A 50475-nucleotide genomic window follows, 5' to 3' on the forward strand; every position below is an offset into this window, starting at 1 on the left:
AATAGTTTAGTCACTTTACAGAGTACGCCCACTTCTTTGGAATTTCAAAATCTCCGAAACTACAGTTTTTCTATCGAAAGAGAGGTGGTTCAAAAGGGAAAGCAGAGTTACCAGAAGGTCTATGGTCTGACTAACTTATCCCCTCAAGAAGCTGATGCGCAAAAGATTTTATCGCTAAATCGAGGCCATTGGAGTGTGGAAAACAAATCTCATTGGGTCAGAGATGTCGTGTATCGAGAAGATCATAGCCAAATTCGTGTAGGGGTTTTGCCTCAAGTGATGGCTATTTTCAGAAATTTGGCTATTGCCCTCATCAAAACCTCTGGACAGTCCGTTACAAAGGCAAATCGATTGTATGCCACCAATCACTGCCTTTCTCTTGAACTTTTATTCCAGAGAATTAAATAGCCCGTCTTTTCCTTATGATATTCAGAACCTTGTTTAAATAAAATATAATCTCGTCTCAATAGATTTTGAATCTTAGGTGGAAAAACACTCAGAAATCTTTCAATCTCATTGGGGGAAACCGAACTGCCCCAAAGCAAGCTCATTTTCCAAAATCCAACTTCTTGAAAATTTACAAAAGGAAATACAGGCTCCATTTGAGCAAGCGATAATTCCAAATTAAGATGGTATTTCATTTCGTCTGAAAAAGGGATGCCCCTTGAAATGAGAAACTGAAGAGGAGAATTAGAATGACTAAAAAAAGCTTCAGAATACAACAAAAAAATATCTAAATCAGTAAGGGAATTTTGAAAAAAAATAAAATAGTCTTCAAAACTATCGGGAGCAGAATGAATGGTTTTAAATAGAAAATCGTAGTGTAGTTTACGCTCAGAAGTTTTTTTTGGAAATTGATGGGCATCAAACTCCTTTTTAAGATCTTCTAAATAAACCTGTTTTAAACTTTTTTTAGAATTTGAAACATCTGAAGCTTGAGTTTGACCGCTTGGTATGAGTGAAAGTAAACTATTGGATAAATAGGGAAGATCATCACCACAGGCACTGAGCAGAAAAATAGTAAAACCAAGAAGTGTTTTTTTCATAATTTCTCCTGAAAAAACTTGAATTTTCATGGCGTCCTATTTTCAGTTTTGATACGACCATAACGAATAGTATTCTTTGTAAAATCTGGGATAAAAAAATAAGGAAAACTCAACAATTGCTCATTAAGGTTTAGCCAAAAATGATGTACAAGCTGAGGAAACTTAGGATTCGAAATATCCAGCTCGTAATAAATTCCACCATAATGGTTAGAATCCACTGATAAAACAAAAAGTTTTTGATTAAAAAATTGAATTTTTGCAGAAAAATATTTATTTGTTGACTTTTCTTTTTTATCTCTTAGAGTAAAGTTCTCGATCGACCATCGGGAAAGTAATTTTGGATTTGAGTAATTTTCAAGCGAATAAATTTCGAGAAAACCTTGGTTGATATTGTATAATAAATTCGAATAAATTATAGCAGCTTGGCTTTTAATTTTTTTATCAAACTTTATAAATTGATTATTTTTAAGCAATGCTATCAAATATGGAACCGCATATCTTGTCTCATATTCTTCTAATAAAACCGCCTCTTTAGCATTTATTAAAACTAAATTATTTGATTTTTGCGTAAGATTAAATTCTTGAGTGGGTTCATTGGTCTCAATATTTTGAAAGGACAGCTTATCTTCTGAGATTATCCGATACAAGTAAGGATAGAAAAAAATTGAGTCACCCTGAATATCCCAACTGAAAATATACATATTCGTATCAAATTCTTTGATAGAATCCAGTTGATTAGCATTTATCTTATATAAATTGATTTTTTTTTGATTCTTAATCGTCAAAAGATAGGGTTTACTCCAATAAAGTGCATCAACGCTTTCTGAAAAATGATGTTTAAGGTATAGAGAAGGAGAAGGGCTCTCAGGAGATAAGGAATAAAACTGAACTTGCTTATCTGAAAGAAGAATGAGATCATCATCATATAGAATGCGCTTAAAGGGTTCATCCTGATAAACCACAAAGGGCTCAGTTTCCCCTGGCTTTTGATGATTCAACAGAACCGCTTTCATCTGATTCTCAGGGGTAATATAATAAAAGCCATTTGGCAAAGAAAAACTATCAATCCCAAAATCTTTTTGAGGAATCGTCTGCTCCCATAAAATTTTATCCTCAAAGGAATCCACCTTAAGAAAAACACGCTTATCATCTTCATTTCTTGAAACCAGTAATGAATGATTGTTTAATTTCATTCGAAGGGGAGATTTCAGTGGAATTGAACTTTTCTTAATATAATTTGAGTTCGCATTGAGATCACTCTTTACATAGATAGAGAGTTCCGTATCCCCAAGTTGAAATATATGATCTTGATCCACTAGAACGTTATATTTCCAATCATTCGCAAACTCTTTACCACCATCATTAGAATTACCACCATTTTCAAAACGAATAATTTCTTGAGGAGAATTACCAAAAATATCAAAAAAATTTGCTTTATCTGAATATTTAAAATTATTTTTCCAAAGTTCGAGCTTATTATCTAAGTAATAAAAGAAAACAAATTGTTCATTTACACTGAGATATAGACAATTTTGAGCAGGAAATTCATCAACAAAACGCAATTTTCCCGAAACAAAAATAGAAAGATATTGTTTACTATCAATAATATGCAAAACATAGACGGTTTTATCATAGGCTGCCCAAGAAAGCGTAGAAGTAGGAAGCGCTTGCTGCATTTCAAGTTCAAGTTTTCCAGACGCATTTTTATGATAGCTGGAAATAAATTCCTGTTTGTCAACTCCAGTTTTAAGTCGAACATAAATATTTTGATTCAAAATACGAATTTCAACAGGTTCACCAGATAAGGAATGTATCTCTTTCGGAAGCTTTTCAAACTCAAGTACGTCACGCTGAAATGCATCGACAGGAAAAACCCACAATTTATTGTTTCGATCACCCAGATACAAATGCGTATCATCTACAGCAGAAGTTGAAAATCTGGGTGACAATGAAACAAATTCCAAAGTACTGGATTCATCTAAAGAACTAAAATTTGTTTGAAAATGAACTGTGCAAGCCAGCAAAAAACAAAATAACAGGAGTAAAAAAAAGACATATTTTGTTTTTTTGATTAAATTAAATAGATTTATATTCATTATTATCAGGTATAAATTCAAAAATGAATTATTAAATATATTTCGTAAAAATAATTTCAGCAGCGAATATCTAGTAGAACAAAAAGGAAATAAGCGTCCCTTTCTTGTGGGCCAAAAACGGCTTCTGGACTTGCTAAAGGAGCCTGCATATCTGGACGGGAACTTCCACCGTATTGTACTAGCTTATAGGCATCAGCCCCTATAGTTTCTCATTCTTCTGAAAAAATGGCAATCAAAAGATCGGCTATATATTGGGCTTAACACGACTGACCGGTTTCCAACGGCGCAGGAGCAAGGCATTGCTGACCACACTCACACTGCTGAAAGCCATCGCCGCTCCCGCCAGCATGGGGTTGAGCAACCCGAGGGCGGCAAGTGGAATTCCCAGCAGATTATAGAAAAAGGCCCAGAAAAGATTCTGGCGAATTTTGGCATAGGTGCGCCGTGAAATATCCAAGGCATCGGGAATCAGAAGGGGCTCCCCACGCATCAGGGTCATGCCTGCGGTCTGCATCGCCACATCGGTGCCCGTTGCCATCGCCAGGGCAATATCGGCCTGGGCCAATGCCGGTGCATCGTTAATGCCATCGCCCACCATGGCCACCACTTCTTTTTGAGCTTGCAGGGCCTGAAGAATTTCAGACTTCTGACCAGGCAGCACCCCGGCATAAAACGTACTGATCCCCAGACTATCAGCCAGACTTTTCGCCGCTCCGGCATTGTCTCCGGTAATCAAGACCGTTTTGATGCCCAAACGCTTCAATTCAGCCAAGGTTTGGGCCGAACTGGGACGGGCCAAATCGGCAAAGCCCAAAATAGCAAAAACTTCACGCTGGCCTTCACAGGCCAGACCAGAGGTGCTCAACCCCTCAGCCTGCCAGCTTTCTAACTGGGTCTGAAAAGAGGAAAGCTCAAAACCAGATTCTTCAAGCCAGGCAGGATTGCCTAAAAACCAGTTCTGGCCCTTGATCTGACCGGATAAGCCTTTGCCGGCCTGGGTGCGAATCTGCTCAGCCTGGGGCAGATCCAACCCTTCAGCCCTGGCGCGCACGGCCTCGGCCAGCGGATGGGCGCTGCCCTGTTGCAAAGCTGCAGCCAGAGCCAAAATTTCAGATTCAGGTGCCTGGCCTGCAATCTGCGTCAATTGTGGGCGGCCTTCGGTCAGGGTGCCCGTTTTATCAAAGGCCATGACCGTGGCTTTGTGGGCGATTTCAAGGGCTTCAGCGTCTTTGATCAAAATTCCGGCTTGGGCCGCCAACCCCGTCCCCACCATGATCGCGGTGGGGGTTGCCAAGCCCAATGAACAGGGACAGGCAATCACCAAAACAGAAACTGCGTGGATCATCGCCGTTTCAAAGGGAGCTCCCAAAAACAACCAGACCCCAAAGGTCAAGCCCGCTATGGCAAGCACAACCGGCACAAAAACAGCACTGATTTTATCCACCAAACGTTGAATCGGCGGTTTCACGGCCTGGGCATGCTCCACCATGGCAATAATTTTCGAGAGCAGGGTATCCTGGCCCAAAGCCGTGGTTCGGATCTCCAATAGCCCATCTAAATTCATGGCCCCCCCTGTCAGCTTCTCTTCAGGGCCACGGGCCACAGGCATGGACTCGCCGGTAATCAAAGATTCATCGACCAGACTTTCCCCTTTGAGAATCACGCCATCCACCGGAATCCGCTCGCCAGGGCGAACCAAAACGGCATCTCCCAAACGCACTTCGGCCAAAGGAATCACCGTTTCCACCCCCTTGCGCAAGACCCGTGCGGTATCTGGTCGCAAAGACTCAAGCGCCCGAATTGCATCGGTAGTTTGGCGTTTGGCTCGGGCTTCAAGGTGTTTTCCCAAGAGAATCAGGGTAATTACCACCGCCGAACTTTCAAAATAGAGATGATCCAGCTTGCCCTGCAAGAGTTCATACAGGCTCAAGCCCCAGGCGGCGGAGGTGCCCAAAGCCACCAGCAGGTCCATATTGCCGGTACGGGATTTGAGCGCTTTATAGGCTCCCCGGTAAAAACGGGCCCCCAACCAGAATTGCACAGGGCTGGCCAAAAGCAATTGCAGCCAACCGGGCAGCATCCAGTGTATCCCCAGCGGCATCAGCAGCATGGGCAGCATCAAAGGCAGACTGAAGGCGACCGCCAGCCAAAAGTGTAAGAAGGTGGGATCTTTTTTTTCGCTTCTGGGAACCGGCTTTTCAGGGTTCAAGCGTTGGGCGTCAAAGCCTGCGTCTTCTACGGCTTCAATCAAGAGAGCAGGGTCGAGCACCTGCGAGGTCATTACACGGGCTTTTTCAGTCGCCAGATTGACTTCCACGCTGACCACGCCCGGCACGCGCAAAATAGCTTTTTCGACATTGAGGACACAGGAAGCACAGGTCATGCCCTCGATCGCAAGTTGGGTTTCAGACATCGTTTCCAGCTCAGACATCGTTTCCTCCAGAATTCAGTCCCCATCCAATTATACCCTTGCGGGTATAAAGTCTGTCACCCATCCTATCGGCAGACACGCCCGCCTGTGCGAAAATAGGAACAGGGATGCGAACCATGCATTTCGATTTCAAATCAGGAGCCTTACTCACATGAACGATTTGACTTTTGCCGTCAGTGGACTGACCTGTCAGGGTTGCGTGCGCTCGGTCACCAAAGCCATTCAGAAATCTGATCCCCAAGCCCAAGTCGAGGTCAATCTTGACGAAATGAAACTGAAAGCCCAGACCCAATTGAGTGCCGCCGAACTGCAGGCCCGGATCGAAGCAGCGGGTTTCAGCGGCCACGAGATTGCGGTTTAAACAGAATTTTTTTAGTCTCATTCAAAATCCTCAATCTGGTTGAGTAAACTATCCAGTTCAATCCGCGCTTGCTGGTAAAAATACCAAGCCTCGAGCTGTTTCAATTGTCCCGCCTGAAAACGGGCGAGCGCATCCAGGGTTTCAAGCAGAATGCCCTTTCCATGGGCCAGACGCAGGCGCGAAATATCCACTTCTTCCTGCAGATTGGCAAGCATCTTGCCTGCCAGTTGCAAGTTCTCTGTCTGGGTGATCAGTTTTTGGCGCAACTGCAGCGCCTGAGCCCGCAAACGGTTTTGTAAGTCTGTATATTCTGCCAGACGTTGTCGGGCCTCTGCTTGGTAATTCTGAACCTGGGCATCGCGCTTAAAGCCATCAAAAACAGGCAGGGCAATCAAGAGATCCAGGGCCCCACCCGACGTCATCTGCATGGCAGGGTTTTCAGGAATCCGCTGTTCATAGACAGCCGCCAGATAGACAAAGGGAAAATAACTGGCCTGGGCCAAGCTGACGCGGGTCTCTGCTTCCTTGAGACGGGTTGCACGCATGGCCAGCTCAGGGGCATGTTCAAAGACCCAGCTCACCAAAACTTCAGCCTCTGGGGCTGGTGGAATTTTTTGTGGCAAGGCCAGCCCAGTCTCTGGAAGAGAGTCGGCTCCCGGCAAAATTCTTTGCAATTCCAAATTCAATTGAATCCTGCGCTCCTGCAATTGATTCAACTCCATTTCCAGCCCCTGAAGATCGCTTTGGCTGCGCAAAAGCAGATAGCGGGGAATTTTACCCAGTCTGAACTGCTCCTCGCTGAGCTGGTGCATTTCATCATGCCAATTGAAAAAACGCCTCAAGACCGCTTGCTGGGAATGGTTCCAAGCCAATTCCAAGAGATTCTGACGGGCTTCTTTCCACAGTTGCAGTTTTTGCTGCTGTAGTTGAAGATCTGCATTGCGTAGCGCAATCCGGGCCAATTCTACTTCTGCCTGAATCTGGCCACCAGTATAGACCGGATAAAGCGCGGTCAGATTGAGATTGGCGCTGGCACCACTGGGACGCATACTCATATTCATGGGGTCAACCCCTGGTACGGGCAGAGACATGCGCTGCACATTGCTGGCTGTCAGTTGACTGTTGAGACTGAGCTGAGGCCAAAGCCGGGCTTCACTGAGCTTTAAACGGGCCTGGGCAGCTTGAACCTGCTCTTGGGCCGCCAGCCATTCAGGATTCCGCGCCAGGTAAGCAAGCAATTTTTCAGGATTAAATACCGGCGTATCGGGTGCCTGTACAGGGCTGGAATGTCCTGTATGGGCTGGGGCAGCTTCTTCAGGCAGAGTCTGTACTGAAACGGGCAAAGCCAAACCCAAACAAAGCAGAACTGTCAAAACTTTCATGATTTTCTCCTTTGCCAGCGGCTGTGCAAATCATCCACCAGGGTATGCATCATGGGAATATCCCAAAGACTGAGCAGGGTACCCGCTAAAAGCCCGCCAATCACAACGGTAGCCAAGGGGCTGTAAGCATCCAGCCCTGTAGGCGGGGCCAGCGCAATGCGGGTCATGACCGCAATCGTAATCAGAGAGGTCATCAAAATCGGGCGCAGACGTTCGGGACAGGCCTGAATAACCGCCTGATCGCGAGGAAGACCTGTCTGCCGGGTGCGCAAAATATGGTCAATCAACAAAATCGCAGTGGTAATATCCATGCCCGTTAAAACGATCACCGCCATAATCGAGACCGAGGAAAAAGCCTGATGGGCCAGAAAAAGCGCAAGAAAAACACCACTCAATTCCAAAGGCAGCGAAAAAACCATCTGCAATGGCTGCAAAAAGCCTTTAAACTGTGCCACCAGAATTAAGAAAATCAAGAGCAGCGAAAGCGCCAAGCCCTGAAAGAGACGGGCAAAACTGTCCATCATCTGGGTCATGTCGCCACGCATTTCAATGCCGTAGCCCGGAGGCCAGTTGAGTTGCCCCATGGCTTTCATCAGCACTTCCATAGAGGCATCCATCGAAGGTTTTTCACCGGGTCGGTAATAGGCAAGCACGGTATTGCTGCGGCGAATACCGTCATGTTCAATCAACGTGGGAGTTTGACTGGGAGCGAGACGGGCCAGGCTTTTCAAAGGTACCGGGCCAGAAGGGGTTGAAATTTCAAGATTTTCAAGGTCACCCAAACTGCGCCGTTGATCGGCTTGCAAACGCAATTGCAGCGTATCCTGCCTTTGATTGCTGAGATAAAAATCTTCTTCGCTCAAACTGCCGCGCAACAAACTGTCGAGTTGCTCGCCCAAATCTTTGAGACTGATCCCCACTTCCTGCAAACGGCGTAAATCGGGGGTGAGTTCCCAGGTCGGTACGCCCAGCGTCCAGGAGGTTCCCACCTGGTACAAACCTTCTGTTTTTTTGGCAATTTCAGCCACTTCACGGGTCAGTTGATCGATAATTTTTAAATCTTTGCCTGTCACCAGAATCGAAATCGGGGCCTGAGAAGAGGCCATGACATCGGAACCCATTTCTTTGATCTGCAAACGGCGAATGCCTGGCACGGTCGCGAGTGCCCGTTCTTGAACCTCATCCATAATCTGCCAGATACTGCGCTGGCGCGTATCCTTATCGCTGAAGGTCAACATGATTGACGCGCCATTGACCCGGTTCATGGCATAGCCTGTAAAAAAGGTGCCTCCCGGTTCAGCCCCCAATTCCACAGAGGCTTTTTCAATTTCAGGATACTCCGCCAGAATTTCCTCAAAGGCCCGCACGATTTGCTCAGTACGTTCAAAAGAGGTTCCTGGCTGGGTTTCAAGCACCCCATAGGCCTGCCCCACATCTGCCAGTGGCATCATTTCACCGCCGATAAAAAAGAAAAAACCAAAACCGATCACGAGTGTTGCCAGCACGCGAATCAGATTGGAAAAACGGTGTTTGAGCAACCAGGCAATCCAAACAGCATAGCGTTTTTCTAAGCCATTCAGAAAACGGTCAAAGGGATAGACCCCATAGCGATAAACAGGATGACGGGAAGGCGTCTCGGGTTCAGGTTTTAGCAGCTTATCGGCAAGAACCGCTGTCAGCGTCATGGATACCAGAAATGAAATACTGACCCCGGTGACAATCGGCCAGACCAGCCCCTCAAACATGATCTGGACAATGCCCCCACAAAAAAGCAGGGGCAAAAGCCCGACAATCAAAACCAGGGTTGAAGCAGCCACAGACAAACGCACTTCGGAAATGCCATCAATCGTCGCTTCGCGCACGTTTTTGCCCAAGCGCAGGTGTTTCTGAATGGCATGGATATCAATGATCGCATCGTCTACCAGGCGGCCAATCGCCACCAAAAATCCGATCAGGGTTGAACTGTTCAGACTCATGCCCATGGGCACCATCACCAGAATCGAAAAGGCCAGCGAAATGGGCAGGGTGAGTATCGCAATGCCTGTGGCCTGTAAATTGCCATGCAGGAAAAAAAACACGGCAAGCGCTGTCAGCAGAATCCCAAGGATCAGTTCTTCCCCCATATTCTCCATCAGGATATTCACGAAATGGGCATTGTCATAGGCGGTTTCAAAACGCAGACTGGGATACTCCTGCTGCATAAGCTTCAGTTCTTTTTCAACCGCTGCAATCACCTTTGGCGAGCTGGCAGCAGGGTTTTGCACAATCTGAAGGGCCACTGCATCTTCATAACGCTGGCCATTTTTAAGGAAATGAAAGGCACTGCGCTGCTCTCGCGCCGTATCTTTGACCTCTGCCAGATCTGCCAAAGTCAGCATTTGCTCGCCTTGCCCTTTGATCGGAAGTTTTAAGAGATCTTCTGGGCGCGAAACATGGTTTTGAATGCGAATCGGCGTTTCATGGGTGGGGGTATTGATTCGCCCCCCCGAAAGGGAAAGATTGTTGCGATCCAGAATAGCTTTCAATTCAGGGGCAGAGAGTTGGGCTGCCGCCAGTTTATGGCGGTCCAGCACAATCTGCATCTGGCGTTTTTTTCCCCCATAGGGATAAACCGATTGAATATCGGGGAGGCGTTTAAGGCGGTTGACCATTTCATTTTCAGCAAATTCACGCAGTGCAACGGCATTCCAGTCGGGAGCCCGTATCGCCACGGTCAACACGGGAATATTCAAAGGGTCAATCGGAACGACCCAAGAGGGCTTGCGATTGGCCCCCGTGCCCGGTAAATCGGCCTGAACCACCTGCATTAAAGCCTGTACATCTGTCAGGGCTTTCTGCATATTCGTCCCATAGGGAAACTCCAAGGATACGATTGAAAACCCCTCCTGCGAACTTGAGCGGATATAGCGCACTTTGGGGATCACGGTCATGCGCTCTTCAATCGGTTTGGAGTAATACTGTTCGATTTCAAGCGCAGATAAGCCTGGGGCTTCAGTCACAATCCCCAAAATCGGACTTTCGATATAGGGCATCATGCGGCGGGGCAGAACCTGGGTCAGGGCAATTCCACAGGCCAAAAGAATCGCCAGATAAAAACTGATCACCAAATAAGGGTGCCGAATTGACCAGGCGGGTAAATTCCAGACAGAGGCTTTTTCTTCAGTTTTCACGGCAGATTAAACTCGAAACTGATCGGTTTCAAACGTTTGCCCTGGGTCTCGACCTGAAGACGAACACGCCACAAACCGCTCATACCGTTGAATTCTGCAGAATATTTGCCCTGCCCCAGATTTTTTGCTGTCAAAGCAGGGCCGGCCATATTCATGGCGGGCATCGAGGTTTCAAGTGAAAGTTTCACAGAATCCTGCGTTTGACCGGCCTGCAGCCATTTGAATTCAAGCTTGACGTGATCATTTTGGGGAGGTTTGGGAAAGAGGTTTATTTCAAGCACCTGATTTTCGGGTTGTTTGAGGCTTAAATGCCATTGATTTGAAGCTGCCAGACGTTGCTCACCCCCGGGCTCAGGCAAACGTTCAGGGCCCTCCGCTCCCCATTGAACAGGAACCACCGCCATGCCCTCTTGCAGATCGGCATAGCCCTCGGTAATCACAGGATCTTCCGTGGGCAGATCTTCCAGGCTGACCTCTTCGGCATTTTGCGCCAAAACTTCAACGGCCTGATGATGGGCCCGTTTCGCACGCATCACCCAGACATAATCCTGCCCCTTGAGCTGGTGCAAAGCCTGCACAGGAACGGTGGGATGGGGCAGGGAATCACCGGGAACCTGAAGTCGGGCTTTGACATATTGGCCGGGCAGTAATTGACCGTCTGGATTGGGCAAAAGCGCTTCCAGAAGCTGAGTCCGGGTTCCTGCTTTGACCTGGGGCGTTACCGAGCTGATCCGTGCTTCAATTTCATCATCAGGAGCGGCCCCCGTGGAGAAGGTCAAAAGGGTGCCACGGGGAAAGCGATGGGCCTCCTGTTCTGGCACAGGAATTTGAACCCGAATCGGATCAATCGCCAATAATTTAAGCAGGGGGGTTCCGGCAGGGATCACGGATCCCGGTGCCATCAGCCGTTCACTGATCAGGCCCGAAAAGGGGGCTCTGATTTCGGTAAAACTTTGAATGATCTGATTTTCACGCACTTCAGCCTGAGATTTACTGACCCCCGACTGTGAAATTCCCTGACGAATCCGGTTCTCATTCAAAAGCGCTCTGCGGGCCTGGCTGTTCCGCCGCGAGCCAAGCAAACGGGCCTGGGCACTTTTGAAAGCCTGTTCCGCCGAACGGGCATCTGCCTGATAGCGCTGAAGTTCTTCAAGTGCGATCGCACCGGCTTCATAGAGTGCTTTTTCGCGCGGCAACCGTTCCTGCCAAACGCCCCAATCGGCCTGGGCCGATTTGACTTCAGCCTGGGCGCTTGCAATTTCAGCCTCGCTGGACTCTGCTTCAGCCTTGAGCCGAACCGACTCCGCCTGCATCAAGCGAAGTTCTTGCTGTGCCTGGTTCTGGCTGCGTCGCGTGATCTCGGTGCGGGCTTGAAGTTCAGGCGCAGAAATCTGAGCCAATAATTGGCCTTTGCTTACCCGTGAACCATTGTAAACAGAAACCGAACTGAGTGTGCCATCTACACGGGAGGCTATCATAATTTCATTTTCGGCCTGAAGCGACCCGGTGAAACTCATCTCTGAAGAGATGGTTTTCAAAAGCACAGCTTGGGTCGCCACAGGAACAGCACCGGGTTCAGGTTTCATGGCATTCATATCCATCGCCAGAGACTCGATCAAATTGGATTGCCCTGCTTTGCGAAAATGGGCAACCCCCCAGCCTGTCAGGCCGATCACGCCCAGCAGAAAGAGCAGGCCAGGAATTTTAGACGCAAATTTCATTGCCACAGCCCTTAGTGGGAGTGCCCGCCAGCCACTTTCAGCTCAAAAGCAAGCTCTGCTTTAAAGGGGGCTGACTGTTGAAGTTTGAGCTGCCAATCCCCGCCCATTTTAAAATGGGCTTCCAGGTCATATTCACCCGTTTTCAGGGGCGTGATTTTAACCGTTTCTTTCATGCCATCTGACATGCTGATTTCAGCTTTCAGTTTCGCTCCAGCAACCCCTTGACCCGCTTTCATGATTTTTAAATTCAGGTGTTGCTTACCCATCATCAACGACTTGGGCAAGGTCAGTTTATAGCTCGCACCGGCTGCGGATTTGGTCATGCTGCGCATACTTCCAGCCAGGCAAGGCAAGGCAATAAGAGAAGCACCCAAGGCCCATACGATCGAAAGTTTAGAAACCTTTTGCATAAAAAAATCCTCCGTAGACTGATATTCTCAGCCTAACAGAGGATTCTTTGAATTTCCTTTGAAACGAAAGTTTACTGAACTTTCTGCCAGGTCATGGTCTGTCCATTGGCTGTGGAAACAATGCGTATCATCCGACCGCTGCCTGGATCTACCTGGCAGGTATACACATCGCTGATACTGGGGATATTAAACGTAAAGGCATGTTGTGCAAGCCAATATCCGCCCCCATCATACATCGTGCCATCAGCCGTCTGAATTTTGACAAAAATCTGACTGCCCTGAATTGAAATGCGGGCATGGGTTCCAGACCCATCTGTCCACAGACCATTCAGATTCCAATGCTGAGGAGTCTGCTGCTGAGGGGGGGGCTGTTGCGGCGCCTGTTGTTGGTACATGGGTTGTTGCTGCTGGGGCGCGCGGGGAAGTTTTCCGCGCACCCAAACGGTCACCCCTCCTTTTGCATCACGTACCAAAATTTTATTGGGGTCTGAAAAACTGACCTGGTAAGAACCATAACCAGGCACACTGTAGACAAAAGCGTCACTGAAACGGGTCCAATACCCTTGATATTTCTTGGGTTGGCCCTGACGGGGATGAACGGTTACAAAAACCTGTTCCATATTGGCCCACAATTGAATATAAGAGCCTGTTGACGAGGTCCACCAGCCATTGGGATCACTTGCAAAAGCAGGAAAAACCATGCCAAAAGCAAGCATTAAAGCCAGAAAAATTTGGCGCATTCAAAAATTTCCCTTCATATGATTTCAAAACTTAAAACAGGATTGATTATAGCAAAATTATTATCAATCTGTAGAAAAAAATTGAATTCTAACCAGCCCATGGCTGCCCTGAAATTCTGCTAAAGTAGAGGCCATGCAAACAGATGTTTTTAAGTCTCACCGCTCGTTTATTCTGGAACTGACGCTCCGCTATTGCCTGTCATTTACCGTCCTGCTGCTTCTTTTGGGGGGCTTAAGCTATTTCAGCCTGCGTCGGGTTCTCTATGAAAATCTGGATCAGGGTCTGCAGGTCATCGGACGCAGCGAGGCTGATTTTGCAAGCAAAGGCCAGCATTTACACCTGCACCCCACTGCCAATGTGAATCCGGGCTCAGATACGCATACCCTGCCCCGCTATGTTCAGATCGTAAACCCAGAGGGGCAGATCCTGGCAGTAAACTTCGCACACCAAACAGCCCCACTCCCACTCGAATTGAAACGTTTGCATTCCAACAACAAACAAGCACAATACCTAACTGTTCATTATCAAAAGGCCGACTTTCGCCAGCTTTATCTTCCCTTTTCATACCAAAATCAAGTTTATTTTTTGATCGTGGTCAGCCCCTTGAGGCCCTTACAAAGCACCTTAGACTCTGTCTTCAATGCCTATTTCTGGCTTTCAACCCTGCTGCTCTGTCTGGCAGGCATCATGGGCTGGCTTTTGGCCCATGATGCTGTCAAACCTTTGCATCGCATCACCCTGACGGCCCAGGCAATTGGCGTGGGTCAACTTTCCGAACGCATTCCCATCGCCCCCGATACGCCACGAGAATTTGCAGAATTAACAGCAGTGCTCAATCAAATGTTGGCACGTCTCGAAAACGCCGTACAAAATTTAAAACAATTCAGTGCAGATGCTTCTCACGAACTCAAAACACCGCTCAGTGTTTTAAAAGGGGAATTACAGGTGGCCCTGCGCAGAGAACGCAATCCCCAGGAATACCAAGCCCTTTTAAACAGCAATCTTGAAGAGGTGAACCGCTTAATTGCGCTCACCGAAGGTCTATTGGCACTCAGTCGCTGGGAACAGGAAGAACCTCAAAAAGGGGAAAGCAATCTTCAGGCACTTTTCAAAGAGCTTCAGGCACGTTACGCGGATCTTGCCCAGAAACAGAAAATTGACTTGAAAATCGAAGTTCCTGAAAAAAATCTCCATTGCCCAGTGGCCCGACTGTATCTGAGCCAAATTCTCAGCAATCTGCTCGACAATGCTCTGCGTTTTTCTCAAGCCCAACAAACAGTATGGCTGCGGGCCGGAGAAACAAAGGAGCAGGTCTGGATTCAAGTTCAGGATCAGGGGCCCGGCATTGCCCCTGATGAACAGAAAAAGATTTTTGAGCGTTTCTACCAGATTGAAGCTTCACGCAGCGAAAATCGCAGCCACTTCGGCATCGGTTTGAGTTTGTCCAAAGCCATTACCGAAGCACACCAGGGCCAAATCAAGGTGGTTTCAAGCCCTCGCCAAGGCGCGTGTTTTGAAGTGCGCTTTCCCAAAAGCTAACGAGCACCGCGACAAACGATCTGCACGCCCCATCGAACATTAGCTCCCGCTCTCTCGCAGCAATTTTATTCTTTGTTTGACTTTGATTTGAATATATTTAAATCTCAATTAAATCAGTACCGATTAATTAATTCATTTATATTAATATATATAATAATAAAGATATTAATATTTAAATAAATGGGAGCCCTCTATGAGAATGCTTCAACCCCAGTTTTTATTCAGGTCACTTGGTTTTCTTCTCAGTGCTTTCATTCTCAACGCCTGTCAAATCACTTCGCCGTTTGAAAAATCTGCCTTGCCAGTCCAAACGCAGGCCGTTAAATCAGGGCAAATACTGAACCTCAAACTTCGCTTTGATAAAGGTTTTCAAACCCAATGCAGCCAATGTCGGGCAGAATACGTCAAACTTGAAATCAAAGGGCCCGGTCATGTCAGCACGCCGCTCTATGCCTACGGTGCAGACGCCAATGGTTTTATCAAAGTCCTGAATGAAAATCCTCAACTCTCAGCGCAGGTACCAGCAGGCTCCAATTGGACGGCCATTGCAGGGCTTTATGCCAACAATAACCCAGATGCTGAACCGATACTGAAAGTAGGCGCGGCCTTCCATGTTCCCAATACGGATCCCCAGATCGAAATGGATCTTCGGGCCCTGCAAAGTGCAGAACTGATCAAAGCCCTGCATGAAATTGGCTCGAACAAGGTCTTGACCCCACTTGACCTTGAAAAATACCAGGCCTTCAGCGACGCACTTTTGGGCGTGGTTCAAAACCCCGATGGTACCTATCAAATGAATCGGGTTCCAGCGGGTCAGGATCCAAGCAATTTTCTCGATGCCCGCAAAATTGCGGGTTTAATCGCACAGGACACCCTCTCAGAAATCAGTGAAAACGCAGGTCAAACACTCAATCCCAATCTACTCAGCTCGCTTCCCCAAGCCTTTCATACCTATCGTGCCAAAGAACTGACAGCCGGATTGACCCCCTTGAGCATGAATCCTGCGACAGGCCATCTTTTCAGTTTTGATATTCTGCAAAACACCAAACGGATCTATGGCCTCAGTTCTGCACTCGCAAATTTGCCCTTAAAGCCCGTCTTCAATCCCGTCGAAGTCGGACGTCTTCAGAATATTTACCTTTCGCTCGGGCATGCCAATCCCAGTGGTACCCAACCCATACCTGTTATCTATTTGATGGAGTATACAGGCCTGAACCGCATGAGCTTAAAAGCCCTGGATCAGCGATCCGGTGCCTTGGTCTGGAATTATAACTTTAACCAGACAGACAGTCTTGAAACACGCTTTGTACCTGTCAGCCAGACTGACAAGCGGGGAACAGCAAGCCCAGCTGATGATACGGATATTGTGTATACCACGCTTTTGGCCGATCACTGGAGTTTTCCAGGAACCCGTGGCGTCTATGCCCTCAGAGAGGGTCAGTTGGTTTGGCGCTATTCAGAGGACAGAGAATTCACGGGTTCGGGTGCGCTCTCCCCCGGGGGAGACAAGCTCTATCTGGTCACCCGTTCTGATCCCTTTAGCTCGGCGAAATTAATCGCCGTAAAAACACAACCGGCTGCGCCCCCCCAGGGGGAAAAAGCCTGGCTTCAGGAAGTGGATCTGGGAGAAGAAGCCTTTGATACAGCCACCCCTGTGGTGGGCACAGATGGCACAGTCTATGTCAATACGGTCAATACCGCCAATCAACGACACTTTGTACAAATGCCAGGCCATTTACAAGCCATAGCAGCCAATGGCCAGCGCAAGTGGAAGGCTGCTTTGGCTGTTGCCTCATTTTTCCCACCTGTGATTGGTCATCAAGGGGGTGAAGACATTCTTTACACCTCAACCGAAGGCGCAAAACTACATGCCATTCGTCAAAATGGCAGCGAAAAATGGCAGGTCACATTGCCTGGCACAGTGGGAGAAGGGCCCAGTGGCTCCCCCACTTTGGGTTTGAATCTGGCAGGAGAAACAGTTATTTATGTGCCCTGGGGCAATGGTCTGATCTATGCCATTCGGGATCAGGGGACAGAAGGAAAAGTACTCTGGGCACAAGCCCCCGGCGGTAAAAACAATCGTACCGTTTTACTGAAAGATGGCGTGCTCTATGCCACCACAATGGATGGTGGCGAAGGCCAATTTGTTCAAATTCGCTCCTTAAAAGTGAATACCCCCAATATGCCTCCCCAGGCTCCCTGGCCCATGCTGGGTGGAAATCTCATGGCCTCTGGCCGCAGTCAACTTCACGAATAATCAGGAGAAAGGTTTTATTTCATGAGTAGTATTTTCAGCAGCCGTCTCTATAGCCATCTGACTCAGGATCTGAATCAAACCCGTCTCGAAAATTATCAGGTCAATCGCTTTCAACGAACGGTTGAACAACAGGCCGCACAAGGCGAACGAGAAAAACTCCTGCGTGAAGGACTCGAATACCATCAAGCCAAAATGGCGGATATGCAAACCCGTCTGAATGAGGTGCTTGAAAAACTGAACAATGCCTATCGCAGATATGTCGACAATAAAACCATGTACCGCAAGGTTGCCCAAGAAGAAAAGTATATGGGCACCAGCCAATTGCTCAATGATTTGCCCAATATTGACAACCCCTCAGGACTGCCTGGGGTGTATCCCACAGGCCCGGCAGGAATTTTGCCCTTTGATGATCCAGGGAGAATCCGCAACTACAGCTACAACCCATTTTTTGGTTCAAAAGCAATTGATGAAAGCGATAAAACCCTGAATCGAACACATTGGCAGGTTCCCAATGAAATACTTGAAAAATCCTATACCGAAAATGGAGCTTTTTGGTCAAGTATCGCCTATCTCTGGGGTTGGGATCTTGATCGCATCAATGCGGCCTATGCCACCACCAGCAATGCCAATAACCTTCAGGTCAATGTCACCGCTCTGCAGCCCAATAAGCCGCAATACCCCCCGCTGCGTCCGGGGGATCGTTTTCCTTTGAATTGGAGTGATGGGCCCAGTGGCACCCTCCAGGATTATCCAGCCATCAATATTCGCGGGCTGCGGCCGGGGGGCGTTGATTATAGCCATGCCACCGATTCGCTGGGAACAGGGGGCGATGAACTGACGTATACAGCCAATATCATCGGCCCTCCCAGCGGCAATGGAGCAGGCACTCCCCCTTCGGGAGGCAATCCTTTTTACGTGGACAATGGCACCTTTCTGGCAGCCGGAGATACGGTCACCATCAATAAGTCAGGCGGCGGAGACCCCAATCAGACCCTTTCGGCTGTGGTGCCCCTGGCACCAGGCGATCCCTTTTACGATCCCGCATTCCCCAACCGACGCAAAATCTATACCAATGGTCCGGCTTATGGCTCCCCGGTGGACTCTGGCAGCATTCAAAAAAGTGTTCCCAGCAGCACAGCCCATATGAATGTGGTCGGAAAAAACAGCGTAAATTGGGGCTGGGAATTTGATGATCTCCCCCTTTCACTTGAAGTCACTTCTGTTTCTACCCAACCGGATGGAAATACGATTCCGACGGGCTATAAGGTCGTTTACGATATTCCGCCAACGCATCCCTTCTATGAAGAATTCAAGGTACTGAATGGAACTGAACCCAAAATAACCGATGCGCCCACAGAAATGGTCAAAGAACGCTTAAATAACGCAGGCTTTGATTATACGGGCTCGGTCTATTTTCCGGGCTCCAATGTGGTGGGGTTTCAGGTCGGCCCGCTGTTTCGAACCAGCCGGGGGGCATGGGTGGTTTCACAACCCGGTGAAAATGAATACGCGGCCCCCGGTCACTATACCTTTGCAGATGGCCCGATTGCAGCCTTTGATTTGATCACCTGTCTGCCTGGACTGAGTCTGACAGATGCGACCCAAGTTTCTTTCCGTTACCGCTACCGCGTGCACCAAAACTCTGCCCAATTTGGTTCTACCTGGGATGACAGTGGGCCAGGCGTGCCCTCTCGCTTTGGCTTTAGTCGCCACGACTGGTCAAGCAACCCGGCCCAGCCCGATGTCTACGGAGGGGGCAATACCTTTGGCACGCCCATGCCCTCGACCTATCGCACCATTACCAATGAATCGATTCAAACCGCAGGAGGGGCCCCGATCAATATCAGCTTGGGCAGCCCCAAGAACCCAAATACCTTTGGTTCAGATTACTTAAAAACCAGCGGTTATGAAGAATTGGTTGCCCAAATTGTTCCTGTTCCAGGACGTGATGATGCCGTTCGGGTTCAATTTCTGTTTGAAGGGGATTTAAATGCACTAGAAATTGAAATCACAGATTTTCAGATTGTCAGCTATGATGGCACGCTGAATACCTGGGAACAGGGCAAATATACGCCCGGCAACGTCAACCCGGTGATCTGGGAAGGGGATCCGCAAATTACCCAGGCCGATAGTCCTGAAGAAGTGATTAGCAAATATGTTCCCAATACCTATCAATTTACCCAGTTCAACGATCAATATACGAATGCCTTCAATATCGCCGATCGCAATGATATTGTCCGCAGCCCCTGGGAATTTGGTCTGCTCAATATGGACTCTGGCTCAGGCCTGAGTGGAGAACTCTGGCTGGACTTGAACGGACGCAGACTGAATTTGGATCACGATGCCGTCGTGGATCAGATCAAAGTCTGGGATGAGAGCATCGCAGCCCCTGTTCAAGCCAATACCGATATTCTTGAATCCGCAGCCATCGCGAAAGCCTATGCCTTTATTCCAGTTGAACACCCTGATGACGATTGTGGCCCCAATCCGGAGATGGAAGTCATTGCAGGTTCGGGCCCAGGCAACCCCTTCAATGCAGATGCGCCCACAGGGGGCATCCGCGTCGATTCTGTGGCCGGATTTACAGTGGGTGATGCCATTCTGATCGGAGGAGCAGGCCCCTATACCATCACGGGTCTGGTCAATGATGCAGGTTCACCTGCCACGTTGACAACAGATCCTGTCTTTGACAATCCCGCCATCCCCAGCTATGAATACCGCCCCCCCTTTGATAGCTTGCCCGCAGGCGATCGACTCGGAACGTCTCTGCCCGTGGATCCTTCCAGTGATTTCCCGCTGACCCTGGGCGGTACGACCTATACGACCTATGGGGAGTTGGCTGCCGCCTTCCCGCCTCCCGCCTGGCACCCGGCTGCAGGCAACCCTTTGGATCCCCTCTATTGGGTAGAATATACCCAGTCTACTTCGCCCGCAGTGCCTGGGAGACAGGAAGTTTATATCCATACCCCCATTGCTCCCCCAAGCGCAGGCACCCTTATTACCCCCTTTGTCGTCACTCCGGCCCCCCCCCATGTGGCCCAATTTGCAGATTCTGATCCCCTCAGCAGTTTTGCGCAACGCGAGGAACTGATGGGAGATGAAATCTTGATCGGTGAATTGCCACGTGATCCCGCCAGCATTGGCATTGCCCCCTTGGATCCGGGCCGAACAGCCAATCCAACCGCCACTGACCCCAATAACAACGGTTTTACCTGGGCAGATGCAGATTTTTATGCGAACTTTGGGGTCTCCACTGAACATTCACCCTTTCCAAGTGAAGCCTATACCGTCAACAATCCCAGTAATTTTATTACAGGGGTTTCCAATGATCGGGGGGTCACCACCAATCCCGATACGGCAGCAGCGGGCATAGTGGGAACCGTGGATCGTGTCATGGGTTCAGATATGGATATTGAATACCGAATTTCGATACCCACCCATGATGTCAACGTCTTGAGAAAAGAAAATAATTTATTGTTTAATTTGGGTTCGATCGACGAAAGGGATTGGGGCCTGGCAGTTCGAAATCCCTATATGGAATTCAGAACCTCACCGGGATATACCACAGTGCCCCGCTATCGGGTCGATGCAGGTGGAAATATCTACGATCTTTTTGGCAAAGGCCATTATGAAGACGATGCTGCCCGAACTGAATTCAGTGCCCTCGATCAGGATTCGGTTCAAAGAGTTTATACCACGGCAGGCGGGGCCACGCTCAATAACCAGGTCAGCAACAGTGACAAAAGCTATGATTACAGCAATTATGCGGCCTATAATGCCGGTGCAGCCAATTTTGAAGACTATATCACCGGCCACAACCGACTGTCATTAAATGGAGACGACTACAATCTCTTTGACTATGTGCCCGATCTGAATCTGGTTCCCGGTGATACAGAAGGCCGCCGCTTTGGTGAAACCTATATCGGGGCACTGCCCAGTAATTTTTACTATTACCGCGAAAATCTCGATCAGGGGGTTTCAGGCAGTGGCACGCCCTTTACGGTCGATCCTGAACGCGATGGGGCTTTGGCACGCCTCAATGGCGACAGCATGGCCGCCTTGAATTTTAATGGCCGTTTACAAAATCCTTCTGGCCGTTATGACATCGCCGACACAACGGTGGTACACAATCCCAATATGCCAGCCTGGTCAAGTGTGGTGATTGGCATTGCAGAGCAGGATGCAAAATTGCACAATGCCGAAAGAACCACCTCCAGCGCTTTTTGGCGGGGATTTAAGGCAGATGTACCACTGGCTTATGCCAAAAATGTCAATTTGGGGCAGACCCAAAATGTTCTGGGGCCAGAAAGGGCTGTCGGCGCCTCCAATTCAGTCTTCGCCACGATGCAGGCCGGGGGTTCCAGTATCAGTTTGGAAATGGGCTCTGAAATCAATCGCTCGGGCCATTTGCTCATGAATGAGTGGGTCAATGGAAACATGCAACCCCATGCCATTCCCCTGCCGCTTTTCGATACCAGTACCTTTCCGCTGAACACCCCAAGCAACTATACTTTTTCTGCCTATGGGCCGGAAACAGTAACCCGAACGGGCAGCCAATATATAGCCAATTTTCAGACAGATGTGCTCGATGCCGTGGATGGGCGCAAAGACAGCGTCATAGATCCCAGCTGGGCAGGCACCTTGCTCACGAATGCAGGAGGAACCGTCTCCGTCAGCCATCCCCCTGCGACCTGGAACAACGGCCTGATTTTGCATGTCGATGACGCAGCCGCTTTCGATGTTGAAGGCCCCCGCAATGAAGTCACGCTGGGCACAGATACCGCCACCCGGTACCGGGTGGTGTATAAAAACCCCACGGCCAGCCCGCAAACCTTGTTTTTGGTTCCCATCGCAGGGAGCGTACCCGCAGCCTATCAGAATTTTGTGCATACCGATCTACAGGTACGTCAGATCGTCGGCGAATATACGGTCAGTGTCACAGATCCAGCGGGTATTCCCAGCGCTTCAGGCACGCATCTGAAAATCGACTATGATGATCGGGGAACGCAAACTCCCGGTCAATTGGTCTCTGTTGCACTTTCTGCCGAGATGGATCGGGTCGGCAGATTTGCGCTCGATGATCCACGGGTGCCTGGGGTAGAAAGCGATGATCCCGCCACCCCCAGCGTGAATGAAGGGCAGAGAATTGCCCCTGAAATTTTCAACTCCCCCCGAGGCTATGTTCAAAGCGACGCCCAACTCAGTTTAAACCTGGTCAGTCAAGACAAAGACGGCAATCTGCGTCCGCGAAAACTGAAGTCTGTGCGGGTTGAAATAGAGCATGGGGAACAGCTGATTCCCCATCAGGTGGCACAAGCCTATACCACCACAGGCCCCTTTGATATCAACGGAGAATGGCCGATTGCGATTTTTGAAGGTGATACCCAACTCAATCCCTATGTCAGCACAGATCTGGGGATTTTAGTCGGTCATTATCAGGGCATCAGCGATGGCAGCAATGCCATGAACAGTGTCTCCCCTTCGCTTGAGCTGATCTCCACAGAGGGCTTTGCGGTCGGGCAGGAAATTTCAGTCAACGGCGAAAAACGCCTGGTTGCTGGCATTTCAGGCAATACCCTGAGCTTGGACAGCCCCTTGAGCACCCTTCCCCAACCAGGGGATCGTCTCAATTTGGGCAATGGTCTGGGAACCCGTGAACTCTCACTTTTTCTCAACAAATCCTATGCTATGTCAGCCGGTGCCCCAATCCGTATCCATCTGGAATATGATGAATACGATGTGATCGGATTTCCTCCCCGAATAGATACCTCGGCTCCTGTACGCAGTACCCAGGAGACGATCGGATTCAGCGATCCCAATACCGCTCAGCGGATGCAGATTCTGGAATCCAATACCGGCGATGGAAGTGCAGGCAGTCCCATCGCTGTTCAATCGACCCTGGGATTCAATCCCGGTGATGTGGTGAATATCAACAGTGTGACACGGCGAATTACAGCCCTTGATAATGTGGGCAATACCCTGACCCTGGATCGCCCCTTGACCACCTCACTGGGTCAAACCCTGAGCAGTGGCACCATTTACCGCAGCGACTACGAAGACTTCGTACAGGTCGGTCCTGGCCGTTCAGGGGGAAGTTTTGAAAACGACTTGACCCAAGAACTCAAACGGATCATCGACAATCCTGAATACCAGGAACTCTTACGTTACGGTCTGATGAAAAATCTCTTTATCAGTGCAGCCAGCAATGATCCCTTCGGCAATCTGATCAGTTCAAAACTCTTTTTAAACTGGATGCGCAATAAACGTCAGATGGAAATCAGCCAAACATCTTTTATGGCCTATTATAAGTCCATTTGAGTTTCGGGGCTGACCAGACGGTAGCCCAAGCCCCGAACGGTTTGAATCAGATGGGTACCAAAAGGTTTGTCTATTTTTTGACGCAGATACGAAATATAGACATCAATCGTCGCAGGCGCAACCTCGGGATCTTCCCACACCCTTTCAGCCAGTTGCAGTCGGCTGAGTATCTGCCCCTGGTGTTGAAGCAGATATTCCAATAAGCGGTACTCCTGTTGGGTAAGCGGGATTTCAACCCCTTCATGCGTCAGGCGATGGGCCTGTAAATCCAATTTCAAAGTGCCCGTTTGCAGGGCCGTGCTTTTGGCTTTGCTCTGGCGTCTGAGCAAGGCCCTGACCCGCGCCAGCAGTTCATCAAACTCAAAGGGTTTGGCCAAATAATCATCTGCGCCTAAATTCAAGCCCTGGACACGATCCTGAACCTGCCCACGCGCACTGAGCATCAGAATGGGCGTTTCCAACTTGGCTTCACGCAGTTTCCGACAGATTTGCAAGCCATCCAGGCCCGGCAGCATCAAATCGAGCAAAATCAAATCATGCTCACCCATCAAGGCAGCATGGAATCCAGCCTTGCCGTCTTTAACGATTTCTACCCAATAGGACTCTTCTTCCAGGCCTTGGGCAATCAGGCGCGCAAGTTTCGGTTCATCTTCAATTAAGAGAATTCGCATGCATCCTATCCTAACATTCCCTTGCGCTCAGTAAACTTTAAGTTTTCCTCAAGAAAGTATCAAGCTTGATTGCTGTTTAAGCATGCCCCTTATCTAGTTTGTATCAATTTAAAGCCCTCGCCCAGGACGGAGACTCCCTCTGCGCGAACAATCACTCAGTTCCCACAGCCCTTTTCTTGCTAGAATTTTCAGGTTAAACTAAACATATACTTCAGAATTCAATAATATCTGGCTATAACAATAACTCAATAACTTTGAGTCCAAAGGAAAATTTCGAGCATGTCCGAATTGTCCATCCATCCCGCCATGATGGCCCTCAGCTACGACAGCAACCGCAACGGCAAGGTCAGCGACGAACTTAAGGTCAAGCAAAACGCCGAGACCCTGCGCGCCATCGGTGGCGATGCCGAAGTTACCGTCATGGAGCTCGCCACCGCCCTCAGAAACGACAAGGTCGTCATCAATAACGGTGAGATTCAGGCCAAGTCCGGCCCCGTCCCGCGCGTCGCCCTATTCAACAACTACGGCAGTATCCAGGCTGAGGTTCAGAATATTCGTGACCAGCTGAGTAGCTCAGCCACAGCTCCCAAGGAACTCCCCCTTGAACCAGACTCAGATTCTGATCGTTTCAACCAGGAGCTCAGTGCTCTCGATAGCGATTACGAAAAGGTCTTTCAGGCCGCCAACGAGGGACATCTCAAACTTAAACAAAGCGCAGACAGCCTCAATGATCCTACCCTCAAGAGTCTGATCGCCAAAGGTGATCTCCTTTTCCGCTTCATGCCCAGCTTTCAGATTACCGAAGATCACGACTTCAGCCGTCTGATGTACGCCAAGCAGCAAGAACGCTTCATCCACTCGACGCAAGACTATTTCAAGGCCATCGCCGATCATCTCAGCGAAGCCAATAAGTCCTGAAATCAGCAATGACAAAAAAACGGGGGGCATGGGGCACTGGGATGGCTTCTAAAGCAAGGCTTCGGCGGCTTGTATTTCAGCCAACATGCCCAAACGTTTGGCCAATTTGATACTTTTTTTCCAATGGCTTCGGGCTGAACTCAGTTGTTCCTGAAACTGCGCAATTTTTCCCTGATAGAGTTCAAAACGTGGGCCCGCCATGGGAAAACGATGGGCAAATTCCTGAAAGGCTTCCCGCAGTTCCAATACGCTTTGGGGCAAACAGGCCATTTCTCCTGCACCTTCACAGTGCAAAAGATATTCCATTTCGGCGGTAAAGACTTCAAGATCCGTCGCTGAAATCGCTTCCTGGCTATTGTCCTTCAGATCGACCAATTCCTGGGCCAGTCGATGGGCCTGTTGGAGATCTCCTGCTTTTAAAGCCAGGCGCAAGAGGATGGCCTGAGATTGCACCCTCAACCGGCCCCCCAGACTCTCCGCCAGGGCGCGCGATTGTTTGGCAAGAGAAAGTGCCAATTGAATTCTGTCCTGGAGCAAATGCACGCGGGCCTGGGTTTCAAGTGAACGGGATTCCAACTCCTTGTCCCCCCTTTGGCGCGCCAATTGCGAAGATTGTTGTGAGAGTTCAAGGGCCCGCTCTATTTGGCCCTGATAAAAACGAACCTGCGCCAAAAGTCCCATGCTTTCATTGCAGTGGCGTAAATCCTTCTGGCGACGGTAGAGTTCGGTGGATTGAAACAATCCGTACTCAGCCTGCTCCCATTGGGCCTGACCCAAACTGTATAAACCTGTCAGCTGAAAAACCCAGGCCCGGCTGGAAAGATCGTCCAAAACTTCGGCCTGTTGCAAGGCTTTGCGCGCAAAATATTCAGCAATCGGACGCTGCCCCAAAAAACCACAGATCAAGGCGATATTGGCATAGGCCCGCGCCAATTGGGGAGAGGGGCCAGCCTCTTCACAGAGATTGACAATCAAAAGTGCATTGTAAAGGCCCAAGGTCTTTTCGCCATTCAAATAATAAATTTGCCCCAGGCGCTCACAGGTCTGAGCGGCTGCCAGAAGGCGCTTTTTTTCATCGGGATCAATCCAAACCTGTCCGGGTCGAATGCGGTGACGCAATTGCGTTAAAATCTGAGGCAAAAGTTGACGGGGAGCCAAATCTGCCGGAGGAGGCGGCCAACCGGAAAGCGTCAGAGATTTTTGCAGATGCCTTTGACTTTCGGTCAATTGACCCAATCCATAATGGGCTTCGCCCAGACCTTGATGCACCGTCGCCATCCAGTCGTGGCTCATTTCAAAACCGGCATGCTGCAAACTTTGCAAGAGAAAGAAAATCGCCTGCTGGTACAAACCATCCTCCAAAGCTGACTGACCTGAAATCAAAAGATATTGACAAGACTTGACGGCAACACGGGCCTGGGTCCAGTGATAGGCCAAAAGCGTGGCATGGGCTGTGAGATCATCTTCAAATTCTTGCTCCAGCCAGGCCGCTACCTGCTGGTGAAGCTCCCGTCTCTGCTCTGAGAGCAAAAGACTGTAGATGGCCTGGTGAGTCAAATTGTGGCGAAAAACATAGGAAAGGCTCGGAAAAACCCCCACCAATTGAATCATATTGATATTTTCAAGTGCTCTGAGCGAATCCAAGAGGCCTTCGCGATCCTGAACCAGGGGGTAAATATCATAGAGGGCCTTGAAATCAAATTGCCGGCCAATGACACTGGCGATTTTCATGGCCAACTGCTGAGTCGGTAAAAGCCGATCAAGACGGCTGACAATCGCCCCTTCGATTGAATTTGGCAATTGCAGCTGTCGCAGCTCTTCCGGACTCAAGGAGAGTTCACATTGGCCCTGGTTGACCTTTAAATGTCCATTTTCACGCAAACTCAACGCCAATTCCTGGCTGAAAAAAGGGTGGCCTTCGGCACGTGAAGCAATCAAATCCAAAACTGCTGCGGGCACGCTGTGAACCCCCAGCTTACTGGCCACCAGGGTCTCAATTTCTGCAGCAGGCATGCGACCCAAAATCATATGCTCTGCCAGAGGCGATTTCTGTAAATTTTCCCAGGCTCTCAGGCAGATCTGGGGAGTCTTATCGTCGGCATTGGCCAAAGGGCGACAAACGAGCACAACCATCAATCCGGGTACTTCATAGCGTACCTGTTCCACCAATTGCCACGACAGACTGTCTAACCACTGGCTGTCATCCAAGACCACGATCAAGGGTTCAACACTCACGGCATCCTGCAAGACTGCCGTCAAAATATCCAAGGTGTTCTGAATCCGTGCTTCCCCCCGAAAAGAGAGGGTGGTGGCATTATCAGGAATTTCAAGATCTAAAACCGGCCCCAAGAGCGGAATATATTCACTTAAATGGGGATAAAAACTCATATGTCCCCGCAACTGTTCAAGTCGCAGACGCGAAGGCAGATGAACAGAAATCCCCAAAAGATCGCAAAACACACGCTGCCAGGCATACCAGGGCGTATGTTGCTGCAGGGCATCGGCCTCGGTCATCAGCAAGGCCGAACCTAAGCGCGCTGCTTCAGTCTGAAGATGGCGCACCAGCGTGGTTTTACCTACCCCCGCTTCACCCTCCAGAAAAACCAGGCTTGAACTGCGGTATTGACTGAGTTGGCGGGCTATCTCTAAAAGCTTCTCAGTTTCTGCCAAACGTCCGACTTGCGAATCATAGTGAAAATGGCGGGCCAGCGCCATGCGGGGAGAATAGATCTCAAGTGGCGTATTCTTGCCTTTGAGCAGAACAGGCGCCAGTTCATCAAATTCAAATTGGGACTGCGTTAAACTCCAAGTTTGACGATCGACGACAATCTTTTCTTTTGCAAACTGCATCAAACGTGCAGCCGTATTGACCGTATCCCCCAAAAGTGTATATTCCCGTCGCCAGTCGGAGCCCACTTCACCACAAAAAACACGACCACTGGTAATGCCCATCGAGGCGGTTAACGAAAAACCTGCAAGCAAAGACTCCAATTCCAAGGCTGCAGTGACTGCGCGTTGTGCATTGTTTTCATGCGAAGCAGGCGGCAAGCCGAAGACAGACAGCAAGGAAAGCCCTTTTTCATCCAGATTGATTTTATTGACGGTTCCACCATGAAAGGAAATTTTTTCTTGAATCAAAGAAAGCCAACGGGGAAGTTGCTCTGGCGTTAAGGCTGGCAGTAAAAGGAAAAGTACTGAAACTGTGCGCAATTCAGCCAGCCAGTTTTGCTGCCCTGCAGCAAGCCGGTAGCGCACCACCTCAGGTAAATAATTTAAGAGCCAGGCATCGGGCAAGGCTGTTTCTTGAAAATAGGGCTCATTGGGTCGTGAAATATCGGGTAAGGTATGAAGAATGCCATAGTGTTCAGCTATCGCTTGATACCCAGTTTCCGGCGGGCACCAACTCAAGGCCTGGGGCCCCAAAACCACTTGGCCAGGCTGGGCCATACCTTCAGCGGCAAAAGCACTCGAAACCCCTGCGCCGGAAAGAATCAGCTCCCAGTGTTGGTGGCGGTTCTGTAAATGCAAAAAGAGCAAATCACCCCATTCCAAACCAATCCGAATCTGAAGTGGCATGGGCATTTTCGTGCGCAAGCCCTGACTGAGCACCTGCATTTCAAGCGCACAGGCAGCGGCCCGAGAGATCAGCATGGCATTGGATTCAGGCACCAGCGATCGGCTCCAGACAGCCAGCAGCGCATCACCTGCAAACTTTATTACATCGCCATCCCAGGCGCGGATACGCTCTAAAAGACCGCCAAAATACAAATTCAAGGTTTGACTCAGGGTTTCTATTCCCTCAGAACCTTCTTGTCCCAATTGTTCTGCAAGTCGTGTAAATCCGGAAATATCCGCGAAAAGCACGATTCCTTGATCACTCCAAAGAAAAGGCAGCTGATCAGGCCCACGACTAAGACGTTGCCTGACAACCCGGGGAACATAACCAGAAAACAGAGATTCCAAGCTTGTTTGCATAATTTTTTACTGTCTGTTCTTAATTGTATCAAGAGCGTCTCAGCCCTGCGTGAATTATTTTGAAAATGAAAGGTTTTGCGAGAAAGTCGACATGGGCGGTCTGGGCATAAAATTAAGAAAAGTTTAAATTTTTTTGAGATTCACCCTCCTCAGCCTCTCTGCTTTCAGGTAAAATGAGAAACAGTGTGCTCATCTAGAGCATCTAATTGAACCCAGAAAGGTTACTACATGAGTCGTTATACAGGACCCAAAGAGCGGATCTCCCGTGCTCTGGGCCTCAACCTGTTTCTCAAAGGCAAACGCTATGAAGCAGGCAAGAGCGCCTTCCACAAGGGCCGGGGCCGTCCCGGACAGCATGGCCAAAGCCGGATTAAAGTTTCGGAATATGGTATGCGTCTGAAAGAAAAACAGAAACTTCGTTTTATGTACGGTGTTTCTGAAAAACAATTCCGTCGCTATTATGATTTTGCAAACCAAAGCAAAGGCAGTACCGATGAGCGTTTCCTTCAATTCCTGGAAACCCGTCTGGACAACGTCGTCTATCGCATGAAATTTGCGACGACCCGTGCCCAAGCCCGTCAGTTCGTAAGCCACGGTCATATTCTCGTCAATGGCAAACGTGTCAACGTTGCTTCTTATAAAGTCAGAGCCAACGACAAAATTGAAGTTTTGGAAGCCAGCAAGAACTTTGTTCGCAACGCTGTCGAAGGTTTCGTAGGCGAAGTTGTTCCTGAGTGGATGACCTCTGATACCGAAGCCATGACCGGTGAAGTTCTGCGCACACCTCTGCTCGACCAGATTGATACTGGCAAATTGATTCAAATCAACCTGATCATCGAGTTTTATTCTAAATAGAGTGGTGCGATGGGATTCAAAATCCCATGCCTGCGTGCTGGTTACAAGAATCAGGCACCATTCACAGGTACCCTCCAGATCCTTTCTGGAGGGTTCTTTGTATCAAATTCAGGAGCCCATCATGTCACTACAGCAATACGAATTTCTCGAAAAGATCGAGCACTATACGGGCCAGCAGGATCCCTATTCACTGCCTGACGATGTTCAAAACTGGATTGTTCAGGAACTCGAAAAGCGCCTGCAGGTCATGCTGGAAAAATATCCTGAACTTCCGCTTGAAATATTTCGCACCCTGCGAACCTGGCAAAATCTCCCAATTTTTATCATTGGGTTTCGTAAAGAGGATCAAACCTGGATCAAAGAAGCTTGGCATTACGGAATCAAGCCTGCTCCTGAAGGTGCAGCAGGTATTCAATTGGTTTTGGATCGTGTACCCGTCAAACATTTTCAAGAGAACCCAGGTCATGTCTGAGGCTCAGGAACCCAGTCGCAGCAAAAAACTGATCGCAGCTGGGCTTGGCATCTTGGCCTTGACCTATTTGCTCAACCCTGGAGCAGGTATTTTTGAAATCATTCCAGATAATCTACCGGTCTTGGGAAATCTGGATGAAGCAACAGCAGTGACCTTGCTCTTGACCTGCCTGCGTGTCTATGGATGGGATTTGACCGCCTGGTTGCCTGGCAAGAGGCAGAGACTTAAGGATTCTGAAACTGACAAGAAAAGCGCCCCCTAAAAGGCAGGGGCCCAAACAGCCTCTGTGCGCTTCAAATCAATCAGACCTCTTCCCCCAATAAGGAAGTAAGACCTTCCCCCAGATTCAGTTGAATGGGTGCATCGTCGTTCCCAAAAAGCGAGGTCAACCCTTCTCCTAAATTGAGGTTCAGAGGCTGCTCTTCATCGCCAAACAGCGAGGTCAATCCCTCTGCGGAGTTTTCTAAAGGTGAAGGCTCTGGCGTGTCTTTGACAGGCAGGAAACGGGCAGCGCGAATCATCAGTTTATGGGGTTGGATCTCAGACAGGGTATCTTTTGGAGGATCAAAGGAAGGATCTTCAAAGAAATCGCCATTTTCAATTGAAATAATCTTATAAAAAGCTTCTTCACCTTCCAAATCTTTGTACATTGCGTGCACAAAGCGTCCTCTGTCAATATATATTTTGGCATCGATATGGGTAGCCAAATCACGGATATGCAGTTTCTTGCGATCCAGGGCTGAAAGATTGAGTTGCACGAAATCAAAGACCCCAATCTGACTGAGAAATCCTTTGAAGCCCATTTGACTGATTTCAGCCAGCAATTGTTTGAGCTTACGCAGATTGATCGGCTTTGCCAAGAGACGAATCTTACCAATATTGCCCATTTCTTCAAGCTCGTCTTCACTGACATTGACAATTGCCACAACCGGAGATTGAGGGTAATGCTGTTGAAGCCATTTTAAAAAGCTCTGCTGACTGAGGGTATCGGTAATGACCAGATCGACAGGCTCATCGTCCAAGGCCGCCATCGCTTCTTGAGGGGTTTTTAAAGAAATACAATTGAAACCCTCCGTAAACAGGGTTCGCTGAATAATCATCCGACTCATCGGATCGGTATCCACCAACAGAATATTGCGAACCGAAACCGGTCCCTGACTGGCAAAAGGATCCTGAGGATTGAGCAATTCGTCCATGGAGGTAGCGGCATTCATGGAGAGATTATCAAAAGGCATTTGAATGCTAATTTTACTGGGTTCCTGCCAGTTTTTCTCTTGAAATTCGCCATTTTTAAACTGAACAATTCGATTAAAAGCCTCGGCCCCTTCAGATTTCAACTCACGTTCAAGCGTACGGGCATTGGTGACATAGAGTTCAGCATGAATGACTTCCCCCCCACGCAAATAGAGAATACCTTCTGTTCGCGTAAATTGGTCATTAAACGTCACTAGGCACTGCGGCTTATTCATGCGCATGACTTGCAAAAGGTCAATTACGTTCATGCGTTGCACTTGGCCCACCAACCCCGTGTCCTGTTGATCGAGCATTTCCAAAAGTCTGCGGGTGGGCAAGGGCTTCGGCAAAAAACCCAAGACTGATTTGTGTTGTCTCAAATCATCAAGAACAGCCGAGAAATCCTCATCGGGATTGGCGATTAAAATGACTTTTCGTTTGGGATAATTTTCACAGACCCACAGGGCCAGTTCTTCCCCTTCTTCATCAGGCATGTCCAAACAGGCAATCACAAAGTCGAAGGGTCGGTTTTTGAAGCGTTGCGTGGCTTGGTAGAGTTCATCTTCAAAGACCAACTCCCATTCATCCGACGCAAGCATCTGCTGCAAATGCCTGCGGTGTGAAGGGTCTTCATCAAAAATTAGAATTCGCTTGCTCTTGGGGGACATGAAAATAGCATACCTCTCTCAAAATGCATGAAACGAAGAGGCTGCTCAAAGCCTGATCAAAACCTAAAGTTTCATACCCAATAAACTAATTTTAACATAATAAGGCCCCAGAATGCGGCAGGGTTCAAGCACAGTAAAATACTAAATTTCTCCGGATTATAGCGTATTTTGTTGACTAGGGTTTGAGTGGTTTGGCTTCAAAACTTCCATTGGGTTGAACAAAAATAACCCGTTTTAACCGTTCTGCCTGAAACTCAAAGCGCACCTGGTAGCCCTCAAGATCTTTCAATTTGAAAAGATCACGCTTGACCGCTTCCAGCACAAACGCAGGTTGGCCACTTGCACGGACCTGAAGATGCTCCCCTTTCAAGGAGATCTCAACCCGTATACCCGCCAGATCAAAAGCACCTTGATAGCGTTTGAGAAATGCTGGATTCAGCATTTCTGGAGGGGCCTGGCGTTCAAAGCGAATCGCTTCGGCCAGATTATCCAATTTAAGCTCTACACTTTGAATATCCCCCTCAAGATTGTTCAAAAAATGCACCCAAAGTTTATCCAAAATGGCATCGGGCTCTTTCACAACAAAGGTATCGTAATGCCAATGTTCGATTTTCCCCCCCAAATCCCGGTAGCCCAGTCTGAGCTTGCCCGCTTGAGATTCGAGTTTCAGTTCGCCATACGCAGGGTGATGATAAGTCCCCAGATAGTCCTGCAGTGGATGCGAAGGGTGGGTATTGGGAACACGCGTTCTTAAATCCTGACCCTTCACAATTTTTTCAGCCATTTCCATGCCCGGCTTGATGCGCGCACTCCAATCCAAAGGCTCAAGTTCCAGCAGCAAATCACTGAGTTCCATGCTCAAAAGTGAGGGCAAGGGATCATGTTCTTGATTGCTTAAAATGACCAAGCCTATTTTCTTTTCAGGCAAAAGGCTCACCAAGGCTGAATAGCCATCAATATTGCCACCGTGAGAGATCATCTGGTGTCCCCGGTAGGGGTGAATCATCCAACCCATGCCATAAAGCGTATAGGGAATTTCAGGATAACTGGCATGGCTGTTCATGATCACCTGGGGGCTGTGGAGTTCCTTTAAACTGCTTTCAGAAAGCAGGGGCTTCTCCTGCCAGTTGCCCTTGCCCAGGTTAAAAATGAGCCATTGCGCCATATCCCGCGCACTGGAATGGATTGCTCCCGCAGGCGCAGCCCCTGCCAAGCTGCGGTAGGGAATCCTTTTGATTTGATTCTGACGTTTGGCATAGGGCAGAGCATGATCGGGTTCCTGCTGAAAAGCAGACAATGAAGTCAAACTGCGCTTCATGCCCAAAGGCTCAAACAATTCAGTCTGAATTTGCTCCTCCCAGGAGTGTGCACCCAATTTTTCGGCCAAATACCCCGCTGTCATATACATCAGATTCTGATACTGAAATTGATTGCGAAAGTCCGCTGTAAAATCCAAATATTTCAAACGCTGGTAGAGAGCTTCCCGATCCAGTTCTGCTCCATACCAGACCAAATCATGGCGCGGCAGTCCTGAACGGTGAGTCAGCAGATCACGGGTTGTTAAATGCTCACTGGCAAAGCTTTGTTTCAAACGAAAATCCGGCAGATAGGTTTGAATCGGGGCATCCCAATCCAGCTTTCCCTGATCCACCAAAATGCCCAAGAGTGAAGCTGTAAAGGCTTTGGTACAGGAGCCAATCGCAAAGAGCGTATCAGGCCCGACAGGCAGTTTTTTTTCAAGATTGCGTTGTCCAAAGCCCTCTGCAATTAATACCCGATCCCCTTTTACCAAGGCAACCCCCAAACCAGGGGTTTTCCACTCTTTGCGGCGCTGCTCAATTTTTTCACGCAAGGAGTCGATCAGGGCCTCTTCCTTGGCTGCGGCTTGAAGCTGAGCTTCGGCATTGGGGCGTTTCAGCGCAAACGCAAAAGTTTGCCCGCCCTGCGAAAATTGACCCTTCAGCTCGGATTCTTCAGGATTCAATTCCCCGTCAAAACTGGGGTTTCCAGGAATCCCGGCAATGCTGAAACGCATTTTCTGTTTATCCAGAACAATCGCAGACAGGGGAAGATTTTTTGAGTTTTGCGCGGGGATATCAATACTGCCTTGCCAAACGCCTTCAGCATTCTGGCGAAGATGTACGACCACCTCAAGGGCTTGTCCTGGGATCTGTATTGTCCCCTGCCATTCCCCTGTAGGCAGCGCAAATACGGGAGTAACCCACAGACAGGAACTCAAGCAAAATCCCACTAAAATGCTGCGCAAAATCTGGCTTTTTCTCATCAGTCAAGAAACTCCCATAGTAAATTGCCTCTAATATAGCAAATCTCAACCTGGATTGCAGATTGTGGTCAATCAGCCTAAACTGAAAAGGTCAGACCAAGCAAAGGACACCGCACAATGGATCGCATGACCGTTCTCTTCTGGTGTGTGATGAGCCTGCTGATTGGCTCTTCAGTTTTCTATGGGGTTTCAGCAGAAAAACAACGACACACCCAATCAGCTAACGCTTCACCTTTAATCAGTGGCGATCTGGTCAAGCTTGAAAAACTAATCGATGGAGACTCACTCCTAGTTTCAAAAGCAGATCAGACGGGACTTCCTATCCGCCTGTTGGGTATCAAAGCATTCGATGCAAAAATTGAAAAGGCAGTTTACTCCTCTGTTGCAAGAGCGGGCCTGAAACATCTTGAAAGTTTAACCTCAGGTAAATTATTGCGTGTGCAGTTAAACACCCAAGCAGAAAAAGATAAACATGATCGCTATCTTGCAACGCTCTACGCTGAAGATGAAGACGTTGCGCTCAACCTGATTCGGGAGGGATGGGTTCTGGTCTATACGGTCTATCCGTTTGGTGCTATGCAACTCTATCTCCATGAGCAAACCCTTGCAAAGCAGGCCAAACGGGGTCTTTGGGCAGATCCTCAGACGCAGGCCTATGCGCAGTCATTGATTCGATCCTGGCGCAACCAGACAGAATAGGAGTTTTCTATGCTGCAATACATGATGCAAATCTTTGACCGCAAGCTTTTGAGAAACCCGCCTCCCACGCTCCGGGTTTTGGGACTGATGGTGGCGATTTTGCTCTATGGAACCACCGGTTATCTTTATTTCGAGTTGCCAGCAAACCCTGATTTAAATTGGTTCGATGCCTTCTGGTATACCCTCGTCACCATGACCACAGTAGGATACGGTGACTTCTTCCCCAAAAGCTTGGGCGGCCGATTTTTGGTAGGGGGGCCGATTATGATCTTTGGCATTGGTCTCTTGGGCTATGCCTTATCGCTGATCGCAGCCGCACTGATCACGTCTAAAACAAAGGAAATCAAGGGAATGTCAACTTTTAAATTTAAAGAGCATTTAATTGTCTTCAACTATGCAGGTTTAGCAAAAATCATCCGTGTCTTGGACGAATTGGCCATCGATCCCTCCGTGGGTGAAATGCCCGTGATTTTAGTCGATGAATTTCTCGATGAATTGCCTGAAGAGCTGCAAAGAAAAGGTGTACATTATATCAAAGGCAATCCTACTCGGGATCAGACCTTATCGCGGGCCAATATTGACTTCGCAAAGCACGCCATTGTGCTCACACGCAATTCCAATGATCCTGCTTCTGATCATCTCAATGTTTCGATTGCGCTTGCCGTTGAAGGTCGCAACCGGGCCGTCAACAGTGTGGTCGAGTGTATCGATCCCAGTTTTGAAGAACTTTTGCGTAAAGCAGGCAGCGATCGGATCGTCTGCAGCAGCCGTTTTGATGCCCATTTCTTAAGCCAGGAACTGCTAAACCCCGGAATTCAGGAAGTCTTGGGCCAATTACTCACCCTGACACGGGGCCAACAGTTTTATTTAATCCCAGCTTCAAATAATGCAAATTTTTCTGAGTTTGCAAACAGAGGCCAACGCCAGGGGCATATTGTACTGGGCATCTGTGATCTCCAAAATCAGATTCTGCTCAATCCCCCCGCTGAACAAAGCGTATTGGCAGGCGATCGTGTGATTACGATTGGCGCAAATCGCCTGGAAAAGCTTTAACAAGCAAGAATCAATAGTATCCGCCCGTATCAGGGGGTTGGCTTGAAAAAGTCACTCCCACGGCAGTGACACACAGCAAAATAGCGCAAACCAGGGAAAGCCCCAGCCTCAAAACAGGTGATTTGTTTTTGAGTCCGGGCAGATAGCCGAGCCAGACAGTATGCGGTGCAAGCAGAGGGAGCAAAGCCCAAGCCGAGAGATCTGCGAAAAAATAGCCACTGGCCAAAAGCAAACTTAAAACCAGACTGGCAAAGCCCCAAATACCCCGCCTTGAAAGCACCGGAAAAATAAGCCGCAAAACAAAAACCGCTCCCAAGAGTACGGCCAAAATCAAAGCCTGCTGGCTTAAAACCACACTGTGCCCCAGCATCAACAGGGCACCTGAGGCTGCACTCACGCCAGAAAAGATCAGCAAAGAACTTTCATTATTTGCATCAAAGGCATCCAAATGGTCAAGCAATGACCATTGGATCAGCGCAAAACAAGCCAAAACCAAAGCCCACACAAGCCAAGCTTTTTGTCCCATACTCTCGCGCAAAGGGGTAAGTAAAAGCAAGAAACCCAGGCCAGACAAGAGCAAGCGAATTCCCATCTGCAAAAACCGGGGCAGCTGAAATTGGGCTTGAAGCGCCCCCACCAAGATCAGCGGCAAGACCCCAAAATAGATCCATTGCGTGCTGTCTGATGGGGGAAAATCGGGCCAAGCTTTTTCAAACAAGCGGGCCCAACCCAGCAAAAACCCAAAACCCAAAGCCAAAGGGGGCAAAAAGGCTGGATAAGCTTTCTTTTTCCCCCTCAAGACAAGGGGTAAAATCAAAAGGCCAGTGCTCAGCACAAGCGCAAAACTCAAAGACCAGAAGAGAGCTTGAACAATGGCCATAGTGAGTGCTTACTTCTTGATGCCTTCAAAACTGAGAATCAGCGTCACCTCATCGCTGAGGCCACCTTCTTTGATATAGGTGGTCATGCCAAATTGACTCCGTTTAAGCGTAATCATCGCTTCCCCGCCCATGCGGTATTCTCCCTGCATGCCCTTGCCTTCACCTGTCTTTTTAAAGGTAAAGCTGAGCGGTTTGCTAACACCGTGCAGGGTCAAAATACCACTTACTTTGTATTGACCAGCGCCAGCACGTTCTACTTTACTGCTTTTAAAACTGAGCTGAGGAAACTGTTTGACATTGAAAAAATCAGGACTGCGCAAATGGTCATCACGTTTGCTGGCATTGGTATCCACGCTGGCAGCTTCTGCCTTAATTTCAACTTTGCTTTGAGCAGGATTTTTCTCATCTACCACCACCGTTCCGCTAAAACGGTTAAAACGACCATATTGGTAGCCGATATTCAAATGCTTGATTTTAAAAATCAGATGTGAATGGACAGGATCAATTTCATAGGTATTGGCAGCCAAAACAGGCTGGGCAAATCCTGCCAACAAGGCCAGGGAAAGAGTTGATTTCAGAAGATTTTTAAACAGGATCATCGCAGTGAACTCCAATTAATTTAATATTATATGTTTCGATATTAAACTATTAATGCGATTCTGACAAGCAATAAAAGCTCAGCTTAATGATTAAAGAACTTTGAGCAGATTGGTATAGACCCAGTCTGCCACCAAATTATGGGGCAATACTCCCCAGGCATAAATATAGGCCAGAATCACCAGGCCCAAACTTGCAAATTTAAAAGCCTTGGTGCGCAGGATCTGATCGTAGCCGATGACCAGGGCAAAAGGCGCTATCGGTAAAAGATAGCGGCTGAGATCCTCATGAAAAACAAAGAGATTAAAACCATAAAAAACGGCTGCATACCAAAAGAAGAGGGGGTACTGCCAGAGCAGCAAGACCCCCAGACCATAGAGCAAATACATTCCCAAATAAAACTCAGCAGCATGGGCATTGCCTGAACCGGCATAGCTTAAAAAGATATCCAGGGGACGGGCATGTATTAGCTTATTATTCCAATGAAAATACGCAAGAAAATCGCCATATTGAAAATGGTAAAAGCTGAAGGTTGCCAGCAAGGGCAGCGCAATCAACGCCAAAAGAGGAATGCGCAGCCAATTGCGTTCTCGCACCAGCAGGATCAGATAAACCAAACCCAAAAGAATCCCTGTGATTCGGGTAATTCCCGCCAAGCCGGCCACCACAAAAGCCCAGGTATAGTGTTTGCGTAAATACAAGAGCAGCGAGAGGCAAATCAGAAACAGAAAGGGGGCTTCAGTGGCACCTACACTGTGATAAATCAACCACCGGGCGGGCAAAAACAAAGAGATCAAAGCTGACCAAAAAGGGCTGGCAACAGCGCCACTTTCTTTCACAAGCTGATAAAACGTGAGCGTCGCCAAAACCGAAAACAAGACGGTCGTAAACAGCATGGCAACGGGATAGCCCATAAAAGAAAAAGCCCTGATGGCCAACGGGTAAAAAGGCAAATGACAGGCAAAATAGGCAGGCGTGGTTTTATAGGGAACAAAGGGGTGATCGACAGGAATCTGGTAGAGGGTTTTGGCAACATACATATAATTCGGCCCATCCCAAAAACGGGTAAGCACCGTTGCGTCACCCAAAAGAAAAGGCAGGTAAAGCAGCAATGAAGAAAGAACCGCAGCACTACCCAGTAAAAGGAGATGGACGCGCGTCAAATTATAGCGTTGAACCAAATTGGAAAAGGAATTCATCTTGACTGCTCATTTCCCTCCGTTAAATCATCATTCGAAAATCTTACTCAGGATACCTGATTTCTTGAATGAATGCGGAATCTTAGCGTACGCCACTATCCGCCTTTTGATTCCACTGATGCCAAGCGTCTTCTGAAGCCATTTTATGCGGGTCAAAATGCATGCATTCAGTTTTGCCCTGGGCATCATTCAAACGAGAGAAATGCTTAGCATAAATGCCATCAGGTGCTTGCTTAATTGATTAAAATATATTAATATATAAACAATTGACCCATTTGAAATGGTTTCACAAGACCCTTCAAATATCAACTACCCCTGAGTCTGGAGAGATCCAGACTTTTTTTCTTTTGAGACTACCCGTTCCCGGCACAACTTCACCAAGCGGCTTCAACTCAGATTAAAATGAAGTTTATGTCTGAAATGAATCTCACCGAAGAACAAAGGGCCGTGGTCTGTCATGAAGAAGGCCCTGCCCTGGTCTTTGCTGTTGCGGGCGCAGGCAAAACCACCGCCATGGTTCACCGAATTGAACGTTTGGTCAGTCAAAAAGTATTTCCTGCCGAGCAAATTCTTGCCACCTCTTTCAGTCGTGCCACAGTCAATGATTTGCGGCAGGCCCTGCGCGTCTGGCCTGCCTGTCGCAGTGTACAAACCGCCACCCTTCATGCCGTGGGCTTTCGCATTGTACAAAAAGCGGTACGTGAAGGTTTAATCCCCGAAATCAGACTGCCCTCAGAAAATGGCCAAAGCCCCGATCGGATGCTTTTACAAAGAGCCTTGGGGCGCGCCCGCCAAGCACGACTTGAGATTCCACCCCATTTTGATGAAACAGATTTTCTCAGTTATCTCAGTCTTTGCAAGGGGAATTTTCTCTATCCAGATACCTTTCCCGCCAAACTTCCAGCCCAGGCTTTGGCCTTGCTCAAATCAGCAGAAGCGCCCAGTGACTGGCCAGTCTATCTGGATTTATACCGGATTTATGAAGAACTCAGACAGGAAATGGGCATTCTGACCTTTGACGATATGTTGCTCTCTGCCTGGGAACTCTTGCAAATACATCCCGCTCTTCTGCGCTCAGTTCAAAACCGTTACCAGGCAGTTTTGGTCGACGAATTTCAGGATATCAACCATGTACAGAGTGAAATTCTGGATCTCTTGGTAGCCCCCCACCACAATTATATGGCGATCGGGGATGATGATCAGACCATTTACGAATGGCGGGGAGCCAACCCACGCTTTATTCTTGAATTTGCCCAACGCTACCAGGCAAAGAAATACCTGCTTCGGGATAATTTTCGTTCCCGCGCTTCTCATTTGGCTTTGGCCAATGCAGTGATTTGCCACAACAGCAAACGGGAACCCAAGGCCTTACAGCTCACCCAAGGTTTTTCAGGGCTTACCCGCATTCACCGCAGTGTCAATGCCGAAAATCTAGCACGTGATTTGGTCAAAGAAGTACAGGCCGCTCAAGAGCGAGGCTATGGGCTCACACAAATGGCAGTATTGCTTCGTATTTATGCCCAAACTGCGTTTATTGAACAAGCCTTGCATGAAGCGGGCATTGCCTACCGAATCGATGGTTCTGTGCCCTTTTTTCAACGTTCTGAGGTTCAGGTCTTGCTGGCTTATCTGCGGCTGGCCCAATTGGAACTGCATCTCCAGCAGGGCCTTCAACCCACAGAATCAGAATATGCAGGCTTTGTGCAGGATTGGCGCCTGATCGTCAACCGGCCACTGCGCTATATCTCCGCCCAACAAAATGAAGACTTGATCCAGCGGGTTTATGCTGGTGAAAGTGTAACGGCAGCCCTACATGCAGTCGCAGCCGAAGCTGAAAGAGTCTATATTGCACGCAATCTGGAAAAGCTTGCAGATCTGCTGACCTGGTTGGGCATTCAAATTCAATTGGACCCCGCCGATTCCGTGCTCTGTTCCTTGGAACAAAAACTGGATTATTGTGCCTGGCTGAGAAAAAGCAGTGGTTTTCCTGAAAACGGAGAAGCCAAAGCCTCTACAGTAGAAGCACTTCTGGACTATGCCCAAGGGCGGGGACACGTACAACCCTTTTTAAATTATCTCGAAACCCTGGGCAGAGATACCGGGCAAAATAATCAAAGCCTGATTTTGACCACGATTTACCGCGCCAAAGGATTGGAATGGCCCGTTGTTTTTGTGCCGCACTGTAACCAAGGGTTTTTACCCTATGGGCGCGGTGATGAACGCCTGGAAGAAGAACGCAGGCTGTTCTATGTGGCCGTCACCCGCCCCCGTGAAGAGCTGCATCTATTTTTGATGGAATCCTCCCCTGTTTCACGTTTTCTGAGAGAAGCAGGCTATCTGGAAACCCTTGAGGGGGTTCAAGAAATTCGCAAAACCCTGGCCCAAAAACCTGAAACCTGGAAAACCGCAGAGGTACTCGCCTTGGCACGCCATGCCAGCAGGCTGCATTTTGAACGCTATCTGCTGCATTGGTGGGATGCCCCCTCCAGCCGACAAATCGCAGCCCAACGAATTGCCAGCCTCTTGCATGCTGCTGAACAACAAGCACTCTTACAGGAGTTGGCACTGGACGCAGAGCCCTTAAAGCGTTGGAAAGGGGCGATCTCTCTCCCGCTTGAACCCGAGTTATTTGCAGATTTGGGTCAATTTTCAACAGAAAAATCCAGCACCAAGCGCAAATCCCTGCGCCAAACAGAAACCACTTTTTCAATTGGGCAAAGGGTGCGCAACCCCCAATTTGGCGAAGGGGAAATCGTACGCTTGGAACCCAATCTGCGCCAAGGGCTCATGCTTGAGATAGATTTTGACAAGGTCGGACGAAAACGCCTGCTCTCCCGTTATGCCGACTTGCAAAGGGTTTAAACTTAGACTAAATTCAGGCAATCTCGGTTCAGTTCTGCACGCGAAAAGACCATAATTTGAAAAGAACCAATCAACTTGAGGATGTACATGGAGATTCAACCCACCCCCTTGAGTCAACCCCAAGTGGGCAGAACTCAACAAATACCTGCGGGTCTGCGCGTGGGCTCAGCTCCAGCCACTACACAAACACCTCAACCCCCTCAAGATCGACACACTGCAGCCTCAGTTTTACCCGGACAGGCAGCCCCCCAACTTTCTTTTATTGAAAATACAGATCCCCCCAGTCGCGAAGAACTCAATTGGGCCTTGGAACTTGAGCAAAAAATCAAGCAGGGTTATGCCCCAAACAGCACAGAAACCACACGTTATACTGAAATTTCAAATCGTTTACAAACCAGCCAGGATGCCTCAGATCCCAATTCAGTGACACAGGCAGAAGTCAATTGGGCGCTTGAACTTGAAAGCAAAACTCGCTCAGGACACCCCCCTTCAGCTCAGGAATTGAATTATTATCAGAGTATTGCCCAAAAGCGATTTCAAGCTGACCAAGAACCCAAAATACCTGAATTAAAAACCGTTTCACCTCAAGAGCTGGATTGGGCTCAAGCCTTGATGAAACGAGTCAGCCAGATCGGCTATAAACCCAGTCAGCAAGAGATTGAGCACTATACCGATATCTATAACCGCTACCAGGCAGAACAAGCCCATTCCACCAGCAACGCTCCCAGCGCTGAAGAAATCCAATGGGCGCAAAGCCTGGCTCAAAAAATTCAAGCGGGTTATCCCCCCCTTGAAGCAGAAACTTCAAAATACATTGAGATTCAAACCCGTTTTGAAACCAACAAAGGTCAAGACAGCTTGTCCAAGTCTGAGATTCAATGGATGCTTGACTTCCGCCAAAAAGTAGCAGATAGTTATCAACCTTTAGAGGCTGAACTTGATAAATACAGTCAACTGCTCGATCAGGCGATGGCCCAAGACGCCACACTGATTGATCCCGCCGAAGCTCCACTTACCCAGCATGAAATTGACTGGGCCAATCGGTTACAGGAAAAAGTCAAAGCAGGCTATGCACCACAACCTGGTGAAGAAGCGCGTTATCAGGAAATTTATTCACGCTTTGCTAAATGATCCTTGCTTGAGCCTGTCTTTGAAATTGCAATGAAAATCAGAACAAAGTAATGCCTGATGGGGGAATCTCTCTACAGGAATATCACCGAAGCACTCATTTTCAGAAAATGTGCTATCTGATTCAAGTAAACTTGCACAAACCCCAAGAAGTTGCTTAAGCTACTATTCTCATGGCATTCCTATTGCAATAAAATCAAGGAAACAAATTAAGCATTGAATGCAAAATCAAAATAGCTTTCAAATCGAACTCCAAATCGGGTTGAAATTTTTAAAAAATTTTTTCTTGCATCTATGTTCTGAAATATTTCTCATCATTTTTTTGCAAATACTTATTTGTATCGGTCTAAGTGGCTATTATTTCTTACTTGGAAGCTATTTTCATGAAGCATTTTTAAGCTATCTTCCCTTCGGAAATAGCTATTTGCTTGGATTCATTGTTTTTTTAAGCCTGATAAGCAGCTTTTTACTTTCAGGTTGGCTCAGCCTTCGCTATATAGATCCCGAGCAGAGTCTGAAGCAACTCTACCAAACCTTGCCTTTAAAAAATTATTTCCTGATCGCAGGGCTTATTGCCAGTTCCTGCGCAGCATTTTCAGAGTTCTTATTAAAAATTCCAGTTTTCAGAGAGAGCGTGTGGACACTGCTCTCTCTTTCTCCCAAAAGTATTTCTGCTTATATTATTGGGCTTATGGTCTGCTTGAATGCCATAAGTTGGGCTCTCATTCCTGGCTACACACTCGAACTCAGCTTTGAAGAGTTTCAATTTAAAAGTCAAATTTGGAAAAACAAAGAAAAACTCTTGATTTTGCTGCTGACTTACACTTTGCTCAATCTGGGTCTCTTTTTTTGTTTCAGTCTTTGGAAAAGTCTTTTACTCACACAGTTAATAAGTTTATTGGTCAGTGCCGTTTGCTTACTTTTGTTCAGTATTTTTTGGATTCAGATCCTGAAGCCAAATTCTCTGACACTGAAGCGTTCCCATCATCCTCGGCAATTTCTGAGTGTTCTGGTTCTCAGCAGCTTGGGCATTGGATGCTTCTTTTGGGCCCAGAGACATAACCAAGATCTCTTTGTTCAATACCAGAAACAGTATCTTGAGCAGGTAAAAATATGGGCTGATATGCGTATGCATAGAAAAGCACTTTGGGGAAAGAGTCAGAAAGGGGATGGAAGAGATTATTACCAAGGTCTCATTCTAGAACCAATTCATGAACAAAATAAAATAGATTTTTCAGATATAAATAAAATTTTTCAACAAAATAAAATAGTTTCAAATAATTTATTTGATTTTGAAAACATTTACTCAGATAATCAAGAGGTGATTGCCAAATATGCCCCACTTGTTTCCACGATTGAAAATGCTGTCAATAGTGAGACACTGAGTCCCTTACAAACTGAATTTCATCTCAAAGCACAACAACCTGTTTTTGCAAATATACAAAATCTAATGCGCATCTTGATCGTGACCACACACCATCAATTTGAGACCGGTCAAACACAGAAAGGTTTTACCAATCTCATCCTGTTGATGCGTTTTGCACAGGATATTCGATACAATGGAACTTTGGTGTCAGATATGGTTGCTCTGGTGATGCAATCCACTGCTACTCAGGAATATTTGCGCGTAGCCAATCCCCAAACACTTGGTAAGCCCCTCTCAGAGAAGCTTCTTTTACAATGGCACTTGCTCTCAATAGATCAAAATCTTTTAGAAGGTACCTTTCTGAGAGAAATTCTATTCTTAAATGGAGTCTTGCTCGATGCAGATGATCTAAAAGACGAATTTGGAGAAGGCATTCTGCCTTCTCTGCTCAAACAAATAACTTTGCCCTATTTACTCTACACCCTTGAGCTCAGTCAACCATTGGCAAAAGAAATGGATCGAGTCATTCAAACCATGCCCTATAAGCTCTCCCATCAACTTTTGAAAAAACTTAAATCAGAATTGCCTCAAAAAAATATCATATTGAGATTAAGTTTGCCGACCATGTTAGGCGCTGAAGAAAAAAAATGGCTCAATAAAATCCGTTGGGATATGGCCTATTTAAAAACAGCTTTGATTGCTTGGAAACACAACCACAAAAACTACCCTGACAAACTTCAGGATTTGGTACCCGCAATCATTCCCAGCCTCCCTATCGACCCCTACTCAGGCAAATCTTATGGTTATACGCTTAGCAAAGATCGCTATGAACTTAAAAGCCAATACCAAGAATACATGGAAAAAGAAAATGCCGACACGAATGCTTCCCTCAGCATTTATAGACAGAAATTTTAGTCAAAAAGATGAACCTATTTAGATTTCTCAATCTTTAATTTCAAACTGGGCGGTTCGGTATTGCCTTTACCCGGATAGGGTTGAACTTCCAACAAAAACAAGCGATAGCGCCCCTCCAGAAAGGCAAGCCCCTCCTCATTTTTAGGCGGAAGTTTAAGCGCAAGGATCTCTTTTTTTGAGCCCAGGCGCAACTCCAGTTCAAGATTGACTTCTCCAGCCCAAACACAGACAACATCAGCAGGACAACGAGAATCTTGGGCTGGTTTTTCCCAAAGAATGAGAAAGTCTTCACCCTCCAGCGTAAATTGGCCCTGAAAGGGCAAGCTAAAAGTCTGACCCAGACTGACTTTTTGCGGAAGCGAGGCAGAAGATTCACGCACTTGAGGACTGGCAGAAAACTCCGAGCGAGGAGATTGCTCCGCCAAGGAGCCAAAACAAGCTGTAAACAAACATAAAGAGAACCCCATCCAGTATCCTTTTTTGAGTATCACTGGCCTGTTCTCACTTTCTCAACCACAGCAGTGGTCTGTTTTTTTCGCATGCGCCTGATTTTTTGAGCCAAAGTTTTTAAGCCTCTTTTATGCTGTGCAATCTCTTCGGGTAGATTTGCCCCCACTCCCTCAAGAGAGGCTCCAGCATCCAAAAGTTCTTCGAGAAATGCCGTTGAAATTTTTGGCGGGGCAGCTCGTTCATAGAGGTAACCGTCTTGAACCCCCAAAGCATATAGCAAAACAGTGCCATATTGATCGCGCGCAGAAAGATTGGCTCCTCTTTCAATCAAACGCCTGGCCAGCGCATATTGTCTGCGACTTAAGGCTTCCATCAAAGGGGTTGGCGTTTGATTCTTTTTTTCAGGCAAAGCACCCGCCTGAAGCAAATACTCAGCGAGTTCGGGATGTCCCGAACAAATGGCGGCCATCAAAGGCGAAAAACCTGCTACCGAAAGTCCATTGGGATCAGCCCCTGCTTTTAAGAGTGTTTTTAAAATTTCCAAATGACCGTTTTGTGCTGCCAAAGCCAATAATCCAAATTGATAACGATCTCGTTCATTTAAATTTGAACCAGCCTCAATCAAAGCTTGAACCAGTTCGGCCTGGTCCGAATATCCCTTACAGGCCAAAACCAAGGCTGTTTCTCCAGATTGGTTCCGCAGCTCAGGCAAGGCTCCAGCAGCCAATAAACGCTGGGTAATTCCCAAATGACCGCCTTGAGCAGCTCGCATCAACAAGCTCATTTTCCAGGGACCTGTATAATTGGGATCTGCCCCCTGGGCAAGAAACAGAGCCAAAATCGCTTCACTGCTCGGGTGATAAACCCCCGAAACGACCCGCAACAAAGGACTCTCCCCACTGTCATTGCAGGCGAGAAAGTTTGCTCCTTGATTCAATAACCATTCCACAACGGCATAATGCCCTGCACAGACGGCCCAGAACAGGGGAGTTGCTCCAAATTGATCGCGCACCTGAATTTTCGCTCCAGCGTTTACCAAAAGCTTGGCTATTTCAAGATGGCCAAAAAAACAAGCTTGAGAAAAGGCTGTTTTCCCCCCTTTGCCATGCCGATCAATATTGGCACCTTGCTCAATTAAAAGCCTTACAATTTCTGTATAACCCCTTTCGGCAGCAATCATTAAGGGGAATTCATCGTTCTCAGGCCGGGTGAGTTCAGGGTCAGCACCCTTTTGAATTAAATCACGGGCCCTGTTCAGCGCTTTTCTTTTCAAAGCAGTGAGAAGATCCATTTCACTCGCTTTCACAAACACCCCCTTTTTTGAACACCGATGATTGAATCTGTGTCTTTATCATAGTTTATAAAGGAGTGATTGAGACAGCCTGATATTTGAATTTCAAACACTTCAATTCCTGATAAACTTAATTCAAATAAAACATATTAAAGGCTATAAATTATGGATATAGAATTAATTTTAGCAAATTTATTAAGTTTTAAAGGCCCCTGGACCCAAACTACACTGAATGATTATTTAACTCAGATAGGCGCTGAAAAATCAGAACCAGCTGAGGCTTCTGATGATGAAGAAATTTGGTTTTTAAATGGCTTACGCTTACATTTGAGTAGCGAAAATTCAGATCGAGGACTGCAACTGACGAGCTTGCTCAAATCCATTGAAGTGGAAAATCTTGATGAAGAGGAATTTGATGCTGCAGATACTGAACTGGCAGATCAATACACGGCATTGATTGATGAGTTAAGCACGCGTTTGGATTCCCCCGTCTTTTCTGGTATCGTTTCCCAAAGCCCATTCACCCAAGAACAATACGGAGATCTGGGGGCCTGTTGGCTTCTTCCCGAGGCTCGTCTGATGCTCATCAGTGGGCAACAGGACACAGAATTGCCTCTGCAAATTCAATTGGTGATAGCCCCACTTCAAAGCCAAGTAAAACGTGAAGAACAAAATCGGTCTTGACAAGTAAATATAAAATGTATAATATACACTTATAAAGCTTCCTAAAAGGAGAAAGTCCCATGGGTGAATCAAGTAGAGAACGCGATCTGGTTCTGGCGCCAAATGAATATGCCTTTATCTCAGACCAAACCAAAGGCAATATCAATGTCTATGTGGGGCCCTATAAAACCTCTCTTGCCAATACCGACCAACCGGTGATCTTCAATGCCGATAACAAACGCTTTGAAAGGGTTTTGCTTGAGCAATCGATAGCGATTTTCGCCACAGCCCCCGAAGGCTGGTATTTGGTCATGAAAAATCCTCCCAAAGACGGCAATCAACCCAAAAATGGGACCGTCAGCAACTTAACCGAGCTTGAAATTGGGCACAAGGTCAATACCCCAGGACCGATCTCCTTTGCGCTCTGGCCCGGCCAAATGAGCCGGGTCATCAAGGGGCATCACCTGCGTTCCAATCAATATTTACTGGTCAGGGTTTACGATGAAGAATCTGCACGTAAACATTGGAACAAAGCCGTGATCAAACCTCAGTCAGGCAGCGAAGAAGTTCCACTGACAGAACAGGAAATACCCGACTTGACCCTTGGAAATCTGCTCGTCATCAAAGGAACCGAAATCTCATTTTATATTCCCCCTACAGGCATGGAGGTGGTAAGGGATAACCAAGGGCATTATGTGCGCGAAGCGGTTACCTTGGAAAGACTTGAGTACTGTATTCTGCTGGACGAAGATGGAAACAAGCGTTTTATTCAAGGGCCAGACGTGGTTTTCCCGAAACCAACTGAGACCTTTGTCGAGAAGCAGGGCACACGCAAATTCCGTGCCATCGAGATGAATGAGAACAGTGGCATCTATCTCAAAGTCATTGCCCCCTATGAAGAAAATGGCAAAAGCCATAAGGTCGGTGATGAAATCTTTGTCACCGGCAAAGAGCAGATGATTTATTTTCCCAGACCCGAACATGCGATTATCAAATACGGGGAACAGGAAATCCACTATGCCGTCGCCTTGCCTGCCGGTGAGGGTCGTTATGTCTTGGATCGCGCCAATGGCCAGGTCTTTCTTCAAAAAGGCCCCAGTATGTTTCTCCCGGATCCGCGTCACCAAGTAATTGTGCGTCGGGTTTTGGAACCCAATCAGGTTCAACTCTGGTTCCCTGGCAATCAAGAAGCTTTGGAATACAATCTACATCTCAAGGAAATGCTGCGTCAGGAGCGGGGAGAATACGCAACTGAGGCCCAGGTCATGCAACTCAAAGCTGAGAAAAGAACATTGCCGGCTCCTGCTCCAGCTCTTGCCGCAGAAGGATTTGCAGGGGATGATTTTTCACGCAAAACCAAGTATACGCCCCCGCGAACAATTACCCTGGATACCAAATATGATGGAGCCGTGGCCATCGCCATTTGGACAGGCTATGCCGTACTGGTGGTGAGCAAAACGGGTGAGCGCAAAGTGATTGTTGGGCCCGCTACACATTTATTGGAATACGATGAATTTCTTGAACCCATGACTCTCTCAACAGGCACCCCCAAAACAGATTTAAAACCCCTTAAAACTGTCTATTTACGGGTCTTGCACAATAAAGTTTCGGATCAGGTCAGAGTGGAAACCTCGGATTTCTGTGAAGTGACCCTTGATCTCTCTTACCGCGTGAATTTCGAAGGCAATCCTGCGCTGTGGTTCAATGTAGAAAACTATGTCAAGTTTTTAACTGAACATCTGCGTTCGGTTTTGCGCAATGCGATCAAGCAATTGGGAATCGAGGCTTTTTACGCAGACTCCATTCGCCTGATTCGCGATACGATTCTGGGCCTGCCTGAAGAAGGCAAACGTCCCGGAAGGCATTTCGAAGAAAATGGCATGCAAATCTACGATGTTGAGGTTCTCAATGTGCGCATCACCGATGCCGAAATCGAGAAAATGTTGATCAATGCCCAGCGCAAAGTGGTTGAACAGACGCTCGCACTTTCTTCTGAGCGCCGCAAACTCGAATTTGTAAGAGAAAATGAAGAAATTAAACGCCAGATCTCACGCTCACAGGCCGAAACACGCAAAGAAGAATTGCGGCTTCAAATTGAAGAACTGAGTACTGAACTGGAACTGAAACTGGCACGCCTGAGCAGCGAAATTGAAACCGAACAAGCCAAACTTGAGGCCAAAATGGCCTCTCAGACCACACTGGGTAAAATAAACGCGGCAGAATTGGAACGTCAAAAAGCCAGCGCAGAATTGGAGCTCGAAACTGCACGCCTGAGAATGGAACAAAGAATTTCCAATCTGCGTGCAGAAGTAGAAGCCATGGTTGCCAAAGCAGAAGCCATTTCACCCGATCTGATTGCCGCCCTACAAGCCTTTGGAGACAAGGCATTGGCAGAGCGCATGGCAGAATCCATGGCGCCTCTGGCTATTTTAGGTGGGCGCAGTGTAGCAGAAGTTCTCTCAGGGCTTCTGAAAGGCACCAAATTGGAAAATGTATTGCTCAAACAACCCCCAATGAATTAAAGCTTAAAACCCAGAGAGAAGTCAGGCCTTTCAACCTGACTTCTCTTCAGTTGAAAGCGCACTTTATTCACTGACAATAAGCAATACTTTCATTTGAAATAGATCGGAGGACAATGAACTACATCCCTCCAACCCGCATGGGTATGGAGGGAGTTTCGTGCTTCACAGAGAAAAGTTTCTCTCCACACAGGGCCGGTTCCCGACCCTTCATACTCTCTAATGCCCAGTTTAAGATCACACGTGCAGCATTCTGATCGCGACTCAAGGTTAAGCCACATGGACATGCGTGTTGCCTTTCGGA

Annotated in this window: 33 protein-coding genes; 16 read left to right on the top strand and 17 right to left on the bottom strand. The window is 47.8% G+C overall.

The genetic code is table 11. The annotated features are described in order from the left end of the window. Positions 1 to 365: 365 nt before the first annotated feature. Together COW20_12915 and COW20_12920 are read right to left on the bottom strand one after the other, a co-directional pair. On the bottom strand, positions 366 to 1076 hold the full coding sequence (locus COW20_12915; protein PIW47318.1) for a hypothetical protein: 711 nt from the start codon (positions 1074 to 1076) through the stop codon (positions 366 to 368). Continuing rightward, entirely contained in the window at positions 1073 to 3142 is a 2070-nt protein-coding gene (locus COW20_12920) for a hypothetical protein (GenBank protein ID PIW47319.1), read from the bottom strand. Before COW20_12920 ends, COW20_12915 begins: the two co-directional genes overlap by 4 nt. Between COW20_12920 and COW20_12925 the strand changes: the two genes are divergently transcribed. Next, positions 3114 to 3347 (top strand): hypothetical protein, encoded by a 234-nt coding sequence (locus COW20_12925; GenBank protein ID PIW47320.1) that lies wholly within the window; start codon positions 3114 to 3116, stop codon positions 3345 to 3347. The genes COW20_12920 and COW20_12925 overlap by 29 nt on opposite strands. A gap of 39 nt (positions 3348 to 3386) precedes the next feature. Here the strand turns inward: COW20_12925 and COW20_12930 are convergent, their stop codons facing one another. Next, complete coding sequence (locus COW20_12930; GenBank protein ID PIW47321.1) at positions 3387 to 5573, bottom strand: copper-translocating P-type ATPase; 2187 nt, start codon at positions 5571 to 5573, stop codon at positions 3387 to 3389. A gap of 151 nt (positions 5574 to 5724) precedes the next feature. On the opposite strand from COW20_12930, the gene COW20_12935 reads away from it, so the two are divergent. Beyond that, positions 5725 to 5934: a hypothetical protein gene (locus tag COW20_12935; protein ID PIW47322.1), complete on the top strand. Its 210-nt coding sequence runs from the start codon at positions 5725 to 5727 to the stop codon at positions 5932 to 5934. 17 nt (positions 5935 to 5951) lie between these two features. On the opposite strand, the gene COW20_12940 is transcribed toward COW20_12935, so the two are convergent. The 5 genes from COW20_12940 to COW20_12960 form a co-directional block, all read right to left on the bottom strand. Further along, positions 5952 to 7316: a hypothetical protein gene (locus tag COW20_12940; GenBank protein ID PIW47323.1), complete on the bottom strand. Its 1365-nt coding sequence runs from the start codon at positions 7314 to 7316 to the stop codon at positions 5952 to 5954. After that, the gene (locus COW20_12945; GenBank protein PIW47324.1) at positions 7313 to 10486 is read right to left on the bottom strand and encodes an AcrB/AcrD/AcrF family protein; all 3174 of its coding nucleotides are present in this window, start codon (positions 10484 to 10486) and stop codon (positions 7313 to 7315) included. Before COW20_12945 ends, COW20_12940 begins: the two co-directional genes overlap by 4 nt. Then, a complete protein-coding gene (locus COW20_12950) occupies positions 10483 to 12207 on the bottom strand; it encodes a hypothetical protein (protein PIW47325.1) in 1725 nt (574 codons plus the stop codon). The genes COW20_12945 and COW20_12950 overlap by 4 nt, the downstream gene beginning before the upstream one ends. An 11-nt stretch (positions 12208 to 12218) precedes the next feature. Further along, the gene (locus tag COW20_12955) at positions 12219 to 12617 is read right to left on the bottom strand and encodes a hypothetical protein (protein ID PIW47326.1); all 399 of its coding nucleotides are present in this window, start codon (positions 12615 to 12617) and stop codon (positions 12219 to 12221) included. A gap of 71 nt (positions 12618 to 12688) precedes the next feature. Beyond that, entirely contained in the window at positions 12689 to 13357 is a 669-nt protein-coding gene (locus COW20_12960) for a hypothetical protein (protein PIW47327.1), read from the bottom strand. Positions 13358 to 13490: 133 nt separating this feature from the next. Between COW20_12960 and COW20_12965 the strand changes: the two genes are divergently transcribed. From COW20_12965 to COW20_12975, 3 genes are all read left to right on the top strand, one after another. Continuing rightward, complete coding sequence (locus COW20_12965; GenBank protein ID PIW47328.1) at positions 13491 to 14897, top strand: hypothetical protein; 1407 nt, start codon at positions 13491 to 13493, stop codon at positions 14895 to 14897. A 193-nt stretch (positions 14898 to 15090) separates the two neighbouring features. After that, positions 15091 to 17154 (top strand): hypothetical protein, encoded by a 2064-nt coding sequence (locus tag COW20_12970; protein PIW47329.1) that lies wholly within the window; start codon positions 15091 to 15093, stop codon positions 17152 to 17154. Positions 17155 to 17175: 21 nt separating this feature from the next. Then, positions 17176 to 23472 (top strand): hypothetical protein, encoded by a 6297-nt coding sequence (locus tag COW20_12975; GenBank protein PIW47330.1) that lies wholly within the window; start codon positions 17176 to 17178, stop codon positions 23470 to 23472. Here COW20_12975 and COW20_12980 read toward each other — a convergent pair. After that, a complete protein-coding gene (locus COW20_12980; protein ID PIW47331.1) occupies positions 23457 to 24143 on the bottom strand; it encodes a DNA-binding response regulator in 687 nt (228 codons plus the stop codon). The genes COW20_12975 and COW20_12980 overlap by 16 nt on opposite strands. Positions 24144 to 24422: 279 nt before the next feature. On the opposite strand from COW20_12980, the gene COW20_12985 reads away from it, so the two are divergent. After that, entirely contained in the window at positions 24423 to 25061 is a 639-nt protein-coding gene (locus COW20_12985; protein ID PIW47332.1) for a hypothetical protein, read from the top strand. Positions 25062 to 25109: 48 nt separating this feature from the next. Here the strand turns inward: COW20_12985 and COW20_12990 are convergent, their stop codons facing one another. Then, a complete protein-coding gene (locus COW20_12990; protein PIW47333.1) occupies positions 25110 to 29036 on the bottom strand; it encodes a hypothetical protein in 3927 nt (1308 codons plus the stop codon). Between the two features lie 228 nt (positions 29037 to 29264). Here COW20_12990 and COW20_12995 point away from each other — a divergent pair, with 228 nt between their 5' ends. The 3 genes from COW20_12995 to COW20_13005 all read left to right on the top strand — a co-directional run bounded on the left by COW20_12995 (position 29265) and on the right by COW20_13005 (position 30625). After that, positions 29265 to 29891, top strand: a complete 627-nt coding sequence (locus COW20_12995; protein ID PIW47334.1) for a 30S ribosomal protein S4 — start codon at positions 29265 to 29267, stop codon at positions 29889 to 29891. A gap of 121 nt (positions 29892 to 30012) precedes the next feature. Further along, positions 30013 to 30363 carry a hypothetical protein gene (locus COW20_13000; protein ID PIW47335.1) on the top strand — a complete coding sequence of 117 codons (351 nt, stop codon included), beginning with the start codon at positions 30013 to 30015 and terminating at the stop codon, positions 30361 to 30363. Further along, the gene (locus COW20_13005; GenBank protein ID PIW47336.1) at positions 30356 to 30625 is read left to right on the top strand and encodes a DUF1232 domain-containing protein; all 270 of its coding nucleotides are present in this window, start codon (positions 30356 to 30358) and stop codon (positions 30623 to 30625) included. Before COW20_13000 ends, COW20_13005 begins: the two co-directional genes overlap by 8 nt. A 40-nt stretch (positions 30626 to 30665) precedes the next feature. On the opposite strand, the gene COW20_13010 is transcribed toward COW20_13005, so the two are convergent. Both COW20_13010 and COW20_13015 read right to left on the bottom strand, forming a co-directional pair. Beyond that, positions 30666 to 32264, bottom strand: a complete 1599-nt coding sequence (locus COW20_13010; GenBank protein PIW47337.1) for a hypothetical protein — start codon at positions 32262 to 32264, stop codon at positions 30666 to 30668. Positions 32265 to 32439: 175 nt separating this feature from the next. Next, positions 32440 to 34548 (bottom strand): hypothetical protein, encoded by a 2109-nt coding sequence (locus COW20_13015; protein PIW47338.1) that lies wholly within the window; start codon positions 34546 to 34548, stop codon positions 32440 to 32442. A gap of 117 nt (positions 34549 to 34665) precedes the next feature. Here COW20_13015 and COW20_13020 point away from each other — a divergent pair, with 117 nt between their 5' ends. Then, positions 34666 to 35247: a hypothetical protein gene (locus COW20_13020; protein ID PIW47339.1), complete on the top strand. Its 582-nt coding sequence runs from the start codon at positions 34666 to 34668 to the stop codon at positions 35245 to 35247. 9 nt (positions 35248 to 35256) lie between these two features. Then, the gene (locus COW20_13025) at positions 35257 to 36300 is read left to right on the top strand and encodes a hypothetical protein (GenBank protein PIW47340.1); all 1044 of its coding nucleotides are present in this window, start codon (positions 35257 to 35259) and stop codon (positions 36298 to 36300) included. 10 nt (positions 36301 to 36310) lie between these two features. On the opposite strand, the gene COW20_13030 is transcribed toward COW20_13025, so the two are convergent. The 3 genes from COW20_13030 to COW20_13040 all read right to left on the bottom strand — a co-directional run bounded on the left by COW20_13030 (position 36311) and on the right by COW20_13040 (position 38977). Next, positions 36311 to 37180 (bottom strand): hypothetical protein, encoded by an 870-nt coding sequence (locus tag COW20_13030; GenBank protein ID PIW47341.1) that lies wholly within the window; start codon positions 37178 to 37180, stop codon positions 36311 to 36313. A gap of 9 nt (positions 37181 to 37189) precedes the next feature. Beyond that, positions 37190 to 37780 (bottom strand): polyisoprenoid-binding protein, encoded by a 591-nt coding sequence (locus COW20_13035; protein PIW47342.1) that lies wholly within the window; start codon positions 37778 to 37780, stop codon positions 37190 to 37192. 90 nt (positions 37781 to 37870) lie between these two features. Then, positions 37871 to 38977, bottom strand: coding sequence for a hypothetical protein (locus tag COW20_13040; GenBank protein PIW47343.1), 1107 nt, complete (start codon positions 38975 to 38977; stop codon positions 37871 to 37873). Positions 38978 to 39379: 402 nt separating this feature from the next. Between COW20_13040 and COW20_13045 the strand changes: the two genes are divergently transcribed. The 3 genes from COW20_13045 to COW20_13055 all read left to right on the top strand — a co-directional run bounded on the left by COW20_13045 (position 39380) and on the right by COW20_13055 (position 45248). Next, the gene (locus COW20_13045; protein ID PIW47344.1) at positions 39380 to 41839 is read left to right on the top strand and encodes an ATP-dependent helicase; all 2460 of its coding nucleotides are present in this window, start codon (positions 39380 to 39382) and stop codon (positions 41837 to 41839) included. A gap of 87 nt (positions 41840 to 41926) precedes the next feature. Further along, on the top strand, positions 41927 to 42970 hold the full coding sequence (locus tag COW20_13050; protein PIW47345.1) for a hypothetical protein: 1044 nt from the start codon (positions 41927 to 41929) through the stop codon (positions 42968 to 42970). A gap of 217 nt (positions 42971 to 43187) precedes the next feature. Beyond that, positions 43188 to 45248: a hypothetical protein gene (locus COW20_13055; protein ID PIW47346.1), complete on the top strand. Its 2061-nt coding sequence runs from the start codon at positions 43188 to 43190 to the stop codon at positions 45246 to 45248. Positions 45249 to 45262: 14 nt separating this feature from the next. On the opposite strand, the gene COW20_13060 is transcribed toward COW20_13055, so the two are convergent. Together COW20_13060 and COW20_13065 are read right to left on the bottom strand one after the other, a co-directional pair. Further along, entirely contained in the window at positions 45263 to 45715 is a 453-nt protein-coding gene (locus tag COW20_13060) for a hypothetical protein (GenBank protein PIW47347.1), read from the bottom strand. A gap of 20 nt (positions 45716 to 45735) precedes the next feature. After that, positions 45736 to 47004: a hypothetical protein gene (locus COW20_13065; protein ID PIW47348.1), complete on the bottom strand. Its 1269-nt coding sequence runs from the start codon at positions 47002 to 47004 to the stop codon at positions 45736 to 45738. A gap of 150 nt (positions 47005 to 47154) precedes the next feature. Between COW20_13065 and COW20_13070 the strand changes: the two genes are divergently transcribed. Next, the gene (locus COW20_13070) at positions 47155 to 47673 is read left to right on the top strand and encodes a hypothetical protein (protein PIW47349.1); all 519 of its coding nucleotides are present in this window, start codon (positions 47155 to 47157) and stop codon (positions 47671 to 47673) included. 59 nt (positions 47674 to 47732) lie between these two features. Further along, a complete protein-coding gene (locus COW20_13075) occupies positions 47733 to 50174 on the top strand; it encodes a hypothetical protein (protein ID PIW47350.1) in 2442 nt (813 codons plus the stop codon). Positions 50175 to 50475: the final 301 nt, after the last annotated feature.

The sequence above is a fragment of the bacterium (Candidatus Blackallbacteria) CG13_big_fil_rev_8_21_14_2_50_49_14 genome (assembly GCA_002783405.1).
Taxonomy (GTDB): Bacteria; Cyanobacteriota; Sericytochromatia; order UBA7694; family UBA7694.

Bases quoted from the DNA above. Each gene is read 5' to 3' on its own strand.
- COW20_12915 (PIW47318.1), bottom strand. From the start codon at position 1,076: ATGAAAATTCAAGTTTTTTCAGGAGAAATTATGAAAAAAACACTTCTT.
- COW20_12920 (PIW47319.1), bottom strand. From the start codon at position 3,142: ATGAATATAAATCTATTTAATTTAATCAAAAAAACAAAATATGTCTTT.
- COW20_12930 (PIW47321.1), bottom strand. From the start codon at position 5,573: ATGTCTGAGCTGGAAACGATGTCTGAAACCCAACTTGCGATCGAGGGC.
- COW20_12935 (PIW47322.1), top strand. From the start codon at position 5,725: ATGAACGATTTGACTTTTGCCGTCAGTGGACTGACCTGTCAGGGTTGC.
- COW20_12940 (PIW47323.1), bottom strand. From the start codon at position 7,316: ATGAAAGTTTTGACAGTTCTGCTTTGTTTGGGTTTGGCTTTGCCCGTT.
- COW20_12950 (PIW47325.1), bottom strand. From the start codon at position 12,207: ATGAAATTTGCGTCTAAAATTCCTGGCCTGCTCTTTCTGCTGGGCGTG.
- COW20_12955 (PIW47326.1), bottom strand. From the start codon at position 12,617: ATGCAAAAGGTTTCTAAACTTTCGATCGTATGGGCCTTGGGTGCTTCT.
- COW20_12960 (PIW47327.1), bottom strand. From the start codon at position 13,357: ATGCGCCAAATTTTTCTGGCTTTAATGCTTGCTTTTGGCATGGTTTTT.
- COW20_12965 (PIW47328.1), top strand. From the start codon at position 13,491: ATGCAAACAGATGTTTTTAAGTCTCACCGCTCGTTTATTCTGGAACTG.
- COW20_12970 (PIW47329.1), top strand. From the start codon at position 15,091: ATGAGAATGCTTCAACCCCAGTTTTTATTCAGGTCACTTGGTTTTCTT.
- COW20_12975 (PIW47330.1), top strand. From the start codon at position 17,176: ATGAGTAGTATTTTCAGCAGCCGTCTCTATAGCCATCTGACTCAGGAT.
- COW20_12980 (PIW47331.1), bottom strand. From the start codon at position 24,143: ATGCGAATTCTCTTAATTGAAGATGAACCGAAACTTGCGCGCCTGATT.
- COW20_12985 (PIW47332.1), top strand. From the start codon at position 24,423: ATGTCCGAATTGTCCATCCATCCCGCCATGATGGCCCTCAGCTACGAC.
- COW20_12990 (PIW47333.1), bottom strand. From the start codon at position 29,036: ATGCAAACAAGCTTGGAATCTCTGTTTTCTGGTTATGTTCCCCGGGTT.
- COW20_12995 (PIW47334.1), top strand. From the start codon at position 29,265: ATGAGTCGTTATACAGGACCCAAAGAGCGGATCTCCCGTGCTCTGGGC.
- COW20_13000 (PIW47335.1), top strand. From the start codon at position 30,013: ATGTCACTACAGCAATACGAATTTCTCGAAAAGATCGAGCACTATACG.
- COW20_13005 (PIW47336.1), top strand. From the start codon at position 30,356: ATGTCTGAGGCTCAGGAACCCAGTCGCAGCAAAAAACTGATCGCAGCT.
- COW20_13010 (PIW47337.1), bottom strand. From the start codon at position 32,264: ATGTCCCCCAAGAGCAAGCGAATTCTAATTTTTGATGAAGACCCTTCA.
- COW20_13015 (PIW47338.1), bottom strand. From the start codon at position 34,548: ATGAGAAAAAGCCAGATTTTGCGCAGCATTTTAGTGGGATTTTGCTTG.
- COW20_13020 (PIW47339.1), top strand. From the start codon at position 34,666: ATGGATCGCATGACCGTTCTCTTCTGGTGTGTGATGAGCCTGCTGATT.
- COW20_13025 (PIW47340.1), top strand. From the start codon at position 35,257: ATGCTGCAATACATGATGCAAATCTTTGACCGCAAGCTTTTGAGAAAC.
- COW20_13030 (PIW47341.1), bottom strand. From the start codon at position 37,180: ATGGCCATTGTTCAAGCTCTCTTCTGGTCTTTGAGTTTTGCGCTTGTG.
- COW20_13035 (PIW47342.1), bottom strand. From the start codon at position 37,780: ATGATCCTGTTTAAAAATCTTCTGAAATCAACTCTTTCCCTGGCCTTG.
- COW20_13040 (PIW47343.1), bottom strand. From the start codon at position 38,977: ATGAATTCCTTTTCCAATTTGGTTCAACGCTATAATTTGACGCGCGTC.
- COW20_13045 (PIW47344.1), top strand. From the start codon at position 39,380: ATGAAGTTTATGTCTGAAATGAATCTCACCGAAGAACAAAGGGCCGTG.
- COW20_13050 (PIW47345.1), top strand. From the start codon at position 41,927: ATGGAGATTCAACCCACCCCCTTGAGTCAACCCCAAGTGGGCAGAACT.
- COW20_13055 (PIW47346.1), top strand. From the start codon at position 43,188: ATGCAAAATCAAAATAGCTTTCAAATCGAACTCCAAATCGGGTTGAAA.
- COW20_13060 (PIW47347.1), bottom strand. From the start codon at position 45,715: ATGGGGTTCTCTTTATGTTTGTTTACAGCTTGTTTTGGCTCCTTGGCG.
- COW20_13070 (PIW47349.1), top strand. From the start codon at position 47,155: ATGGATATAGAATTAATTTTAGCAAATTTATTAAGTTTTAAAGGCCCC.
- COW20_13075 (PIW47350.1), top strand. From the start codon at position 47,733: ATGGGTGAATCAAGTAGAGAACGCGATCTGGTTCTGGCGCCAAATGAA.